Here is a 56,215-nt window from a genome sequence, read left to right on the forward strand (position 1 = left end):
GAGGACCAGCCGGCTGTGGGGCCGGCGCGAGAGGAACGGAACCTGATGAGGATCATGCGTGCGCTGGTCGCGGCGGCGGCTGCGGCGACGTTGCTGGCCGGCTGTGTCGAGGGTGAGGACACCGGGGGCAAGGCGGACGAGGCCGGCGCCACCACGCTGCGGCTGGACTACGCCTACTACAACCCGCTCAGCCTGGTCCTGCGCGACCAGAAGTGGCTGGAGACCGACCTCGCGGCGCAGCACGTCACGGTGAGCTGGCAGCTCTCCGCGGGCAGCAACAAGGCGAACGAGGCGCTGCGCGCGGACGCCGTCGACATCGGTTCGACGGCCGGGGCGGCAGCGCTGGTGGCCCGGGCGAACGGGGCGCCGATCAAGACGATCGCGGTGTTCAGCCAGCCGGAGTGGGCCGCGATCGTGGTGCCGAAGGGTTCCGCGATCACCGGCGTGGCCGGGCTCAAGGGTAAGAAGATCGCGGCCACCAAGGGCACCGACCCGTACTTCTTCCTGCTGCAGACGCTGGACCAGGCCGGGCTCGAGCCGGGCGACGTGACGGTGGTGAACCTGCAGCACGCCGACGGCAAGGCCGCGCTGGAGCGGGGTGACGTGGACGCCTGGGCCGGGCTGGACCCGCTGATGGCCACGTCGGAGCAGGAGTCCGGCTCGAAGCTGATCTACCGGAACGTGGCGTTCAACTCGTACGGCGTGCTCAACGCGCGGGAGGCGTTCCTCGGTGAGCATCCGGAGCTGGCGCAGGCGGTCGTCGACGCGTACGAGAAGGCGCGTCAGTGGATCGAGGACAACCCGGCGGACGCGGTGAAGCTGTACGCGCGGGAGGCGAAGATCTCCGAGGCGATCGCGACGACGGTGCTCACCGAGCGTACGAAAATTGATGTTGACCCTGTTCCTGGCGCGGCGCAGCGGGCGGTCTTCGAGAAGATCCTTCCGGTGCTGGTGGCGGACGCCAACGTGAAGACCGAGCAGGGTGCGCGCGACGCGCTGGACACGCTGTTCGAGCCGAAGTACGCGCAGTGACCCGGGCGGCCGCCCGGCGCCTGGCCGCCGGGCTGCTCCTGCCGCTGCTGTTGCTGGCCGCGTGGCAGTGGACGGCGTCCCGGGCGGTCTTCTCGGCGGCGCAGCTGCCACCGCCCGGCGAGGTGCTGGACGCGCTCGGCGAGCTGATCCGGCGCGGCGAGCTCTGGCACCACCTGGCGATCAGCACGCAGCGGGTGCTGATCGGTTTCGCCGCCGGTTCCGCGCTCGGCCTCGCGCTGGGCGGCCTGGTCGGCCTGTCCCGGACGGCGAGCGCGGTGCTGTCACCGACCGTGCAGGCGATCCGCGCGGTGCCGTCGCTGGCCTGGGTGCCGCTGCTGCTGCTCTGGCTCGGCATCGGCGAGACGCCGAAGATCGTGCTGGTGGCGATCGGGGCGTTCTTCCCGGTCTACACGACGGTGTCGGCGGCGCTCGCGCACATCGATCCGCACCTGGTCGAGGTGGGCCGGGCGTACGGACGGTCCGGGGTCCGCCTGCTCGCCGAGATCCTGTTCCCGGCGGCCACCCCGGCGATCCTTTCCGGACTGCGGCTGGGTCTGGCGCAGGGCTGGCTGTTCCTGGTGGCGGCCGAGCTGATCGCGTCGTCGATGGGGCTGGGCTTCCTGCTGATCGACAGCCAGAACACCGGCCGCACCGACGTGATGCTGCTGGCGATCATCCTGCTGGCGCTGCTCGGCAAGCTCACCGACACCGGCCTGGGCCTGGCCGAGCGACGGCTGCGCACATAACGGAAGAAGGAAGGACCTGAGGAAGAGGTCCCGGGTCCTGCCTCCCCCATACCGAGGCAGCACCCGGGACCTTCCATAAGGACCGCCCCGGCAAAGGCGGCCCAGCTTCATCCGGCCAGCCGGAAGCGTTCCGCGTGCACCTGCCGCCCCGGCACCCGCAGCCGCCGCAGGCTGTTCAGCACGGCCGTGGTCAGCGCGTCCGGCCCGCACACGTACACGTCCCGGGCGGTGATGTCCGGGACCAGCGCGAGCAACTGCTCCGGCTCGAACGGCTGGTACCCGGCCGCGGACCGGCCGGCCAGCACGTGCAGCCGGGCCCGCCGGACGTCCGCCAGGTTGCGGAGTTCGCCGAGCAGCACCGCGTCCTGCGCGCTGCGCACCCGGTAGAGCACGACCACGTGCCCGGTCAGTTCCGGGTCCTCGAGCAGCGCCCGGATCGGGGTGACGCCGATCCCGCCGCCGATCAGCACGGTCGCGCCGCGGGTCCGGTGGGCCGCCGTGAACGCGCCGTACGGGCCCTCGGCGTACACCTTCGCCCCGATCGGCAGGTCGCGCAGGCCGGCGCTGGTCGCGCCGACACCCTTGGCGGTGAGCCGCAGGGTGCGCCCGTTCGGGGCGGCTGACAGCGAGAACGGGTTGGCCCGCCACCACTTGTGGTGACCGGGGAAGCGCCAGAGGAAGAACTGCCCGGCCCGGGCCGGCAGCCGGTCCAGGTCCCGGCCGACGATGTGCACGGACACCGTGTCGTCGGACTCCGAGACGACCGCGCCCACCCGCAGCTGATGCCGGGCGTTGCGGAGCAGCGGGACGATCAGCCGGCCGGTGAGCAGGGCACCGAGCGCGAACGCCCACAGCCCCCACCAGTAGACCTGGGTGAGCAGGTTGACCCGGAACGCGGTGCCCTCGTACACCTGGTGCAGCACGCCGAGTGCCACGACCACGTAGAGCAGCAGGTGGATGGCGTGCCAGGTCTCGTAGGAGAGCCGGCGCCGGGCGACCCGGACCGACAGCACCACGATCACCAGGATCAGGCCGGCCGCGATCATGCCGAGCAGCACCGGCGGCTGCTTCGCCAGGCTCACCATGGTGGCCAGGAACGACGTGCCGTCCAGCCGGGCGAAACCGAGCAGCACGAACGCCGGGTGGGCCAGCGCCAGCCAGAAGATCGCCATGCCGGTCCAGCGGTGCCACCCGGTGAGGCGGTCCATGCCGTAGGCCCGGTCGACGATCGGGAGCCGGGCCACCAGCAGCAGTTGCAGGGCCATGGCGAGGGCGAGGTAGAGGCCGAGGAGCCGGCCGATCGTACCCGGAAGATTTTTGGCGGGTCCGGCGGCGGCGAACATCACCTGGACCGCGGCGAGGTTGAGCACGAGGAACGCGACAGTGCCGACGCGAGCGACGCGGAGCGAACGGCGGACGGTGAGAACTCGAGGCTGGGTCACGGCGGTCATCCCGGTCTCCCCACTGCTGGGCTGGGAGCTGCTGTTACCGGGGTGTACCGCAACTCTCCCGGGTCGGTTCACCGCCCCCGGGCCTGCCACGTTCGAGTTCCCGTGCACACTCGTGCACAAGCCCACCGAAAGGACACCTCATGCCGTCCCGATTCGCCGAACTCGGCTGGGCCGACACCCGCATCGGCGAAATCAGCCTCCGGCGGCGCCTCGAACCCACGACCAAGACCGATGTGTACGAGGTGAAGCTCGGCGACGAGTACCTGATGTCGAGCCTGTTCACCGTCGCCGAGGAGGAGCTGTCCCGGCTCGGCCTGGCCGCTCTGCCGGACGGCGCCCGGCTGGACGTCGTCGTCGGCGGGCTGGGCCTCGGTTACACCGCCCGCACCGCGCTCGACGACGACCGGGTCGCGTCCCTGACCGTGGTCGAGGCGCTGGCCCCGGTGATCGACTGGCACCGCCGCGAGCTGCTCCCGGAGGCCGGCGCGCTGGTCACCGACCCCCGCACCACGCTCCTCGAGGGTGACTTCTTCGCGCTGGTCCGCGATGGCTCGGGCTTCGACCCGGCCGTGCCCGGGCGCCGCTTCGACGCGATCCTGCTCGACGTCGACCACTCCCCGGTCAACGTGCTGGACCCCACGCACGCCGACCTCTACACCGCCGGCGGGCTGCGCCGGCTCACCGCTCTGCTGCGGCCGGGCGGCGTGTTCGGGCTCTGGTCCGACGACGCGCCCGAGGAGGGGTTCCTGGCCGTGCTGCGGGAGGTCTTCACCAGCGTCGAGGCCCACGTGGTGACCTTCGACAACCCACTGACCAGGGGAACCTCGGCCAACACGGTCTACGTCGCGACCGCGTCGTAACGCCCGGCTGCACCGTCGGGCGCGGTGGCATGGAGAATCGGCCCCCGCCGATCACCTAGCCCGCGGGAACAGTCATGCCCTTTGATGGTTTCATCTCCTACAGCCACGCCGCCGACGGGCGGCTCGCTCCGGCTGTCCAGCGTGGTCTGCACCGGCTGGCGAGACCCTGGCACCGGCGGCGCGCGCTCTGGATCTTCCGGGACCAGACCGGGCTGGCGGTGACGCCCAAGCTGTGGACCTCCATTCAGGAGGCTCTCGACGGCTCGAACCACTTCGTGCTGCTCGCCTCGCCGGAGGCGGCCCGCTCGCCGTGGGTGAACCGGGAGATCGAGCACTGGCTGGCGACCAAGTCGGCGGACCAGATCCTGCCGGTGGTGACCGACGGCGACTGGTTCTGGGACGCCGGCGCCGGGGACTTCACCGCCGGCTCGACCGCGGTGCCGGCCGCGCTGCGCGGGGTGTTCACCGAGGAGCCGCTCTTCCTCGACCTGCGGTGGGCCCGCGACGACCTGCACCTGAGCCTGCAGCACGTCCGGTTCCGGGACGCGATTGCGCAGCTGGCCGCGCCGATGCACGGGGTCAGCAAGGACGAGCTGGAGGGTGAGGACGTCCGGCAGCACCGGCGGGTGCGGCGGCTGGGCGTAGTGGCCGTGTCGATGCTGGTGCTGCTGACCCTGGTCACGTCGCTGACCGGGATGGTCGCGGTGCGCAACGCCGACCGGGCCAACGCCGCGGTGGTGGAGGCCGACCGGCAGGAGCAGGTGGCGACGCAGCAGCGCACCACCGCCGAACGCGCCACCGAGGAGTCGCAGCGGCAGCAGGAGAACGCCCGGGTCCAGGAGGCGCGGGCGCAGACCGCCAAGGAGGAGACCGGCCGGCAGACGCTGCTCGCCGGGGAACAGCAGGCCCTCGCCGAGGAGGCCGCCGCGGAGGCGGAGCGGGAGCAGGACGCCGCCGAGCGGTACCGGGCCACCGCGGCGCGGCAGAAGGCGAACGCCGAACGGCAGCAGAAGCTGGCCCGGGGCGCCGGCGAGGAGGCGCAGCGGCAGCGGGCCGACGCCGACCGGGAGAAGGCGAACGCGCAGCGGCAGCAGGAGCTCGCGGACCAGGCGTCGGCGCGGGCGACGGAGCAGAAGAAGCTCGCCGCGAAGTACCACGCGCAGGCCCGCAAGGCCGAGGAGGAACGCAAGCGGCAGGAGAAGCTGGCCCGGGAGGCGGCCGACGAGGCCCGCCGCCAGCGCGAGGCCGCGGCGAAACAGCAGCGTGCCGAGATCAGCCGGCGCCTGATGGTACGGGCCCGCGCGATGATCGTCGACGACCCGAAGAAGGCCCTGATGCTGGGTGTCGCGGCGCAGCGGCTGAACCCGGAGCCGCAGACTCTCGAGCAGCTCAGCCACTTGGTCATGTCGACGCACTACGCCGGCGCGCTCACCGGCGTGACCACCGTCGTGCCGGTCACCGGGCAGGTCGTCGCGACCGCGGACACCGGCGGGACCGTGTCGCTGTGGGACGGCACCGACCCGGCCGAGCCGGTACGGCTCGCCACCGTGCCGGCCGGTGCGACGGCGGACACCACGCTGGCCACCGCCCCGGACGGGCACACGCTCGCGGTCGTCAACGGCGGGGCCGAGGTGGCCCTGTGGAACGTGACCGATCCGGCCCACCCGGCCCGGCGGGCCCCGATCACCGACGCCGCCGGGATCACCACCGTCACGTTCAGCCCGGACGGGCACACCGCCGCGGCGAGCAACCGGGACAAGAACACCGTCCTGTGGGACCTCACCGGCACCGCGCCGGCCCCGCTGGCGACGCTGCCCGCCGCGTACCCCCTGACATTCGGTCCGGACGGACGGACCGCCGTGACCAGCGGGGCGGTCGTGCGGGTCTGGGATCTGACCGACCCGGCCCACCCGGTGCCGGGCGCCGTGCTCGCCGTGGCCTTCGGCAACCCGATCACCGACGCCGCCATCGCGTTCAGCCCGAAGGTGCCCGTGGTGGCGGTCGAGCAGGACGGCGACTACGTCGGGCTGTGGGACCTGAGCGAACCGGCCACGCCGCACCCGGGCCTCTCCAAGCTCGCCGCGACCGGTGACGCCCACCTGAGCGCGATGGCGTTCGGCCCGGACGGGCTCACCCTGGCCCTCGCCGACTCGGACGGCAGGACCGCGCTGTGGACCATCGGGGACGACGACGCGTTCCCCTGGTTCTCCACCCAGCTGGCCACGCTGAACACCGCGGACGGCGCGGTCGGGTCGCTGGCCTTCAGCGCGGACGGCCGCACCCTGACCACGGTCGGCACCGCACGCCGGACGGCCACGCTGTGGAGCACGAAGGGCCGGTTCGCCAAGGAGCCGATCGCCACGCTCCCCTGGCCGCTCACCGGCCGCGTCGTGGGCCTGGAGTTCGGGCCGGACAACCGCTCGCTGCTCGCGGCGGGCCGGCAGGGTCCGGCGGTGCCGTGGGACCTGACCGATCCGGCCGCCCCGGTCCAGGGGGCCACCGTGCCCCTGCTCGGCAGCACTGTCGACGGGATCACGCTGAGCCCGGACGGCCGCACCCTCGCGGTGACCGGGGTGAACAAGACCGTCACGCTGCTCGACATGACCCGGCCGGACGCGCCGGCACTGCTGTCCACGCTCGACGACGGCGGGGACCTGATCTACACGGTGACGTTCAGTCCGGACAGTCGTACCCTCGCGGTCGGCCGCCGCGACGGCAAGACGACCTTGTGGGATGTCACGGACCGGGAGAAGCCGGTCTCGCGCACCGTGCTCGCGCTCCGCACGACGTTGACCACCATCGCGTTCGCGCCGGACGGGCGCACCATGGCCGTCGGTGAGGGCTACAACGTGTCGCTGTGGGACGTGACGAACCTGGCCGCCCCGGCGCGGCTCACCTCGATCCCGCTGAAGGACTGGATCAGTTTCACCGCGAACACGCTGGTGTTCAGCCCGGACGGGCGCACCCTGGCGGCCGGCGCCGACGACGCGACGGTCCTGCTGTGGGACGTCGCCGACCCGGCACAGCCCCGCCGGGTCGCCGCGCTGACCGGGCACACCAACGCGGTGCTGTGGGTGGCCTTCACCCCGGACGGCCGCTCCCTCGCCAGCGCCAGCATCGACGACACCATCATGCTGTGGGACATCGCCGAGATGTCCGACCCGGTCCCGTACGCCACGATCAAGACCCCGGACCTGCAGAGCTACAACGTGGCGCTCAGCCGGGACGGGCGCACCATCGCGGCCGGCGGCACGTACGGCGCGCCGAGCAAGAACGTCACGCTCTGGGACGTCCGGGTGCCGGCGGACCTGGCGGCCGACCCGGCCGGGAACGCGTGCCTGGTCAGCGGGCGGGGGCTGACCGCGGACGAGTGGAAGAGCTACGTCCCGGAGCTACCGCACCGGTCCACCTGCTGACGGAGCGGCCGGCACCCACAGGTCGGCGAAGACCCGCCGGGCCAGGTCGAGGTGCGGCCGGGCCTGGTCGGGGTCACCGGCGTCCCGCCACGCCGCGGCGAGGCCGTCGTGGGCGCGGGCCGTCTCGTACCGGTCGCCGATCTCCTCGGCCAGGTCCAGCGCCGCACCGTGCTGACGGCGGGCGTCGTCGGCGTCCCCGGCGGCGAGCAGCACCTGGCCGAGGTCGTTGAGCGCCTCCGCCTCGCTGGCCCGGTCGCCGATCCGCCGGTGCAGCACCAGCGCGCGGCGCAGGTGCCCGGCCGCCTCGGTGAGCCGGTCCTGGCGGGCGTGCACCGCGGCGAGGTCGCTCAGCACGTACGCCTCCGCGGTCCGGTTGCCGGTGCGCCGGACGGCGTCGAGGCTCTCCTCGAGGTGGGCGGCGGCCTTGCCGAGGTTTCCTTCCTGGTCCGGCAGCCGGGCCAGCAGCGACAGCACGTACGCCTCGCTGAACCGGTCACCGAGGGTGGCGTAGCGGGTCAGCGCGGCGTCGTACCGCCCCGCCGCCGACGCCGGGTCGCCGAGCCGCGCGTCGATCAGGCCCAGCCGGACCAGCGCGTCGGCCTGACCGGCGTCGTCACCGAGGTGCTCGTACAGCGTCCGCGCCCGCTGGTAGTGCTCGGCGGCCCGCCGGTAGTCGCCCAGCAACCAGGAGACGCTGCCCAGGTCCCGCATCACCAGGGCCTCGGCCGCGTGCTCGCCGAGGTCCGCGTAGAGGACGAGCGCCTGCTGGTACGTCGTGGCGGCCTCGTGCGGACGCCCCTGACGGCGGTGCAGCCGGCCCAGGTGGGACAGCGCCCGGGCCTGCGCCGAACGGTCGCCGACCGCGCGGGCGGCGGACACCGCGGACGCCATCACGGTGGCCGCCTCGGCGACCGGCCCGCCCGCGTCGAGGTGCGGGAACAGCGCCTCGGCCAGCGCGATGGTGTGCCGGTGGAAGCCGTGCGCCGCGCCGTGGACGCAGATCACCGCGAGGTTCGCCCGTTCCGCCTCGAGCCAGTCCCGGGCCGCGCCGGCGTCACCGTCGCTCGCCGCGGCCAGGTAGTGGTCGAACAGGCGATGCAACGCGGCCCGCCGGTCCGGTTCGGCGTCGTGCTCGGCGGCCAGCCCGGCGGCGTAGGCGCGCAGCAACCCGTGCATGGCGTACCGGCCGCCCCGCCCGGCCTGGACCAGGCTGGCCCGGGCCAGCACGCCGAGCAGCCGCCGCGCCTCGCCGGGCTCGACACCGGTCAGCGCGGCCACCGCGTCGACGTGCGCGGACTCCCCCGGGTGCAGCCCGAGCAGCCGGAACACCCGGGCTGCGGCGTCCGGCAGGCTCCGGTACGACCACGAGAACACCGCCCGGACCTCGGCCCGCTGGTCGCCGCCCGCGGCGAGCAGGTCGAGCCGCACCTGGTGGTCGTCCAGCTCGGCGACGAGCTCGGCCAGCGGCACGTCGGCACGGTCGGTGGCCAGCCCGGCGGCGATCCGCAGCGCCAGGGGCAGCCGGGCGCACGCGGTGGCCAGGGCCTGGGCGGCGGCCGGCTCGGCGGTCACCCTCGTACCGATCAGGGTGTGCAGCAACCCGAGCGCGTCCGGCAGCGGCAGCAGGTCGAGCATCACCCGCTCGGCGCCGTGCACCGCGACCAGGCCGGGCAGCGAGTCCCGGCTGGTGATCAGAACCAGACACGACCCGGTGCCGGGCAGCAGCGGCCGCACCTGTTCCACCGAGGCCGCGTCGTCGAGCAGCACCAGCATCCGCCGGCCGGTCAGCTCGGAGCGGAACCGGCCGGCACGCTCGTCGACACCCGGCGGGATCTCCGGCCCGCGCACCCCGAGCGCGGTGAGGAACCCGGCCAGGGCGTCCGCGACGGCCACCGGCTGCTCCGCGTCGTAGCCGCGCAGGTTCACGTAGAGCTGCCCGTCCGGGAACCCGTCCCGGACGCGGTGCGCCCACCGCACGGCCAGCGCGGACTTGCCGACGCCGGCCGTGCCGGAGAGCAACGCCACGGTCAGCGGTGGCTCACCACCGCCCGGCGACACCAGCAACCTGTCCAAGGCGGAGAGTTCCCGGGTACGACCGGTGAAGGCCCGGACATCGGCCGGCAACTGTGCCGGAACGGTCACCGCGGCGGCGGCCGGTGCGCCGACCGGCAGCTCCAGAGCGGCGTCGGCGGCGAGGATCTGCTCGTGCAGCCGGCGCAGCCCGGCGCCCGGATCGCTGCCCAGCTCGTCAGCGAGGGACCGCCGGATCCGCCGGTACTGCTCGTCCGCGTCGGCCTGCCGCCCGCACCGGTACAGCGCCAGCATCGCCTGCCCGGCCAGGCGTTCGTCGAGGGGATGTTCCGCCACGGCGGCGCTCAGCCCGGCCAGCAGTTCACCGTGCCGGCCCAGCCGGAGCAGCACGTCGTAACCGTCCAGTTCGGCGGCGAACCGTTCGTCGAGCAGCGCGCGTCGTGTCGCGTTCAGCCACGGCGTGTCCAGCCCGGCGAACGGCTCGCCCCGCCACAGGTCCAGCGCCTGCCCGATCAGGTCGGCGGCGGCCCGGTCGGACTCCGCGGCCCGGCCCAGCGCCGTCAACCGGCGGAACCGGTGCAGGTCCACGGTCTGCGGATCCACGGTGAGCAGGTAACCGCCGGGTTCGCGCCGGATCGCCACGCCCGGCGCCCCGGCGATCGCGCCGCGCAGCCGGGACAGGTAGCTGTAGAGCGCGCCGGCCGCCCGCTGCGGTGCCTGCCCGCCCCACACCCGGTCGATCAACTGGTCCACGGTGACCGGACGCCCGGCCTCCACCAGCAGCACACCCAGCACGCACCGCTGCCGGGCATGCCCCAGGTCGGCGGACACCCCGCCGATCCGGGCCTCCACCACACCGAGCACACCGAACTCCACCGCCAACTGACCTCCACACGCTCGTCTCCTACCAGCGGATTCAAGAAATCCACCAGGAAAGTACGAGTCTCCCATGCTTCGTACAAGGTCAACCGGCAAGCATCGACGTCGTTGCAGGGCAGCGGGTCGCTCTCGCCCGGTTACGGAAACGTACGGGGGAATCGGGACGCCATCGCGCCACGAGAGAGGCGATGAGCGACCTGCCCTGCAACAGCGCTCCGCTTCGAGACCGCAGCCGGATTCGAACCGGCGTGTACCGCTTTGCAGGCGGGCCCCTGGCCACTCGGGCATGCGATCGTGTCGTGCGTGCGGGCGGCAGGATTCGAACCTGCTCAGCGAAGCACCCGGTTTACAGCCGGGCCCGACTCTCCATCGTCGGCGCGCCCGCGTGACGTGTAACCACGCTGTGCCCTCGGCGCGACTCGAACGCGCACCACCGGCGTCCTCAACGCCGGGCCTCTGCCAGTTGGGCTACGAGGGCCTTGGTTTCCCATCAGGATCAAAAACAAAAAACCGCCATTCCCGTACGAGGGAACGGCGGCGCGTATCACGCGAGAGCGGGCTCAGCCGCGCCACCGGTCCGGGGCGAGATAGCGGTACGCACACAGCATGATCGTGATCTCCCTGATCAGTCCTCCGGGCGGTGCCGCCCGAAGCTGTGTCCCACCCTAGAAGCCCCGCCCCGGAGCCGGCAACACGTTTATCCGCCGATGTGGAACCGCTCGTCGACGGCGAGCCCGGCCAGCGTCCGCGTGTCGAACGGCAGCTGGGCGAGCGCGTCCTTGGGCGTGCCGTCCCGGTTGGTGGCCAGCGCCCGGCTCTGCCCCACGAAGACCACCACGTCGTCGTCCCAGCGGTACGCGGCCCACTGGCCGAGCCGGCTGTCACCGCCGGCGGCGGGTGTGGCGACACCCACCTTCGCCGCGCCGACCTGCTGCACCTGGCAGTCGCCGCCCATCCCCCAGAACGCCGTCGCCAGCTTGCACGGGTCGTCCGGCAGGGTGTTGTCCGACTCGTGCACCTCGACCAGGACCTGCCCGAGGCCACCGCCCTTGGCGAGCGCCGCGGTCGCCAGGTAGCTCCACTCCGGGTTCTCGATCGCCGCCTGGTGCCACTGCAGGTCGGACCCGTCGTCGAGCTGGCCGCGCGGGGTGGCGTACCCGCTCGGGACGACCTTCAGCAGGTCGGCGAGCAGCTGCTTGCCGCTCTGGTAGCGGGGCCCGGTGTCGGCGGTGGCGTCCCCGCTGGCCTCGGCCGGCCAGGACGGCTCGGTCTCCTCCTCCTGCGGTGTCGCGGACGGTCCCGGTGTCGCGGACGGGCCTCGTGAGGCGATCACGCTCGGCGTGGCGGCCGGTGCCGCGACCGGGATCCCGCCCTCCGGGCCGGCATCACCGGAGAGGTAGTGGGCCGGCACGATCGTCACCGCGGCCAGGGCCGCGAACGCACCGGCACAGGCGAGCAGCGTACGACGGCGCCCCGCGGCCCGCCGCCCCGCCGCGATCACGGTGGCCGACTGCATCGGTGGCGGCTCGGAACTCTGCGTCACCACGCTCCGCAGCGCCTCGCGGAACTCGGTCTCCTCCATGGTCTTCCCCCTCATTCGGCGGTGACGGGCGCGCCGATGAGCGCGCGCAACGTGGCCAGCCCGCGGGCGGACTGACTCTTGACCGTGCCGCTGGTGCAGCCGAGCGCCGCGGCGGTCTCCTCGATGCTGAGGTCCTGCCAGTAGCGCAGCACCAGCACGGCACGCTGCCGGGCCGGCACGTCGGCCAGCGCCCGCAGCAGCATCAGCCGGTCCTCGGCGGGCACGTCCGGCGCCGCCCGCTCGATCGGCTCGTGGTGCGGTCGTTCCCGGCGCCACCAGCCCCACCGGCCCTCGTCGATGAAGGCGCGGATCATCACTTGGCGGGCGTACGGGTCCAGCGACTCCTGCTTGCTGATCCGGTCCCAGCGCAGATAGAGCTTGGTGAAGGTGGTCTGCACCAAGTCCTCCGCCCGGTGCCAGTTGCCACAGAGCAGGTACGCCGTGGCGCGCATGCTGCCTGACCGGGCCGCGAAATACTCCGCGAACGCCTCGTCACGGTCACTCATGCAATCCCCCATCGGTCATCGGTCGCGGTAAGCACGAGGCCGACGGGCGCCAGGGTTGCACGAGAATCCTTTCTAGACCGTACGTTCTGGAATTGGTAGGGTGTTGCCCGTGGGACGAACCAAGGAATTCGACGTCGCGGACGCGCTGGAGCGGGCGATGCGGCTGTTCTGGAGCAAGGGTTATGCGGCCACGTCGATCGCCGACCTGGTCACCGCGACCGGGGTGGCGCGGGCCGGGCTCTACGCCACGTTCGGCGACAAGCACGAGCTCTACCTCAAGGCCCTCGACGCGTACGCCACGGCCCGCGACCCGGCGCTCGTGGCCCGCCTGTCCGGCGCCGGTCCGGCACTGCCCGCGGTGTACGCGCTGATCACCGACTACGCCGACGCCGACCAGGCCAGGGCGGGCTGCTTCGTGGTGAACGCGGCGATCGAGCGGCTGCCCGCCGACGCCGGGGCCGCGCTCACCGTGGAGGCCAGCTGGTCGGCACTGGAGGCGGCGCTGACCGCCGCGTTCAGCCGGGCCCGGGCGGCCGGCGAGCTGGTCGCCGACGCCGACCCGGCCGCGCTGGCCCGCCTGGTGCTGGTGCTGCTGCAGGGCATGCGCGTCGTCGGCCGCGGCCGGCCGGGCAGCGGGCGCGCCACCACGGCCGCCGCACAGGCGATCACGATGATCGGCACTCTCACTCCCATTATTTGACCGTACGTTCTAGAAAACGGGGATCTCATGACGGAACGTTTCGCGGGAAAGATCGCCCTGGTCACCGGCGGCGGCTCCGGGATCGGCCGGAACACCGCGCGGGCACTCGCCGCCGAGGGTGCGACCGTGATCGTCGCCGGGCGCAACCGGGCCGCGCTGGAGGAGGCCGGCGGGATCCCGATGGTCGCCGACGTCAGCGTCGAACAGGACGTCGCGGCGCTGCTGGACGCGATCGGCGAGAAGTTCGGGCGGCTCGACGTGGCGGTCAACAACGCCGGGGTGTTCGGCGGCGGGATGCCGCTCGCCGAGATGCCCAGCCCGGAGTGGGACCGCCTGGTCGCGACGAACCTGACCGGCGTCTACCTGGCGATGAAGCACGAGATCGGGCTGATGCGCCCGACCGGCGGCACGATCGTCAACGTCGCCTCGAACATCGGCGCGCACGGCCGGCGCCCGGGCCTGGGCGCCTACGCGGCCACCAAGGCCGCGGTCAGCGCCCTGACCCGCAACACCGCCCTGGAGTACATCCGTGACGGCATCCGGATCAACGCGGTCAGCCCCGGCCCGGCCGACACGACGATGTCGCTGCACCCCGGCGAGACGCCCGACGACCGGGCCGCACGACTGGCGGCCGGCCTGCCGATCGGCCGGGTCGGCTCCCTCGACGAGATCACCTCCGCCATTCTGTGGCTGGCCTCCCCGGAGTCCGCTTTCACCGTCGGCCACGACCTGGTCATCGACGGCGGCGCCACCGCCTGACCGGCCCGGCACGGTGGCGGCTGGTGCTCAGGGTTGCCTCCCGGGCGTGAAGGCACCCCTGAGCACCAGCCGGCCTCGCTACTTCGGGGCGTTCAGGTCGTCGAGGGCCTTCTCGGCGCCGCGGTGCAGCGGCACCGGTGCCGTCCGGCGGGCCGTCGAGAGGCTGATCTCCTTGGCCGCGGCGTTCGCCTGTTCGAGCTGGGGTTTGCGGTCGAAGAGCGTCCTGGTGAGGACGCAGGCGACGTCCGGGTCGAGGTCCGCGCGGACCAGCAGGTAGTTCGGGACGACGATGGTCTTGACGTCGGCCGGCTGCCGGTACGTCGCGGCCGGGACGGTGCCCTCCTGATAAACCTCGTTGATCTTCTGGAGGGCCGGGAGCAGCGGGGTGACGTCGAGGAACGCGACCTGATCCTTCGCGGTCGTCAGCAGGTCGGTGATGCCGGGGGTGGGCAGCCCGCCGGACCAGAACAGCGCGTCGATCGAACCGTCCTTCATCCCGTCGACGGTCTTGGTGAGGTCGAGTTTCTGGGCGCTGACGTCCGTCGCCGGGTCGAGGCCGGCCACGGTCAGCATCCGGTTCGCGATCACCTCGGTGCCGGACTTCGGCGAGCCGGTGGAGACCCGCTTCCCCTTCATCCCGGCCACGTCCTCGATGCCCGCGGCCTTGCGGACGATCACCTGGGTGTAGTTGGTGTGAATCCGCGCCAGGGCGGCGACCGGCTGCTTCGCGGTGAAGCTGTTCGTGCCGTTGACCGCGTCCGCGGCCGTGTCGGCGAGCGAGAACGCCACGTCGTAGCTGCCCGCGACGAGCTGCTGGATGTTCTGCACCGACGCGCCGGTCTCGGCCGCGGTCGCCTGCACCCGGCTGCCGGACGCGTTCACCTGCTCGGCGAACGCGTTGCCGAGCGCGAAGTAGACCCCTGTCGCGTTGCCGGTCGCGATGCCGACCCGGGTGTCCTGGCCGACCTGGCAGGTGACGTCGCCACCGGCGTCGGTCGCGGCGGTGTCCTGCCGGCCACCACACGCGGCGGTGGCCAGGACGAGAGTGAGTGCGGTCGTCGCGGTCACGATTCTTCGCATGCTTCGCCTTCCTGATCAACGATCTCTTCCGGACGTCGTCGGGCCCGGGCCACGGCGGCGAGCAGCGCCGACCCGGCCAGTGCGGCCAGCCCGATCCCGATCGTGAGCGGCGCCAGGTACAGCAGGAACAGCCCGGCGATCCCGGCCAGGATCCGGCTCGGCAGCCCGGCCCGGCCCACCCCCGGCACCCCCAGCCACCGGTCGCCACGGCCAGCCCGAGCACCGCGAGTGCCGCCGCCGCGCTGGTCCACAGCACGCCGAGCGCCGGGCCGCGGGCCAGCAGGTACTCGCCCCGGTCTGTGAACACGAAGGCGATCGGCGCGAGGAAGGCCGGCAGCGCGTACTTCAGGGCCTGCCACATCGTCGGCATGGTCCGCCCGCCGGTGATCGCGCTCGCGCCGACGGCGGCGAGCGCGGTCGGCGGGGTGACCTCGGAGAGCACCGAGTAGTAGAAGACGAACATGGCCGCGGCCGGCGCGCTCACCCCGAGCCCGAGCAGCGCCGGCCCGATAATCACCCAGCCGATGATGAAGCTCGCGGTGACCGGCACCGCCAGGCCCAGGATCGCGAGCGCCACCGCGGCCAGCAGCACGGTCAGCGCGAGCACCGCGGCCGGATTCCCGGTGATCGCCTGCGCGCCGTTGACCAGCAGCGACGCCAGCTGCGCACCGAGCCCGGTCTTGGTGGTGATCGCGGTGATCACGCCGGCCGCGGCACAGACCGCGACGACCGGGAGCACCCCGCGCACCCCGGCGGCGAGCGCCTGGAACAGCCGGGCCGGGGTCAGCCACGCGTGGCGGTCCAGGTAGGACTGCGCCACCGCGAGCAGGGTGGCGTAGACCACGGCCCGGGTGGCGCTCTCGCCGAGCGCGAGCAGCACGACGATCAGGATCAGCGACGAGAAGTGGTAGCCGAACCGGGTCAGCAGCCGCCCCGCGCTGGTAGCCGGCAGGTCCACGGCCCGGACCCCGAACCGCCGCACGTCGATCTCCACGGCCAGGATGATGCCCAGGTAGTAGAGCAACGTCGGGATCATCGCCCAGCCGAGCACGGTCAGGTAGGACACGTCGAGGTACTCCGCGACGATGAACGCGGCCGCGCCCAGCGTCGGCGGCGACAGGATGGCGCCCACCCCGGCCGCGGCCAGCATCCCGCCGGCCTGCTCGGGCGGGTACCCGGCCCGGCGCAGCATCGGCCAGGTGACCGCGCCGACGCTGACCGCGGTCGCGGTGCCCGAGCCGGAGACCGTGCCGAGCAGGAACCCGGCGGCGACCGCGGTCCGCCCGGCCGCGCTGCGCGACCTGCGGAAGGCGGCCACCGACAGGTCGACGAAGAACCGGCTGGCGCCGGAGAGGTCCAGCACCGCGCCGTAGATGGTGAACAGCACGATGTACGTCGCGGCCACGTCGAGCGGGGTGCCGTAGAACCCGCTCCCGGAGTTGTAGAGCGCGTCGACGATCTGCCCGAAGTCGAGCCCGGCATGCGCGATCGGCCAGTGCTGCGGGAGCAGTCCGCCGTAATAGCCGTACAGAAGAAAAACCGCGCAGACGACCGGCAACGCCCACCCGGTGGTCCGCCGCGCGGCCTCGACCACCAGCACCAGCAGAACCGCGCCGAACACGACGTCGACCGGTTCGAGCAACCCTTGCCGGTCGAGGAAGCCGTCGTACCCACCGCCGAACGGATTCACCGGATACAGACAGACCAGCAGGGCGACGCCCGCGAGGATCCGGTCCGTCCAGGTCGGCGTGTCGTCGCGGTCGACCCTTGATTTGTACGCGAGGAAGACCAGCGGAAGCGTCCCCGCCAGGAACAGGATCAGATAGAACTGGCTGCCCTGAGCGAGCGGCCGGAACACTTGCCAGAGCGCGAAGACCCCGACCGCGGCAGCGACCACCGAGACGACCGATCCGGCCCACCCGGCCAGCTTCCGAGCCGGCCGCTCCTCGTCGTCATAGTGCAACGCCCCCGGCTCATCGACCGCAAGAGATCGACCATCGCCCATGGATGGACATTACTACGCCCGCACCTACCTGGGCTTACTGATCATCAGCGCCCACATGTGCGGCTCGGGCAGGGACGGGTTGGCCGCGGCGGCGCCGGCCAGATCCGGTCGGCGAGCAGGGCCAGGAGCCGGTCGGCCGGCAGGCGCGGGCAGGCCGCTGCCGCCCGGCGGACGTGCTCGTCCGGGTCGGTGGTGAGGTGGTCGATCAGGTCGGGCGCGGCGTGCGGATCGCGGACCGCGAGACGCCGGACGGCCGGATCCGGGTCGCCGGCGAACCGGGCCAGGTCCGCGGTGGGGAAGTTCGGCAGGTGCGGGTGGCGCGCGGCGCCCGCGCCGCCCGCCTCGGCTGCCGCACGCGGCAGCGCGCCGCACGCGGCACCGCGCCGCCCACCGCGGCGGGCGGCGCTACCTGGAGGGTCAGCCGACCTCGCGGAGGCGGGCGGCGGTCTTTTCCGGGGTGGTGTCGCTGATCCAGGCGGCCATCGCGGACTCGACGCCGGCCAGGTATTTCAGTTTGCCCGGGGCGCGCAGCACGCTGAACACCTGCAGGTGCAGGCGGAACAGGTCGCGGCCCGCGCGGACCGGCGCCTGGTGGACGCCGGCGATGTAGGGCAGCGGTTCCGGGCCGGGGAAGTACCGGTCCAGGCGGCCGAGCACGTCGAGGTAGATCCGGGCCAGGTCGTCGCGTTCCGGGCCGGTCAGCTCGGTGAGGTCGGCGACGTCGCGGTGCGGGGCCAGGTGCACCTCGACCGGCCAGCGGGCCGCGGCCGGGACGTAGGCGGTCCAGTGATCGGTGCCGGTCACCACGCGGCGGCCGGAGCGGCGTTCCGCGTCCAGGATGTCGCGGAACAGGTTGCCGCCGGTCCGCTCCCGGTGCCGTTCGGCCATCTCCAGCATCCGGGCCGCTTTCGGCGGCACGAACGGGAACGCGTAGATCTGGCCGTGCGGGTGCGGCAGGGTCACGCCGATCTCCTTGCCGCGGTTCTCGAACACGAAGACGTGCTCGACACCGGGCTGTCTGCCCAGCTCCGCGGTGCGGTCGGCCCAGGCTTCGATCACCGTGCGGGCGCGGTGCGGCGTGAGGCTGCCGAACGACCCCTGCGGGGCCGACGAGAAACACACCACTTCGGTACGACCGTCGGCCGCCTGCACCGGCCACAGCGGGTCCCCGTCGAGCAGCGAGTCCTCGCCGCCGTTGCGGGGGGACAGCGCCGGGAACCGGTTCTCGAAGACGACCACGTCGTAGTCGGCCTCGGCGATCTCGGTCGGGAACCCGCCCGGCACGGTCGGGGCCAGGGGATCCTGGTCGGCCGGCGGCATGAACGTCCGGTCGTTGCGGTGCGACGCCATCGCGATCCACTCGCCGGTCAGCGGGTCGTACCGCACCTCGGCCCCGCCGCGCAGCACCTCCGACGCGGGCGGCAGCGGCCGGGTGTCCTCGGCCTGCCGCACCGCTGCGCCGGAGACGTACGGCTCGGTGTCGTCGAAGTAGATGATCTCGCGGCCGTCGGCCATCCGGCGCGACGTCTTGCGGACCCGGTGCTCGTGGGGCGGCTCGACGGTGGTGCTGCGGCCGATCACCCGGATCGCGTCGATGGCGAGCAGCTGGGAGCCGGCCGCGACGAGCCGGTCCCGGGCCTCCTCCGGCACCGACACCGAGGAGACCGTGGCCAGCGGCAGCAGGTGCAGGGTGAGCGCGGCGCCGGCGCGGTACCCGGCGTCGACCAGGTTGACCTGCCAGCGGGAACCGTCCCAGAACCGGTCGGTCACGGTGACCCCGTCGACGCGCAGCTCACCGACGTCACCGGCCCAGTCGATCTCGAGCAGCGCGTCGTGGTCCGGGTCGGCGGCCCACTCCGGCAGCTCCAGCCGGTACGCCGCGGCGTGCTCGTCGAACGCCACCCGGCCCGGTGCGGACGAGCGGCCGTCGTGCTTGCCGTACTCGGCCGGCACCGCGGCGGCGGGCCGGATCTCGACGGCGGTCACGTCCACGGCCACCGGGGTGTGTGCCGGCGCGATCGGCAGGTCGACGAAGGTGCGCGCGGACGGGTCGTACGTTCGTACCGAAGGAATCGCAGCGGCCTTGACCGTGATCTGCCCGGACGCGTCCCACTGCAGTTCGTCGTCGCTGAGCAGGACCCGGCGGCCGCCCGCCTCGGTGACCCAGGCGGACCCGGCGGTCCCGGCCGGCAGGACGAGCACGTCGAGCGTGCCGGACTCCGCGGTGAGCCGGAGCGGTTCGAGGCCCGGGGTGACCTCCTGAACCGTCACCTCGCCGTCCACCACGTGGGCGATCTCCGGGCGGATGCCGGCCTCGGCGAGCAGCACCAGGGTCGGCACCGCGCCGGGCAGCACGGTGAGCGCGGACGCGGTGGCCCAGGCCAGGCGCACCCCGCCGGCGGTCAGGTTGACCGGCCAGCGGGCCAGGGTGCCGGCCGGGATGTCCACCGGGTGGGACGGGAATTCCAGCTCACGGTCACCGAGGACGACCCGGAACCGGGCCCCGCGGTACGTGTCGAGCGGGAAGTGCGGCTGGTGCCAGGCCACGAACAGGAACCCGGTGTCGCCGTCGCTGCGCAGCGCCCAGCGCAGGGTGGCGCTGTCCTCGACGCCGTCCGGTCGCACGTCGGGCAGGCTGGACGGCATGTCGGCGAGCCGGGCGCCGAACGCGGCCAGGAACGTGTGCTGGCGGCGCAGCTCGGCGTGGCTGCCGGAGAGCGCGCCGGCCTCACCGATCGGCGCGTGGAAGTCGTAGCCGAGCCGCGGCAGGTCGTTCGGGTACCCGGTGGCGTGCGACTCCTGCATGCCGTCCGGCGCGCTCGGGTTCGTGCCGCCGGCGTACATGTAGTAGCCCTGCCAGGCCGAGCCGTTGCCGATCTTGCAGTGTGCGATGGTGGCCACGTCGAGCGCCGAGGGACGCGGCCGCCGGTGGTACGCGGTGGCCATCCCGCCGGCGAGTTCGCAGGTCGCGGCCGGGAACTCCGCGGACGGGACCCGCGGGCCACCCTTGGCGGCCTCGATGTTCTGCGCGCGCCGCACGTCGGCGCCGATGCCCGGGTCGTCCCAGACGTGCGAGAAGAAGTAGTGGTCCCGGAAGTTCGGGGCCCAGGGTGCGTCCGAGTCGACCCAGAAGCCGTCGCCGTACCCGCCGTAGAGCGGCAGCACCTCGCCGTCGGGCAGCTCGGCGCTGTCCCAGGCGGTGGCGGTCCAGAGCGGCGCGGACATGCCGGCCTCCCGGGACATCCGCTTGAGTGTGCTCAGGTGCCCGGGCTGGGTGTAGAGCTCGTTCTCGATCTGGATGCCGAGCACGGTGCCGGACGCCGAGGCCCGCCCGTCCAGCGCGCCGCCGATCGCGGCGAAGAACTCCTCGACCATGACCAGGTAGTCCGGGTCGTCGGTGCGGTGCCGGACCGGGGCCTGCTGGACCCAGTCCGGGAAGCCGCCGTTGCGGCTCTCGGCGTGCACCCACGGGCCGACCCGCAGCACCACGTCGAGGCCGATCTCGTCGGCCAGGTCGACGAACGCGGCCAGGTCGAGGTTGCCGTCGAAGCGGTATTCACCGCGCGCCGGCGAGTGGTGCAGCCAGAAGATGTAGCTGGCCACCACGGTCACGCCGCCGGCCTTCATCTGGCGCAGGCGCTCGGCCCAGCGGTGCCGTGGCACCCGGCTGTAGTGCAGCTCGCCGGAGACCGGGACGACCGGCACGCCGTCCTTGATCAGGAACCGGTTGGTCAGCGAGAGACCGGCCCGGACGTCCTCGGCGTTGCTCATCCGCGGCCGGCGCAGCGGCGTCGCCCACGGGGTGTGGCGCACGGAGAGCGGCTCGGGCCACGTCAATGGGTCAGTGGGCACGAGAACCCCTCCTTTGGTTAGGACTGTAACCGGTCACAGCCTTGCAGGGCCGAAGGATACACAAGGTTAACGGCTTGGAAGCAAGGTCTTGACACACAGCCGTAACAGCAGCACTGTAACCGGTCACAGGCATCGACCACCGGTTCGAGCCCGTTCCCCCGCTTCTTCTCTCCCGATCAATTCCGATCAAGGAGGATCGATATGTTCAAGAAGATCGCCCCTGTGTTGGCGACCCTTACCGCCGCGGCCCTGTTCACCAGCGCGTGCAGCAGTTCGGACGACAAGGCCGACGATAGCGCCACCAGCAACGAGAAGGTCGCCCTGACCTACTGGAGCTGGGCGCCGAACATGGACAAGGTCGTCGAGGGCTGGAACTCGACGCACCCGAACATCCAGGTCACGGTCAACAAGCAGGACGGCGGCGACCCGGCCGTCACCAAGCTGCTGACCGCGATCAAGGCCGGCAGCGGCGCGCCGGACGTGATGCAGGCCGAGTACCAGAAGATCCCCACTCTGGTCTCCGCCGACGCGCTCGCCGACATCGCCAAGGAGGCCGGCTCGCTCAAGGACAAGTTCCCGGCGGCCGCCTGGAACAGCGTCACGCTGGGCTCGGACGCGGTCTACGGCGTCCCGCAGGACTCCGGCCCGCTGATGTTCTTCTACCGCTCGGACGTCTTCGACAAGAACGGCCTGGCCGCTCCCAAGACCTGGGACGACTACGCCGCGGCCGCCGAGAAGATCCACAAGGCGAACCCGAAGCAGTACATCGGCACGTTCTCGGCGAGCGACGCGGGCCTGTTCACCGGCCTCGCCCAGCAGGCCGGCGCGTCCTGGTGGGGCGTGAACGGCGACTCCTGGACCGTCAACATCAACGAACCGGCCACCCAGAAGGTCGCCGCGTACTGGGGCGGCCTGGTGGAGAAGGGCGTCGTCGACAACAAGCCGATGTACACCCCGGAGTGGAACGCCGCGCTCAACGACGGCTCGCAGGTCGGCTGGGTCTCCGCGGTCTGGGCGCCCGGTGTGCTCGAGGGCAGCGCCAAGGACACCAAGGGCAAGTGGAAGGCCGCCACCATGCCGCAGTGGGACGCGGCCAGCCCGGCGACCGGCAACTGGGGCGGCTCGGCGACCAGCGTCACCACCCAGAGCAAGCACCCGAAGCAGGCCGCCGAGTTCGTGGCGTGGCTCAACAGTGACCCGGCCGCGCTCAAGCTGCTGGCCGGCACGGCGAACGTCTACCCCGCCGCGAACGACACCACCACCATCCTGACCACGCCGCCGGCGTTCTTCGCCGACCAGGCCGACTTCTACACGATCGCCGCCGACGCCGCGAAGGCCACCAAGCCGTTCACCTACGGCCCGAACGTGAACGTCGCCTACAGCGCGTTCAACGACGCCTTCGGCAAGGCCGCCGAGTCGAAGAAGGCCGCCGCCTTCACCGAGTCGCTCGCGACCGTCCAGAAGGCGACCGTCGACGACATGAAGAACAGCGGCTTCACCGTCGCCGGATGACGTGCGCCGGGCGGGACGCCACCGGTGTCCCGCCCGGTCCTCACAGGAAGGTCTCGGCGATGTCGCTGACCACCCCAGCCCCCAGTCCCACCATCGCCGCGGCCCGCCCCGCGGCCGCGAAGAAGGCCCGGCAGGCGTCCCGGCGGGCCGGCGTCCCGTACGCGTTCCTCGCCCCCGGCCTGCTGCTCTTCACGCTCTTCCTGGCCGCGCCGATCGTCTACGCCGGTTACCTGAGCCTGCGCAAGGTGAAGGTCAGCGGCCTCGGGCTCGGCGCGAAGTCCCGGACCGAGGTGTGGGCCGGGTTCAGCAACTACGTCCGGTCGATGACCGACCCGGAGTTCCTGCCCAGCGTCTACCGGATCCTCGGCTACGGCCTGATCGTGGTGCCCACCATGCTCGGCCTGGCCCTGCTGATGGCCCTGCTGCTGGACGCGAACCGCACCCGCCCCTGGATCGGCAGCTTCACCCGGATCGCGATCTTCCTGCCGTACGCGGTGCCGGCCGTGGTCGCGTCGCTGCTCTGGGGCTTCCTCTACCTGCCCCGGGTCAGCCCGATCACCGACGTCCTCGAGGCGTTCGGCCTGACCGCGCCGGAGCTGCTCTCCTCGTCCTGGGTGCTCTGGGCGGTGGCGAACGTGGCGATCTGGGGCGGCACCGGCTTCAACATGATCGTCATCTACACCGCGCTGAAGGCCGTGCCGACCAGCCTCTACGAGTCGGCCCGGATCGACGGCGCCTCGGAGCTGGCGATCGCCTGGCGCATCAAGATCCCGATCGTGATGCCGTCGCTGGTGATGACGTTCGTCTTCTCGCTGATCGCCACGCTGCAGGTGTTCGCCGAGCCGATGACGCTCAAACCGCTGAGCAACACGATCTCGTTCACCTGGACCCCGCTGATGAAGGTCTACCGGGACGCGTTCGTCCGCAACGACATCTACTCGGCCGCGGCCACCTCGGTGGTCATCGCGCTGGCGACGTTCCTGCTCTCCTTCGGGTTCCTCAAGCTCGTCGGCCGCCGGGCCTTCAACCAGGAAGACTGACCATGACCGTCCTGGCCGTTAAGAAGAGAAACAGCAAGACCGCCACCCTGCTCCTGCTCGTCGGCGCCGCTTACTGCCTGCTCCCGGTGATCTGGGTGCTGATCGCGTCGAGCAAGAGCGCGAGCGAGCTGTTCTCCACGTTCACGCTCGCGCCGAGCAGCCACCTGTTCGACAACCTCGCCGACCTGAGCGGGTACCGCGACGGGCTGTACTGGCGCTGGATGGCCAACACCGCGCTCTACGCCGGCGTCGGCGCGGCCGTCTCCACCCTGGTGTCCGCGATGAGCGGTTTCGCCCTGGCCAAGTTCGAGTTCCCGGGCAAGGGTTTCGTCTTCAACGTGATCCTGGCCGGCGTCCTGGTGCCCGGCGTCATCCTGGCCATCCCGCAGTACCTGCTGCTGGCGAAGCTCGGGCTGACCAACACCTACTGGGCGGTGCTGCTGCCCAGCTTCATCAGCCCGTACGGCATCTATCTGGCCCGGATCTTCGCGGCCGCCGCGGTGCCGACCGAGATCCTGGAGGCGTCCCGGATCGACGGGGCCGGCGCCTGGCGCACGTTCGTCCGGGTGGTCATGCCGATGATGCGCACCGGGCTGGTCACGGTGTTCCTGTTCCAGTTCGTCGCGATCTGGAACAACTTCATGCTGCCGTACATCATGCTCGGGGACGACAAGCTCTACCCGCTCACGGTGGGCCTGAACGGCCTGCTCAACCAGGGTGCCAGCCAGCCCTCGATGTACACCGCGGTGGTCACCGGCGCCCTGGTGTCGATCGTCCCGCTGATCGCGCTCTTCCTCACCCTCCAGCGGTACTGGCAGGTCGACCTGGCCGCCGGTGGCGTCAAGGCATAGGGAACGGTAACCACTATGATCCCGAACGTGTCGCGCAAACGCCCCACCATCCGCGACGTCGCTCGCGAGGCCGGGGTGTCCTACGCAACCGTCTCGCGGGTCCTCAACGGCCGCGACTGGGTGAGCCCGGAGGCCGTGCGCGCGGTCCAGGACGCCATCTCGCGGACCGGGTACACGACCAACCAGCACGCCCGCTCGCTCGCCACCGGGCGCTCCGGATCGATAGCGTTCCTGCTGACCGAGCCGCAGCACCTGCTCTTCGAGGACCCGAACTTCTCGGTGCTGCTCCGCGGCGTGGCTCAGGCGCTCTCCGACCGGGAGCTGACCCTGATCCTGATGATCGCCTCCACCCCCGAGGAACGCATCCGGACGATCGCGTTCCTCAACGGCGGTCACGTCGACGGCGTGCTGCTGGTCTCGCCGCACTCCGGCGACCCGCTCCTGCAGCAGCTGGTCCAGGCCCAGGTCCCGATCGTGGCCTGCGGCCGGGTGCTCGGCCTGGAGGAGTCGATGAGCTCGGTCTCCGCCGACGACCGGGCCGGTGCGCGCACCGCGGTCGAGCACCTGATCGCCGCGGGCTGCCGGCGGATCGCCACGATCACCGGGCCGCTGGACACCTCCGGTGGCGTGGACCGGCTGGCCGGGTACACCGACGCGCTGATGGCGCACGGCCTGCCGATCGACCAGGACCTGATCGTGCACGGCGACTGGCGCCGGGAGAACGGCGCGTCCGGGATGCGGACCCTGCTGGCCCGGGTCCCGGACGTGGACGCGGTGTTCGCCGCGTCGGACGCCATCGCCGCGGCCACCCTGCCGGTGCTGCGCGAGAACGGCCGCAGCATCCCGGGTGACGTCCGGGTGGTCGGTTTCGACGACTCCGGGCTGGCGGCGACCACCGAGCCGCCGCTGAGCACGGTGCGCCAGCCCCTGGACCGGATCAGCGAGGAGATGGTCCGGCTCCTCGTCGACGTGATCAACGGGCGTACCCCGCTCTCCATCACCGTGCCCACCAGCCTCGTGCTGCGCAGCTCCTCCCCCGCCTGATCCTTTCGGGCCCCCCGGGGTCCGGCCTTGGTCTCCCCCTTCGGCCAAGGCCGGACTCCACCAGCAGAACGTCCCTTTTGTCGACAATGGACTGTCTTCAAGGAGCGTCCCATGAAAATTGCCGTGTCCCTCGCCGCCACCGCGCTCCTCCTGGTGCCGGCCACACCCGCCCTCGCCCACGACCGGCCGCACCAGCTGTCGATGCGCGGAGCGGACGTCTCCACCCTCCCCCGGGCCCTCGACCTCGGCGCGACGTTCTACGACGCCCGCGGCCGCCGCGCCAACCCCTACGAGATCCTCAAGCAGGCCGGCGTCAACTACGTCCGGCTGCGCGTCTGGAACAACCCGACCAGCGGCTACAACAACAAGGCCGAGGTGGTGCAGCAGGTCCGCGAGGCCAAGAAGCACGGCCTCAAGGTCCTGATCGACTTCCACTACTCGGACACCTGGGCCGACCCGGGCAAGCAGTTCGTCCCGGCCGCCTGGGCCGGGCACGACCTGGCCCAGCTGCAGAAGGACGTCTACGACTACACGTACGACGTCTGCAAGGCCACCCGGCCGGACAGCGTGCAGATCGGCAACGAGATCAACACCGGCATGCTCTGGCCGCGGGGTCAGGTGACCAACAGTGACTTCGGCCCGCTCGCGTCGCTGCTGAAGGCCGGCTACGACGCGACCAAGGCCTGTTCGAAGCACACCCAGGTCATGATCCACACGGCGAACGCCGGCAGTCTCGGCGCCGCGCAGTGGTTCTACGACGGGATCGCCGCGCAGGGCGTGAAGTGGGACATCACCGCGCTGTCCTACTACTGCATGTGGCACGGCGACCAGGCGAACCTCGCCACCGTCCTCGGCGACGTCCGGACCCGGTACGGCAAGCCCGCGGTGATCGCCGAGACGGCGTACCCGTACACCACCGACAACTACGACCACCTCGAGAACATCATCACCTCGGCCGCGCCGTGCGACGGGATCCCCGCCACGCCGCAGGGGCAGGCCCAGGAGTTCTCGCAGGTGCAGGACACCGCCCGGAGCGCCGGCGCGCTCGGCGTCTTCTACTGGGAACCCACCTGGACCGCGATCGACGGCAACGGCTGGGACAGCGAGGACATCGAGAACTCCGGCAACGCCTGGGAGAACATGGCGACCTTCGACGACCACGGACGGATCAACCCGTACGTCGTCTGGCGCCGCTGATGCTCATGGGGATCCACCGCCCCATGTCTCCTCCCCCTTAAGGAGAAGCAGTGAAGACATCCCTCCGAGCCCTCATCGGGTCCGCGCTCGCCGCGGTCACGCTGGTGGCACTCAACCCCGCTCCCGCACAAGCCGCCTCCCTCACCATGCTCGGCGCCGACGTCTCGACGCTGCAGCGCACGCTCGACCTGGGCGGCAAGTACTACACCGCCGCCGGGGTCCAGGCGGACCCGTACGACATCCTGAAGGGCGCCGGCGTGAACTACGCCCGGCTGCGCGTCTGGAACAACCCGGCCAGCGGCTACAACAACAAGGCCAAGGTGCTCCAGCAGGCGAAGGCGATCAAGGCCAAGGGCCTCAAGATCCTGATCGACTTCCACTACTCGGACACCTGGGCCGACCCCGGCAAGCAGTACCCGCCGGCCGCCTGGGCCTCGCACAGCCTCGCCACGTTGCAGACCGACGTCTACAACTACACCTACGACGTGTGCACCGCGCTCAAGTCGCAGGGCACCACCCCGGACAGCGTGCAGATCGGCAACGAGATCAACGTCGGCATGCTGTGGCCGAAGGGGCAGGTCGTGAACAGCGACTTCACCGCCCTGGCCGGCCTGCTCAAGCAGGGCTACAACGCGACCAAGGCCTGCAACAGCAGCACCCAGGTCATGATCCACACGGCCGACGCGGACAGTGACGCCAACGCGCGCTGGTTCTACGACGGCATCAAGGCGGCCGGCGTCTCCTGGGACATCACCGCGCTGTCCTACTACTGCATGTGGCACGGCACGCTGGCGAACCTCTACAACGTGATCGCCGACGTGAAGTCCCGCTACGCCAAGCCGGTCGTGGTCGTCGAGACCGCGTACATGTACACCACGGCGAACGCGGACAGCCAGTCGAACTCGATCCCCGGCACCACGACCTGCGACGGCCAGTCCGCGTCGAAGGCCGGCCAGGGCACCGAGTTCACCTGGATCCAGAACACCGCCCGCAACGCCGGCGCCATCGGCGTCTTCTACTGGGAACCCACCTGGTACGCGATCAGCGGCAACGGCTGGGACCCGGCGAACATCAACGGCACCGGCGACGGCTGGGACAACATGGCCACGTTCGACGCCACCGGCAAGTTCAACTCCTATGTGAAGTGGACCGCCTGACCGCTTCCGGTCACGACCCGGCCCGGCGTCCAGGTGGGCGCCGGGCCGGCGTTCTCAAGCCCCATGTGGTACGACCTGGGGCCATCACAGAAGCAGCTGCCCCGTCCCGGGGCTCCACGCCACGTGGCCCCGCCCTCCGGACCGCGAGGCAGCGCCGGGCTGAGGGCGGCCCCTCACCACGCGAGACCGCCCCACCCCGGACCGCCCGGCGTCTCCCGGTTCCCCGGCTGGCCGTCAGGGGTGGCCGCGGCCTCGCGCCGCCTCACGGGCGGGACTCGGCTCGTAGCCTGCGGACGAGCGCTCCCTAGTCGTACTGGAGAAGCGAAACGGCCTGGAGGAGAAGCGGGCGGTGTCGCTTCACAGCGGCACCGCCCGGAAATGATCAGACTGCGGCGGGCTCGGGGACCTCGCGGGTGGCGGCGGCCTTGCGCTCGAGGGCCGCGCCCTCGACGTCGAGCTCCGGCAGCCAGCGCAGCCAGTTCGGCAGCCACCAGGCGGAGCGGCCGAGCAGGGCCAGCGCCGCCGGTACCGCGATCATGCGGATCACGAACGCGTCGAACGCGATGCCGACGGCCAGCGCGAACGCGATCGGCTTGACCGTGTCGTTGCCCTCCGGGACGAACGCGGCGAAGACCGCGAACATGATCGTCGCGGCGGCCAGCACGACCGGGGCGGCCTGCCGGAAACCGGTGACGATCGCGTCCCGCGGTGACGCGCCGTGAGCGTGCGCCTCGTGCATCCGGGACACCATGAACACCTGGTAGTCCATCGCCAGACCGAAGAGGATCCCGACGATGATGATCGGCGCGAGGCTGATGATCGGGCCGGTGGAACCCGCGTTGACCAGCTCGGAGAGCCAGCCCCACTGGAACACCGCGACCGTGGCGCCGAACGACGCACCGATCGTGAGCAGGAAGCCGAGCACGCCGACCACCGGCACCAGCAGCGAGCGGAACACCAGGACCAGCAGCACGAAGGCCAGGCCGACGACCATCGCCAGATAGATCGGGAGCGCGTCGTTGAGCTTCTGCGACACGTCGATGCTGATCGCGGTCTGCCCGGTCACGTACACCGTGGCGCCGTCACCGTCGACGACCTGGTCCCGGATCGCGTGCACCAGGTCGACGGTCTTCTGATCCTCCGCGCCGGAGGCCGGGATGATGGTGATCAGCGCGGCGGACTGGTCCTGGTTCGGCCGGGCCGGCGTGGCCAGGGCGACGTCCGGCAGCGTGGCGACCTGCTTCTGCACGGTGGCCGCGTACGGCGCCGCGTTCGGGCCGTCGACCAGGATCAGCAGCGGGCCGCTGACGCCGGGGCCGAACCGCTCGTCGATCAGCGCGTCGGCCTTGGCCTGGGTGCTGCCCTCCGGCGAGCGCTGCGCCAGGGTGGTCTGCATCTTGAAGAACGGCAGCGCGATCACCGCGAGCGCGAGCACGGCGAGCAGCAGGCTGACCACCCGCTTCTGGGTGACCGTGTTCGCCCAGCCGCGGATGAAGCCCCGGCCGACCGGCAGCTCCTCCTGCGACGTCGGCGGGACGTTGCGCAGCTTGCGGGGCAGCGCCCGGATGCCGACGAACCCGAGGATCGCCGGGACCAGGGTGATCGCCAGGAGCACCGCGATCACGATGGTGGCCGAGGCGGCCAGGCCCATCTCGGTGAGGAACGGGATGCCGACGATCGACAGCCCGGCGAGCGCGATCACCACGGTCAGCCCGGCGGTCACCACCGCGGATCCGGCGGTGCCGACCGCGTACGCCGCGGCCTGCTCGACGTCCTTGCCGGAGCGCAGCTCGTTGCGGAACCGGGTGATGATGAACAGCGCGTAGTCGATGCCGACCGCCAGGCCGAGCATCACCGCCAGGATCGGCGTGGTCGCCTGCAACTGCACGAAGCCGGAGAGCGTGGTGATGCCGGCGACGCCGATGGCGACCCCGATGATCGCGGTCACCAGGTTCATCCCGGCCGCGACCAGCGAGCCGTAGCTGAGCGCCAGCACGATCAGGGCCACGACCACACCGATCAGCTCGGACGCGCCACCGATGTCGGCGGCGTTGCTCAGCGCCTCACCGCGCGCCTCGACGGTCAGCCCGCCGGCCTTCGCCTGGGCCAGCGCGGCGGTGATCGCCGTGCGCTCCTCGTCGGTCACCTCGGAGGGCTGCACGCCGTAGCTGACCGTGCTGTACGCGGCGCTCTGGTCCCGGGAGACCGCGGGGGCCTGCGGGTCGAGCGGGTTGCTGGCCGCCACCACGCCGGGCAGCTTGCCGAACGCGGCCACCGACTGGGCGACCTGTCCGGCGTTCGCCGGGTCGGTGATCTTCTGACCGGCCGGGGCCGCGAACACCACCTGCACCGACGCGCCCGCCGACGCGTCGCCGAACTTGTCCTTCATCAGGTCGAGCGCGATGGTGGACTCCTGGCCGGGAATCCGGAACGTGTTGACCATTTCGCCGGAGAGCTTGACCGCACCGAAGGCCACGGCCAGCAGGGCGAGCAACCAGACGACGGTGACGATGATGCGATGCCGTACGGCGCCGAGGCCGAGGCGATGCAACAGCGTTGCCATGGGAGTTTTCCCTTGTTCAGTGGGTGGGGGGATGCCCGAGCGCGTCGTAGGCGACGTCGACGAGCGTGGTGACCGCGTCCGGGGTGAAACAGTCCCGCATGGCCACACTGGCCACCGCGAGCGCGCCGAGCGCGCCGGTGACCCGGATCGCCCGCCGCGGATCGGCGAGCGGCTGGCCGCCGAGCACGACCGGGGTCAGGGCGAACTCGCCGGTCTCGGTGGCGAAGGGCTGGTCGCCGAACGCGGCGGCCACCTCCTCGCCGATCACGTGCAGCGCCGCGCCGAACTCGCTCTCCGGCGCGGCCAGCAGGCAGGACAGCATCAGCGCGACGACGCCGGGCTGCCCGAGAGCCAGCTGGGCCATGCCGCTGATCACCGACCGGTCGCGCTCCGGTCCGGGTGGCAGCGGCGCGGCCAGCGAGGCGATCTCGCGGATCTGCCCCACGCAGCGCCCGACCACCGCCTCCTGCAGCGCTTCCTTGGTCGGGAAGCGGTGCAGCAGGCCGGTCTTGGAGTAACCCACCGCGTCCGCGATGCGCTGCACCGACGTCTCCCGGAAGCCGTGCCTGGCGAACAGGCTGGCGGCGGCGTCCAGGATCTCGTCGTCGATCTGCTGCTTGGTGGGGCGGGGCATGGGACCACCGTAGACGGTATTGGACCAGACTGGTCCGTCGGGGACCGTGTCGGTCCCCACAGCTGACAAGGGTTTGAGTGGCATTCCCGCCCATAACCGCGTCAAAACCCCGCTACCGAGCGGCTCCCCGGCCGCACCGGCTCCCGCACACCACGGTGCCGATCAACAGCCGTGCACCCGAACCGCCGACACTCCCGCTTCGCCGTACCCTCCTGGGTGGCGACGATGCTGCGCGCCCGGTACCCGGTCGTGGCCGTCGCCGCGGCCGCGCTGGCCCTGCTCGTGGTGGACCCGCCGTTCGACCTGCGGGACTTCTCCGACGCCGGGCAGCGGCTGCTGGACGGACGGCTGGACGGGATCTACGACTCCGGCTGGAACCAGGCCGGGCCGCTGCAGTTCCTGCTCAGCCGGCTGCTGATGCTCGGCAGCTCGGGCGGGGCGCCGGCCACCCCGGTGACGATGGCGGTGAACGTGGCGCTGGCGCTGGGCGCGATGGCGCTCGTCCGCCGGCTCACCGCCGCCCGGGGCGCCGGGGCGGCGCTGCGGGAGACCGCGGCCGGTCTGCTCGCGGTGCTCTGGCTGGCGCTGCCCGTGCCGTGGGAAGGTCACCCGCCGGAGATGCTGATCCCGGGGCTCTGGGCGTACGCGATGGTCTTGCATGATCGGAAGCGGACAGCGACCTCGGCGGTCATTCTCGGTCTGTCGGTGGCGATCGCCCCCTGGGCGATCCTGGGTTTTCCCTGCCTGCTGGCGGTGGCCGGGCTGGGCCGCGCGATCCGCAGCGGTCTGCTGGCCGCGGGTGCCGGGGTGGCGGCCTACCTGCCGTTCGTGCTGTCCGGGCATTTCGGCATGTTCCACCACGTCTGGACGGTGGACCCGGACACCCTGGTCCACCTGCTGCTGCCCGATCTGGTCGCGGTGACCTGGCCGTTGCGCCTGGTCCAGGCGGTGCTGGTGGCCGGGGGATGCGCCGCGGTGGCCTATCGGTTCCGCGGGCAGCGGGTGGTCTGGGCGGCGGCACCGGCTGCCGCCCTGCTGATCCGGCTGGTCAGCGATCCGGTGAGTCTGCGGTATTACTGGGGGCCGGTCGCGGTGGCGACGGTGGGGGTTTTCGCGCTGGCCGAGCGGGGGCGTCGGCAGGGGCTCGCGCTGGGGCTGGGGTATCTGGCGGCGATGAGCGGGCTGCTGGGCGGGCAGGTGGCAGGGTCGGTCGGTTGCCTGGCGGGGTTGCTCGTGGTGTTGTTCGCGGGGTCCCGGGGCGTGCCCTCCGCGGCCTTGCCCCTATCGGCCTCGCCCGCTGCGGCCGTTCCCGTTGCCGCCCCTCCGGACGCATCGATCGGTGTCGCATCGGCTGGCACCGTGGTGACACCTTCGGCGTGATTGAGTGGTCGCATGGTCGCCGATCTGCTGTTCACCAACGGTCCGGTGTTCACCGCTGACCCGCTGCGCGGGCCCGCCACCACGGTGGCGGTCCGCGACGGGCGGATCATCGCGGCCGGCGCCGACGACGTCCGCGAGCTGGCCGGGCCGCGCACCGAGACGATCGACCTGGCCGGCCGGCTGCTGCTGCCCGGCTTCCAGGACGCGCACGTGCACGCCGTGATGGGCGGCGTCGAGCTGAACGAGTGCGACCTGACCGGCACCACCGACCTCGAGGAATACCTGCGGAGGGTCCGCGCCTACGCCGATGCCCACCCCGGCCTGGAGTGGATCAGCGGCGGCGGCTGGGCCATGGAGGTCTTCCCCGGCGGGGTGCCCGGGCGCGAGCTGCTCGACCGGGTCGTCCCCGACCGCCCGGTCTATCTGATCAACCGCGACCACCACGGCGCCTGGGTCAACTCCCGGGCCCTGGAGATCGCCGGCATCGACGCCGGCTCCCCCGACCCGGCAGACGGCCGGATCGACCGCCGGCCCGACGGCACCCCGGCCGGCGGGCTGCAGGAGGGCGCCATGCAGCTGGTGGCGAAACTGCTGCCCGAGGTCACGCCCGCCGACCGGCTGGCCGGGCTGCTGCGCGCGCAGACCCTGCTGCACTCGATGGGCGTCACCGCCTGGCAGGACGCCATGCTCTGCGCGACGAACGGCTATCCGGACGTCTCCGACGCCTATCTCGAGGCCGCCACCACCGGCCGGCTGACCGCGAGCGTGATCGGCGCCCTGTGGTGGGACCGCGACCGCGGCGCGGAGCAGATCCCCGACCTGCTCGCCAGGCGTTCGCGTTATTCCGTGGGGCGGCTGCGCAGCGACAGCGTGAAACTGATGCTGGACGGTGTCGCGGAGAATTTCACCGCCGCGATGACACAGCCCTACCGCGACTCCTGCGGCTGCGCGACCGCCAACGCCGGGCTGTCCTTCATCGAGCCGGCCGCGCTGCGCGAGCACGTCACCGCGCTGGACGCGCACGGGTTCCAGACGCACTTCCACGCGCTCGGCGACCGGGCGGTCCGCGAGGCGCTGGACGCGGTCGCGGCGGCGCGCGCCCGCAACGGTTTCCGCGACACCCGCCCGCACCTCGCCCACCTGCAGGTGGTGCATCCGGCCGACGTGCCGCGGTTCCGGGCCCTGGGGGCGACCGCGACGCTGCAGGCATACTGGGCGTCCCACGAGCCGCAGATGGACGACTTGACCATCCCGTTCCTGGAGCCCGAGCTGGCCCGGCGGCAATACCCGTTCGGCGACCTGTGGCGCTCCGGTACCCACCTGGCGGCCGGCAGCGACTGGCCGGTGACCACTCCCGACCCGCTGCAGGCCATCCACGTCGCGGTCAACCGGGCCCATCACGGCAGCGGCCGCGCCCCCTTCCTGCCGGAGCAGCGGCTGGACCTGGCGACGGCGCTGACCGCTTACACCGCAGGCTCCGCCTTCGTGAACCGGCTGGACGACACCGGCAGCATCCGTGCGGGGTTCCGGGCGGATCTGGTGGTGCTCGACCGGGACGTGTTCGCGGCGCCGGCGGCCGAGATCGGCGACGCGGCGGTGGCCATGACGTTTGTCGACGGGAGGGTGGTCCACTCGATCTGACCGGCTCCTTCCCTGTCAGGGCACCGGCCTCAGGAGGAATTGGGCGGAGCGGTGGGTGATCGCGCGGGTGGTGGGTTCGTCGAGTTCGGGGAACATGTGGCCGGCGCCGGGGATCAGGTCGACGGTGGCTTCCGCTCCGGCGGCGAGCAGGCGTTCGGCCAGGCGGTGGCTCTGCTGGGCGGGGACTGCCACGTCCGCGTCGCCGTGCAGGAACAGGAACGGGGGTGCGGCCGGTGAGACGTGATGGACCGGGCCGGCCGCGGTGACCAGGTCCGGCAGGTCGTCCAGCGAACCGCCGAGCAGAGCGCCCTCGCGGGACTGCGGGCCACGGTCGGGGCGGCCGCCCGCGTCGGCGATGTCCTTGGCCAGGGCGTCCAGGTCGGTGACCGGATACCAGCAGACCGCGGCGGCGGGACGGTGGCGCGGGCGCCGGTCGGCGGCACGGGTCAGCGCGGCGAGGGCGGCCAGGTGGCCACCGGCGGAGACGCCCCAGATCACCGTGCGGTCGCAGGTGATCCCGTAGTCGTCACGGTGAGCGGCCAGGAAGTCCAGCGCGGCGCCGACGTCATCGGCCTGGGCCGGGAACGTGACCTCGCCGCTCAGCCGGTAGTCGACGCTGGCGATCGCCAGGCCCAGCCCGGCGACGTGCTCGAAGAAGCCCGGCCGCCAGTTCTTGACGTTGCCCGGACCCTCGGCGCGGGTGCCGGCCCGCCAGCCGCCCCCGTGCAGATAGACGCAGAGCGCCACCGGCCGCGCAGGCACGTAGAGGTCGAGAGCGAGGGGCCGGAACCCCGGCCACGTCGCGAAGACCACCTCCCGGTAGGCGGTCACCGCCGGTCCGCCGCGCTCCCCGGCAGCCGGGTCCGCTCGCCCGGCTGAGGCCTCCGGCGGCTCGCCCGCCTGCTCCTTGCCCGGGTTCACGCGGCGACCGGGGCCTTGTGGAACGTGCCGTTCTGCATGATGGCGAGCAGGTTGTCCTTGTCCTGCAGCAGGCGCAGGTCCTCGGCCGGGTTGCCGCGGACCACCAGGACGTCGGCGAGCCAGCCGGGGCGCAGCATGCCCAGGTCACCGAAGTCGACGAGTTCGCCACCGAGCTTGGTCGCCGCGACAAGCATCTCCAGCGGGGTGTAGCCCAGCACGTCGACGAAGAGCTGCAGGTCACGGGCGTTGCGCCCGATCGGGTTGTTCGGGAAGCCGTAGTCGCCGCCGGGAAGCGCCCGGATGCCCCGCTTGCGGATCTCCGGGTAGATCCGGGCCATGCCCTCGAGGGCGTCGACCGAACCCATCTTCTCGGCCACCTCGCGGGTGATGCCGAACTCCTCGCCCTCGTGCACGTTGGCATAGATGATGCCGGGCGCGGGCGAGACGAACACCGTGTCCTTCACCGACTCGAGCAGGTCCAGGGCCTCCTCGTCGGCGTAGGTGCAGTGGTAGATGGAACGGAACCCGGACCGGACCGCGATCTTCACGGACTCGGCGGACTGGGCGTGACAGTTCAGCCAGACGCCGGACTCGCGGGCCTGCTCACCGGCGGCGAGCGCTTCCTCGGCGGTGTACTGGGTGATCTGCGAACCGCCGGGCACGAACACGTCGTCGTTGCTGAGCAGGAACTTCACGCTGTCGTAGCCCTGTGCGGCCATGTCGCGCACCCAGCGCCGGCACGCGTCCGGGCCTTGCCAGTCCGGTTCGACGTGGCCGTCCGGTCGTACCGGATGGTTGTCCCGCTCCATGCTCGCCGCGCGCATGCGCGGACCTGGCACCGCGCCTGCCTTGATCTTGTCGCGGAGGATGATCTCGACCGGCATCGGCAGGATCGACCCGGCCGAGTACACCGAGGTGAAGCCGTGGTCGAGCAGGATCTTCGCGTTGCGCTCGGCGCGCGCCAGCTCGGACGGCAGGCCCTCGATGTGGTGGAAGAAGCTGACGTCCAGCGGCGGGTTGAACGACGGGTCGATGTGGCCGACCGCGGACGGGAACGTCAGGTGACAGTGCGACTCGATCATGCCGGGCATCACCGTGCAGCCGGTCGCGTCGATGACCTGATCGGTGCTCTCGTGCTCGGACCGCCAGCCGGAGCGAACCTCGGTCACCCGGTCGCCCTCGACGACCACCTCACCTGGAGCCGGGGCGGATCCCGAACCGTCGAAGACCAGACCGTTGGTGAAAACCGTGCGCGCCATCTCCAGCCACTTTCACTAGGTGAGAATCACTTTCCAGTGCGTGTTACCCGAGTGTTTCTCGCTCCCTCCCGGGTGTCAACCGTCACAAGATCTTCGAGTCGCTGGTCCCGGATCTGTGGACACGGAGCGCCGCTCGGCTTAATGTCGCGGCCATCACATTGAAACTCGCTTTCGCCTAGTGAAAGTGCCGCTGGGAGGCCCCCATGTCCGACATGCCGTCTGCTCCGGTCATCCCGCCATTTCGGCCGGCGCCGGGCCCGCTTGAGGACGCGCTGCACCCGGATGCGCCGCCGAGCCGTCTGCTCGTGCCGGCCCTGGTCCTGGCCGCCTTCGGGCTCTACTTCGCGAGCCTGACCCCGCAGATCGTCACGCTCGCGGTGCGGGTCACCGAGATCGCCCCGGACCGCAAGACCGTCGCCCTCTCCACGGTGATCCTGGTCGGCGCGCTGATGTCGATCGGCTCGCTGCCGCTCTTCGGGGCGCTCAGCGACCGGACCCGGTCCCGCTGGGGCCGGCGCCGCCCGTGGCTGGTCGGCGGCGCCGCGACCGCGCTGCTCGGCCTGATCGTCGCCGGCAGCGTCCCGACGATCGCCGGCGTCGCCACCGGCTGGGCCCTCGGCTCGCTCGGCGCCAGCGCGGCGTTCGCCGGTTTCCTCCCGCTGATCCCCGAGTTCGTCCCGGACCGGCTGCGCGCCCGGCTCTCCGGCCTGATCGGATTCGTCGTCGCGCTCTCCGTGCTCAGCGGCGTGCTGCTCGGCGCCCAGCTGGTCCACCAGCAGCTGCTGATGCTCGCCCTGCCCGGCGTCGTCGCGCTGGCCGCGGCCCTGCTGCTGGCCCGGGTGATCCGCGCCGTCGACCGCCCGGCCACCGGCGACTTCCCGCCGTTCGGGCTCCGCGAGTTCTTCGGCAGCTACTGGCTGCGCACCGGCGGCGACCGGGACTTCGCCTGGAACTGGACGAGCCGCTTCCTGGTCGGCCTGGCCTACGTCGGCGTGCAGACCTACGCCACGTTCCACCTGACCGACACGGTCGGGATGAGCATCGACGACGCCACCGCCAAGTACGCGACGTTCACCGCCGTCTCCACGCCGATCTCGGTGGTGTGCTTCCTGCTCTCCGGGTACCTCTCCGACCGCCTGGGCCGCCGCAAGGCGTTCGTCACGGTCGGCGCGATCATCCTGGCCGCCGGTCTGGTCGTCGCCGCGGTCACCCAGTCGGTGAACGGCTTCCTGGCCGCCTGGCTGATCCTGAGCGTCGGCCAGGCGATCTACCTGACCGTCGACATCGCCATCGCCGCCGAGGTGGTCCCGGACCAGGCCCACGCCGGCAAGGCGATGAGCGTCTACCAGGTGGCGACCCTGCTCCCGAACGTCGGCGCCCCGATCATCGCGGTGGCGGTGCTGGCCGCCGGCGGCTCCAGCAACTACCCGGCGTTCTTCATGGTCCTCGCCGTGCTGGGCGTCCTGTCCGCGGTGACCATCCTGTTCGTCCGCCGCATCCGCTGAGCTGCTGGGCAGGGTGGCCGCCCAGCCCGCTACCTTGCTTCCCATGACGCAGCCGCTCCGGCACATCGTGGAACCCGATCCGGCCTGGGACTGGACCGAGGAGGTGGACGACGTCCTGGTGGTCGAGCTGAGCTGGCCGCCGGACGCCCTCGCCGGTCGCCTGGACGAGCTGGTCGCCAGCCCCGCCCTGGTCGCCGCCCTGACGAGCGGCGGCATCACCGGCTTCCGGACCGCCGGCGCGCGCGGGGTCTACCGCGAGGACTCGTTCGACGTGGACCCGGACACTCCCCCGCCGCCGCTGACCCGGCTCCTCGTCGGCGACGACCCGGCCGCCGACATGTCCTACGCCGCGCATACCGGCCTGTCCGTCAGTCAGCGCACCCTGGAGATCCTCCGGACCCACTGCGAACGCCTCGGAAGCTGATCACCGCTTTGTTGGCGGGCGGTCCGCACCGACGCATCATGGGCCGATGACGGAGGCGGAGGACCCCTGGTGCGGGACGGCACACCGGTATCCCGAGGCCGGCAGCGCTCCGCAGTGGTCACCCGCGGTGATCGCAGCGCGGCACTCCTGCTGAGCTCTTGGCAGCGGCAGTTCCGGCTCTCCCTGCGCGCCGGCCGGTCGACGATGCTGGCGGGCCCCGCCCCCGACCTGGTCACCGCCGCCGCCCCGGCCCGCCTGTGGCTCGGCGGCGCCCGCCCCGGCGAGGTGGCGGCACGCTGGCCGTTCCTGGGCTCGGTCGCGCTTGCCGAGGCCCGTGAACGCGGTGACCGCCGCGAGACGATGTGGCTCCACCTGTCCGAAAACCACTACGCGGACCCGCTCAGCTTGAGTTGATGTGCCGGTAGCTCCTGGGCAGGGCGGTGCGAGTCCGCACTGCCAGATCGCGTGCGGCTGCCGCCCACCCGGGGGCGGTGAACACACGCACAACCCGACCGCGGACCGCCACCGCCCCCGAACCCGGCCCACCGCGGACCCCAGCCGCCCCTTCAGCACGGAACGCGGACTTCCACCGCCCCACCCGCGCCGAACGCGGACGCCCACCGCCCCACCGGCGCCAAGCGCGGACTCCTGCCGCCCCTTCAACGCCGAACGCGGACGCCCACCGCGCCCGAACACAGCGGACGCCACTCCAAGACCGCAGGGCCCCACCGAGATCAAGATAGGACGAGCAGGTTCGGCTGGCGCTGACGGCCCTGAAGAGCGGCCTGAGACGGCCGTCAGCACCAGCCGGGCGAGCGTGACACCGGCGCGCGCTCATCGTGGTCTCGAGGCCGTTTCACCCACGATGGACGCTCGCCGAGGAAGTGGGGCGAGCACGCATGGTGGTCCCGCAGCCCTCACTCGCTGAACCGGACGGGCGAGCGCTCACGACGGTGTCGCGCGTCGCGAACGCCGAGCGGACGGCTCGAGTCAGGCGGCGCGGTCCGGCCTTGCCCGGCTGGTGCTCAGGGGTGTCTCAGCGGCGCTGAGGCACCCCTGAGCACCAGCCGGGACCTGCACCGGCACGCCTGTCAGGCGCCGATCATGTTGTAGCCGCCGTCGGCGACCATGAAGCCGCCGGTCATGTGGGCCGCGTCGTCGGTGGCCAGGAACAGGGCTGCGCCGGCCAGCTCGGCCGGGCCCGGGATGCGGCCCATCGGGGTCAGGCTGCGGAGCTTGTCGCCCCGGCCCGACTTCCAGTCGTCGCGCTTCAGGGTCGCCTCGGTCTCGATGAAGCCGGGGGCGAACACGTTCACCCGTACGGTCGGGGCGAAGGCTGCCGCGTAGGACTTCGTCAGGCCGATGATGCCGTATTTCGCGGCCGCGTACTGCGGGGCGCGGGCACTGCCCCGCACCACGACCGTCGAGCCGATGTTGACGATGTTGCCGTGGCCCTGCGCCAGCATGCGAGCCCCGAACTCGTGGACGCAGAGCAGGGTGCCCTTGATGTCCACCTCGAGGACGTGGTTGATCGACTCCTCGGTGATGTCCCGCCAGGACATCTGGTCGCGGGCCACGTCACCGACGTTGTTGATCAGGACGTCGAGGCCGTCGAAGGCGCGGAACGCCTCGTCGGCCATCCGCTTGATGTCGTCCCAGTCGGTGATGTCGCCCTGGATCAGCACGGCCTCGCCGCCGATCGCGCGGATGCGTTCCGCGGTCCGCTCGGCGCCGTCCTTGGAGCTGCGGTAGTGCACGCCGACCCGGGCGCCCTCCTGCGCGGCGCGGAAGGCGATCTCCGCGCCGAAGCCGGTACCGGCGCCGGTGACCAGCACCGACCGGCCGGGGAAACGCTGAGTGATGACGGGAGTGGTCACAGGTTCTCCTAGATGAGGAAGGGTCAGACGAGCGTGCGGCCGCCGTCGACGTAGAGGATCTGGCCGGTGACGAAGGCGGCGCGGTCGGAGGCCAGGAACGTGATCGCGTCGGCCACCTCGGCGGGACGGCCCAGCCGCCCGGCCGGGACCAGCGACTCCAGTTTCTCCCGGTTGCCGTCCTTGTCGAGGTACGCCCTGGTCAGGTTGGTCTCGATGTATCCGGGCGCGACCCCGTTCACCGTCACCCCGGACGGCGCCCACTCCCGGGCCATCACCCGGAGCAGCTGGTTGAGCCCGCCCTTGGTGGCCGCGTACGGCCCGTGATTGGCGTGCGCGAGCAGCCCGGACACCGACGAGCAGAAGACCATCCGCCCGTAGCCGGCCGACACCATCACCCGGCCGGCCGCCTGCGCCGTCCAGTACGCCGTGGACAGGTTCAGGGTCAGCACCGACTCCCAGTCGTCGTCGCCGAGATCGAGGACCGGGGTGCGCACGTTCTTCCCGACGGCGTGCAGGAACACCTCGATGCCGCCCAGGCGCTCGGCCGCGTCGAGGACCAGCGTGCGGCACGCGTCCGGCGTACGCAGGTCGACCTGGACCGTGGTGATCTCCGCGCCCGCCTCCTTGACCCGGAGCCGCACCGCCTCGAGGTGGTCCGCGTCGACGTCGGCGAGCAGCACCCGCGCGCCGGCCAGAGCGAGCGCCTGCGCACCGGCGCCGCCGAGACCGCCCGCGCCGACGACGAGGGTGGGACGCTCACGTAGTTGCAACCAGTCGGTCGTCATCTGGCCTCACCGTCTCGAGAAAGACTTGCCACTTTCACCAGGTGAAAGTAAGTTTCTCCCCGCAACGCTAATCGCGGCGAGGACATGTGTCCAGCCATGTGTGAGAGAGCAGGAGTCCCGACGTGGCGGCGAGGAAAGACACCGACAAGCCCGAGTACCGGGTCGAGGCCCTGGCCAAGGGACTGCGGATCCTTTCGCTCTTCAGCGAGCAGCGCCCCACCTGGCGCATCAGCGACATCGCGCCCGCGGTCGGCATGCCGCTGCCCACGGTCTACCGGGTGGTGATGACCCTGACCGCCGAGGGATACCTCGACCACCTGCCGAACGGCGACTACCGCCCCGGCGTCAAGGTGCTCACCCTGGGCACCGCCGCGCTGCGCAGCCTGGACCTGGTCGAGCTGGCCACGCCACGGCTGCAGCAGCTCGCCACGGCCACCGGCGAGACCGTCAACCTGGCCGTGCTCACCGGCGACCGGGTGCTCTACCTGGTCCGGCTGCGCAACTCCGACCTGGTCACAGCGAACATCCAGGTCGGCTCGACGCTGCCGGCGGTGCACACCTCGATCGGCAAGCTGCTGCTGTCCCACCTCGACGAGGACGACCTGACGTCCCGGGTCGGCGAGGCGTCGTTCGCCCGCCAGCACGGCCCGAACGCCAAGGTGAGCCTGGACGAGCTGCGCGACGAGCTGGGCAAGATCCGCGCGGACGGGTGGGCGATGCAGGACGAGGAGCTGGCCTACGGGCTGCGGTCGGTGGCGGCGCCGGTCCGCAACGCGCAGGGGGCGGTGGTGGCCGGGGCGAACCTGGCGGTGCAGTCGCGCGACTGGTCGACGCAGCGGATCGTGCGCGAGCTGAAGCCGCTGATCCACGAGGCGTGCCACGACATCTCCGCGCTGCTGGGGCATCGGGAGGCTGCCGCGTGAGCGCTCGCGAGCCGGCAGGCGAGCGCGAGCCGGCAGGCGGGAGCGGGAGCGAGAGCCGGCTGGCGAAGTTGCTGCCGGGCGAGCTGACTGCGGAGCAGCGCGCGGTCTATGACGCGATCGCCGGGGGGCCGCGGGCTGCCGGGTCGGCGTTTCCGCTGGTGGACGCGGAGGGCGGGCTCGAAGGGCCGTTCAACGCGATGTTGCTGCAGCCCGGGGTGGGCGGCGCGCTGCAGGAGCTCGGCAGCGCGGTGCGGTACCGCACCGGGTTGACCACCCGGGCCAGGGAGATCGCGATTCTCACGGTCGCCCGTGTCTGGCGCAGCGATTTTGAGAGGTACGCCCATGAAGCCGTCGCCCGCGCCGCCGGATTCTCCGAGGCCGAGCTGAGCGCGCTCCGCACCGGTGACGTGGCGGCCTTCCCCGACCCGGACGATCGGCTGATCCTCGACGTCTGTACGGCCCTGGCGGAGCGCCGTGACCTGACGGACGAGGAGTTCACCGCCGCGCGCGACGGTCTCGGGCTGCCGGCGCTGTTCGAGCTGACCACGCTGGCCGGGTACTACGCGACGCTCGCCCTGCAACTGCGCGTGTTCCGGGTCGCGGCGCCGGAGTCCCTTGACAGTGCCGCCGCCACGACGGAGGATTTTTCCTGAACGAAACAAACTTTCACCCAGTGAGAATCAGTGCTGGAATCGACGGCAGGAAAATGGGGCGAGCATGCGACTGGTGACATTCGACGAGGGACGGGTCGGCCGGATCGAGGGCGACGAGGTCGTCGAGCTGGCGGCCGGCTCGACCCGGGAGTTCTTCGAGCGCGGCGGCCAGGTCGGTGAGACCGGCGAGACGCTCCCCCTGGCCAGCGTGCGGCTGCGCGCGCCGATCCAGCCGAAGAAGTTCTTCCACACCGCCGGCAACTTCGCGGTGCACCACGAGGAGCTGCAGAAGGTCAACTGGTCGCACCCGGTGCACAAGGGGATCGTGTTCTTCCAGAACGTCGACGCGATCATCGGCCCGGAGGACGACATCGTCTACCCGGAGGGCCTGACCAAGGAGCTCGACTACGAGCTGGAGCTGGCCGTGGTGATCGGCAAGTCCGGCCGCTGGTTCGGCCCGGAGGAGGCCGGTGACTACATCGCCGGGTTCACCGTGTTCAACGACATCACCGCGCGCGACATCCAGCGGCGCGAGATGCAGTCCGGCGTCTTCTCGTTCTCCAAGGGCATCGACACGTTCTGCCCGATCGGCCCGTGGATCGTCACCGCCGACGAGATCGCCGACCCGCACGACCTGGGCATGGAGCTGCGGGTCAACGGGCAGGTGCGGCAGTCCGGCAACACCTCCGACCTGGTGCTGAAGCTGCAGCACCTGATCGCGTTCCACTCGCCGCAGGGCTACTCGGCCGGTGACATCATCACCACCGGGACGATCTCCGGGGTGGCGGCCGTGCAGCCGGACCCGTTCGCCTTCTACCTCAAGCCCGGTGACGTGGTGGAGGCCGAGATCGAGGGCGTCGGCCTGCTGCGCAACACCGTGGTCCCGTGGAAGGCCGCGCACGACACCGAGCCGTACGCCGGCTCGCTCTACTCGGACTGAGGCGCGGATGCGATTCGGAACCCTCGCGGACCGGCTGGTGCTGATCGACGGCGACCGGGCCCTGGACGTCGAAAAACACAGCGACGGCCGGTTCCCGGCGGACGTGAACGCGGCACTGGCCCGGTTCGGCGAGCTGACCGCGTGGGCGGCCGGCGCGGACTGGTCCGGGGCGACGCCGTTCACCCCGGAGCAGCTGGGCGCGCCGTCGCCACGGCCGCGGCAGGTGTTCGCGGTGGCGCTGAACTACCGGCCGCACGCCGCCGAGGCCGGGTACACGGCACCGGACGAGCCGCTGCTGTTCACCAAGTTCCCGTCCTGCGTGACCGGGCCGATCACCGAGGTGACCCTGCCGCCCGGCAAGCCGGACTGGGAGATCGAGGTGGTCGCGGTGATCGGCGCCGGTGGGCACCGGATCCCCCGCGAGCGGGGCTGGGCCGCGGTGGCCGGGCTGACCGTGGGCCAGGACCTGTCCGAGCGGGCGGTGCAGTTGCAGGGCCGGCCGGCGCAGTTCTCGCTGGGCAAGTCGTTCCCCGGGTTCGGGCCGACCGGGCCGGTGGCGGTCACCACGGACGAGTTCGCCGACCGGGACGACCTCGCCTTCGAGTGCTGGCTCGGCGACGAGCGGGTGCAGCACGGCCGGACCAGCGAGATGATCTTCGCGGTGGACGACCTGGTGGCCCGGATCTCGGCGGTGTGCCCGCTGCTGCCCGGTGACCTGATCTTCACGGGGACCCCGGCCGGGGTGGGCAACCGGCGGGAGCCGCCGCGCTATCTGCAGCCGGGTGAGGTGCTGGTCAGCCGGGTGGACGGGATCGGGGAGATCCGCCAGCGGTTCGTCTGAGCGCGCCTCATGGGCTTGGCGCATAACCACGGGCGTGCAGCTCTAGTTCGTACCCAATGAGCGAAACGGCCCGGACCTGAAGCGGTCCGGGCCGTTTTTCGCGGACCTCGAGGGGTCAGCGGTCCTCGTCGGAATCGACGATCTCGGCGTCCTCGACCGCGTGGTGGCCGTGGCGGGAGGCCGACTCGAGCTCCTCGGCGACCGGCTCCTCGTCGATCACCTCGGCGCTGACCTGCGGCGCGTCGGCCCAGAGCGCCCGCAGCTGGCCCTGCATGAACTGGGTGAGGCGACCGCGGTACTCCCGGTCGAAGTTCTCCAGGGCCTCGATCTGCTGCTGCAACGCCTCGCGCTTGGCGCCCAGGCTGCCGACCACGTCGTCATACCGCTGCTGGGCCTGGTGCTTCAGCTGGTCGGCGCCGTGCATCGCGTCGGCGCCGATGGTCTCGGCGCGCTGCCGGGCGTCCGTGACGATCTTGTCGGCGGCCCGGCGGGCCTCCTCCGCGCGGGACTGCGCCTCGCGGGCCGTCTGCTCGGCGCCGGCCCGCGCCTCGCTGAGCACCCGGTCGGCCTCCTGGCGCACGTTGTTGGCGTGGGCCTGGGCGTCACGGGCGATCTGCTCGGCCGCGGCCAGCGCATCCGTGCGGATCTTGTCCGCGTGGTGCTGGGCGCTGGCGACGTGCTCCTCCGCGGTGCGCTGGGCGAGGGCCAGCACCTGGAGGGCCTGGTTCGGCAGGCCGGGGTTGGGTGCGATCAACTTGTGCTCCGAAGTCTCACCGTCAGTCCCATTGAGCAGCACTTCGACACGATCCTTATCTGATTGCCGTGGTCGCCGAGGGGTGTCGACCATGATCGGCGGGACTTTACCAAGCTGAACGGGCAGTTAGCGAGGGTCCGAAAGAGCACTCCGGAGGAGATTTCCGCAGTTGGCGATAAAGGGCTGTTTATGCCCATTAGTCTCTTAAGATCTTGTCCCTCATCCCCCGAGGACCACTATGCGACGCCTGGTCACCCTGCTGGTCACGACCACCCTGCTGACCGGTACGCCGATGGCCGCTCATGCCGCCGGCGACGGCATGGTCGCCTACTGGGCGATGAACGAGTCACCCGGCGCGAACTGGATGTCCGACAGCAGCGGCAACGGCCTGGACGGGCAGATCGGCGGCGAGGTCGGCCTGGGCGTGGCGACCGCCGGCGCCACCGGATACCGGTTCGACCGGCTGGAGCCGGACACCCCGCCCAGCCACCCCGGCCACCTGGTCGTGGTTCCGGACGACTCGGCGCTGGACCCCGGCGACCGGGACTACGCGGTGACCCTCCGGCTGCGCACCACCGGCCACTTCGGCAACATCGTCCAGAAGGGCCAGTCCACCACCGAGGGCGGCAACTTCAAGCTGCAGATCCCGAACGGGCGGGTGGAGTGCTCGTTCCGCGGCGACCGCGGGGTGCTCGAGGCGATCGCGCCGTACGCGATCAACGACGGGGACTGGCACGTGGTCACGTGCGTCCGGGTCAGCACCGGGGTGGCTCTGGCGATCGACGGGCAGCGGGTGGCCGGGCGGCAGGGGTGGACCGGGACGATCAGCAACAACTGGCCGCTGACCATCGGCGGCAAGCTCGACTGCGACCAGCGCACGGTGGGCTGCGACTACTACGCGGGCGACCTCGACTACGTGAGCGTCGAAACCGCTTGACCCGATGATGTTGATCGATGCGATTAACGGCGTAACCTGCGGCTGAAGGCTCTCTCTTCAAAGGAGAAGTGATGAAGCCACTGCCGATCGCCCTTGTGCTGCTCCTCGCCGTCGCCGGATGTGGCGGCGGGAACGACGCCTCGAACCCGGAGGCCGCCACCGCCCGCGGCCCGATCAGCCTGTGGTACTCGAACAACGCGCAAGAGGTCGCCTGGGGCAAGCAGGTGGTCCAGGCGTGGAACGCCGCGCACCCGGACGAGGTGGTGACCGCGCAGGAGATCCCGGCCGGGCAGACCTCCGAGGCGGTCATCTCGGCCAGCATCACGGCCGGCAACGCGCCGTGCCTGATCTACAACACGTCCCCGGCCGCCGTGCCGAACTTCCAGGCGCAGGGCGGCCTGGTGCCGCTCGACGACTTCGCCGACGGCGCGAGTTACGTGGCCGCGCGCTCCGGTGCGGCCGCCGCCCAGTACACGTCGCCGGACGGCAAGTTCTACCAGCTCCCGTGGAAATCGAACCCGGTGATGCTGTTCTACAACAAGAAGGCGTTCGCGAAGGCCGGGATCAGCACCACCGCTCCCCCGCTCGGCACGTACACCGAGTTCCTGGCCACCGCGGAGAAGCTGGTGAGCGGCGGCGCGGCGAAATACGCGATCTTCCCGTCGCCGTCGAGCCAGTTCTTCCAGTCGTGGTTCGACTTCTACCCGATGTACGCGGCGCAGAGCGGCGGCCAGCAGCTCGTCGTCGACGGCAAGGCCACCTTCGACTCCGACCCGGGCCGCGCGGTCGCCGGGCTCTGGCAGCAGTTGTACGCCAAGAACCTGGCCGGCAAGGAGGCGTACACCGGTGACGCGTTCGCCGACGGCACCGCGGCGATGGCCAGCGCCGGCCCATGGGCGATCGCGGCCTATCAGGACAAGGTCGACTGGGGGGTCACCTCGGTGCCCACGCAGAGCGGCTCGGCCGAGGACCAGGCCACGTTCAGCGACGCCAAGAACGTCGCGCTCTACACGGCCTGCGCCAACCGCGGCACGGCCTGGGACTTCCTCAAGTTCTCCACCAGCGCCGAACAGGACGGCAAGCTGCTGGAGATGACCGGGCAGATGCCGCTGCGGCAGGACCTGGCCGGGGCGTACCCGGCGTACTTCGCGAAGAACCCCCGGTACGCAGTGTTCGCGGCGAAGGCGGCGCACGTGGTCGAGGTGCCGAACGTGAAGGGCTCGGTCGAGGTGTGGCAGACGTTCCGGGACGCCTGGTCCACCTCGGTGATCTTCGGCAAACAGGATCCGGCCACGGCCCTGACGGACGCCGCCAACAAGATCAACGACCTCGTCGAATGAGGCGCCAGCCGATCGGCATGCTGTTCAGCGCGCCGTACGCGGTGTTCGTCGCGGCGGTCTTCGCCTACCCGCTCGGCCTGGCCGTGTGGATCTCCTTCCACGAGTACATCTTCACCGCGCCCGGGGTGAGCGTGCCCCGGCCGTTCGTCGGCCTGGACAACTACTCCGCGGTGCTCACCGACCCGGCCGTCCGCCGCTCCTTCGTCAACATCGGCATCTTCCTGATCATCAACGTGCCGCTGACCGTGGCGCTGTCGCTGCTGCTGGCCACCGCCCTCAACAGCGCGGTCCGGGGCCGGACGTTCTTCCGGACCAGCTTCTACCTCCCGTACGTGGCGGCCAGCGTCGCCGTGGTCGGTGTGTGGCTGTTCCTCTTCGGCTCCGGCGGCCTGGTCAACCAGGTGCTCGGCAGCGCCGCGCCGGACCCGTCCTGGCTGATCAACGAGAACTGGGCGATGCCGTCGATCGCCCTGTTCGTCACGTGGAAACAGCTCGGCTTCTTCATCCTGCTCTACCTGGCCGCGCTGCAGAACGTGCCGAAGGAGCTCTACGAGTCGGCGGCGGTGGACGGCGCGAACCGCTGGCGCAGCTTCCGGGCCGTCACCGTTCCCGGCGTACGACCGGCCACCACCCTGGTCACCCTGCTGGCGATCATCACGGGGGCGAACCTGTTCACCGAGCCGTACCTGCTGACCAACGGTGGCGGGCCGAGCGGGCGGTCGGCGTCCCCGGTGCTGCTGATGTACCAGCGCGGCATCGAGCAGGGCCACCCGGACGTGGCCGCCGCGATCGGCGTGCTGCTGGTGGCCGGCGTCCTGATCGTCGCCGGGGCGCAGCAACTGCTGGAGAGGAGGCAGCGATGAGGTGGCGTCCGGTCGCACTCACGCTCGGCGCGATCATCTTCCTGTTCCCGTTCTACTACATGGTCGTCGGCTCGCTGCAGGCCCGGCCGGACTCCTCACCGGCCGGCGCGCTGCCGCGGCCGGGCAACCTGAGCCTGAACAACTACCGCGAGATCGACGCCGCGGTGAACCTGGGCCGGTCACTGCTCAACTCGATCGTCTTCACCGGCGGCGTGGTGCTCGGCACCCTGGTCTTCGGGGTGCTCGCCGGGTACGCGCTCGCCCGGCTGCGCTACCCCGGCCGGGGCACCCTGTTCGCCGCGATGCTGCTGCTCCAGGTGATCCCGTTCCAGCTGCTGGTGATCCCGCTGTACGTGCAGATCGTGCGCGGGTACGGGCTCGCCGACACGTACCTCGGGATGATCCTGCCGTTCGCGATCAACTCGGTGGCGGTGTTCGTGTTCCGGCAGTTCTTCCTGCAACTGCCGGGTGAGCTGTTCGAGGCGGCCCGGATCGACGGGGCGGGCGAACTGCGGGTGCTGTGGTCGGTCGCGCTGCCGCTGGTCCGGCCGGCGCTGCTGACCGCGACGCTGCTGACCTTCATCGGGCCGTGGAACGAGTTCCTGTGGCCGTTCCTGGTCACCAAGCAGGCCGGGATGCAGCCCCTCGCGGTGGCGCTGGCCAACTACATGAGCACGGTGGCCTCGGCGGCCACCAATCCCTACGGAGCGATCCTGGCCGGGGCGTGCTTCCTGGCCGCGCCGGCCGTGCTGCTGTTCATCGTGTTCCAGCGGCACTTCGTCTCGTCCGATCTCGGCTCGGGGGTGAAAGGATGATCGGCTTTTTCGCGGCAGCTTTGCTCTTGCTGGCCGGCCCTGTTCCCATGACAACGTCTTTGACCAATGTGGATCACCTGGACTTCCTCTCCGCCACGGTGGCGCCGCCCGCGCAGGCCGGGCACACCACCTACCGGCTCGACCGGGAGCCGTCGGTCGGGGTGGTCTGGGTCTACGCCGACGACCTGCCCGGGGGCGGATACCGGCGGGTCGGTGGCGGGGCCTACGACGCGGCCACCGGCACGTACGGGCAGGGCGCCTACGACGCCGACGACATCAGCCGGGCCGCCGTGGTCTACCTGCGGCACTGGCGGCAGTTCGGTGACCGGCACAGCCGTGAGCAGGCCTACCAGCAGCTGCGCGGGCTGACCTACCTGCAGACGGTGTCCGGGCCGCACGCCGGGAACGTGGTGCTGTGGATGCAGCCGGACGGGACGCTGAACCCGAGTCCGGTGCCGGTGGAGACGCCGGACCCGTCCGACTCCGGGCCGTCGTACTGGCTGGCCCGCACGATCTGGGCGCTCGGTGAGGGTTATGCCGCGTTCCGCGGCGCCGACCCCGGGTTCGCCGGGTTCCTGCGGTCGCGCCTCGACCTGGCCGTCGCCGCTCTCGACCGTCAGGTCCTTGTCCGGTACGGCGAACACCAGATCGTCGACGGTGCCCGGGTGCCGGCCTGGCTGATCGTCGACGGGGCGGACGCCAGCTCCGAGGCGATCCTCGGGCTGACCGCCTATGTCCGCGCCGGTGGGCCGCCCGCCGCCCGGACCGCGCTCGCCCGGCTGGCCGCCGGCGTCGCCGAGATGGGCGGCGGGCCCGGCTCCTCGGTGCTGCCGTGGGCGCTCTCCCGCTCGGTCTGGCACGCCTGGGGTGCGCAGATGCCGTCCGCGCTGGCCGAGGCGGCGACGGCCCTGCACGACGACCGGCTGCTGCGCCCGGCGGTGGCCGACGCGGGCACGTTCACGCCGGGCCTGCTCACCGCGACCGGGCCGATCAACGGCCTGCTGCCCGCGCCGGTGGACCGCTCCCAGATCGCGTACGGGGCGGACGCCCGGGTGCAGAGCCTGCTGTCGGTGTCCCGCGCCACCGGGTCGGACGGGTTCCGGCAGCTCGCCGGGGTGGCGGCCGGCTGGTTCCTCGGTCAGAACCCGGCCGGCGCCCGGATGTACGACCCGGCCACCGGCGCCACCAGCGACGGGGTGAACGGCGACGGCACGGTCAACCGGAACTCCGGCGCGGAGTCGACCATCCACGGGCTGCTCACCATGCTGGCCCTGGACGCGGACCGGAATCTGGCCGCGCTCGCCCGGGCGGCCGGCCCGGTGGTCAGCCGGGACGGCTCCCGCGCCGTCGAGGCGGAGTCCGGCCAGCTCAGCGGGCCGGTCACGGTCGTGACGCCACCCTCGGCGTGGACCGGGGAGTCGCAGTGGAGCGGCGGCGCCCACCTGCGGGTCGAGGCGGCCGGGCGGGTGACCTGGACGGTGCCCGCCGCCGGGCAGCCCCGGCGGGTGGACGCGGTGCTCAACCGGGTGCCCGGGCCCGGCGGCGTGACCGCTTTCGACATGCTCGGGCGGGTGAGCTCCGGCGGGGGCGGGGCGCAGGGGGTGTCGGCCGCGCCCGGCGCGCTGCTGCCGGTACGGGTTCCCGGCACGGTGGCGGCCGGCACCGGGTCGATCACCGCGACCGGGGTGCGCGGCACCAGCGACCTCGACGTGCTGCTGCTGACCCCGCTGGTGTCCAGCCTGGTCACCGACCGGGCGGTGCTGCTGTCCAGCGTGGCCGGCACGACCCGGCACCTGACCATCGACGTGCCGGGGGACGGTGCCGCGGTGGCCCGCGCCTACGACGCGCACGGCCGCCCGGCCGGGGTCACCGGCGGGCGGGGCGCGTTCCCGGTCGAGGTGCCCGCCGGCGGCTTCGTGGTGGCTGCCTAGTCCCGGTCGCTGCTGCCCGATCTGTTCGCCGGGGCGAGTCACCTGCTGGTGGTGTCGCTGTTCCTGGGCTCCGTGGCCGGCGCCGTGCTCGCCGTGCTGCCCGGCCTGGCCGGCGACTTCCCGATGGTGTTCATCGCCGTGCTGACCGGCGCGTTCTCGCTCGTCGCGTGGCGCACCCGGATCGTGCCGCGCTGGGTGAGCGTGCTCGGCGCGGTGGTCGCCGCCGCGGCCGCCCTCGGCACCGCCGGGGTCACCCTGAACTCCGGCGTCCTGTACGGCTTCTGGTTCGGCGGCCTGTACGGCTGGGTGCTGTGGATCCCGATCACCGGCATCGTCCTGGCGGTACGCACCCGCCGCGCGGCCGCTGTCGTGCACTGACCCGGACGGCCCACCCCCGGCGCCCGGGTGGCGGGCCGTCCGCAACGATCAGCGGAAGCCGCGGGCCAGCCGGTGGTACGCCTGGTTCCAGCGCACCTCCTTGGTGAACCCGCGGGTCGTGGTGTCCGCGTCGATCACCAGCAGCTCGGTGCCCACCATGTCGGCCAGGTCGGCCAGTTCCTCCGTGCCGACCGCCGACGACAGCACGGTGTGGTGCGGGCCGCCCGCGGTCAGCCAGCACTCGGCGGACGTGGCGAGCGACGGGGCCGGCTTCCAGACCGCCCGGGCGACCGGCAGCTTCGGCAGCGGCTCGGTCGGCGCGACCACCTCGATCTCGTTGGCGACCAGGCGGAACCGCTCCCCCAGGTCGGCCAGGCCGAGAACGATCGCCTTGCCGGGGGTCGCGTCGAAGACCAGGCGGACCGGGTCCTCCCGGCCGCCGATGCCGAGCGGATGGATCTCCAGCTTCGGGGTGCCGGACGCGATCGACGGGCAGACCTCCAGCATGTGCGCGCCGAGGATGACCTCGTTGCCGGGGGTCAGGTCGTACGTGTAGTCCTCCATGAAGGAGGTCGCGCCGCCGGGGACCATCGCCTTGAGCGTGTGCACCAGCACCGAGGTCTTCCAGTCGCCCTCGCCGCCGAAGCCGTACCCGTCGGCCATCAGCCGCTGCACGGCCAGGCCGGGCAGCTGGCGCAGCCCGCCCAGGTCCTCGAAGTTGCTCGTGAACGCCCCGAAGCCGCCCTCGGTGAGGAACTGCCGCAGGCCCAGCTCGATCCGCGCCCCGTAGCGCAGTGATTCCCTGCGCTCGGTTTTCAACGGATCCGATACTTCGTAGATGTCGTGATATTCGTTGACGAGCTTGTCGATGTCCTCGTCGGCCACCTGGTCGACGACCGCGACCAGGTCGTTCACGCCGTACGTGTTGACCGAGACGCCGAACCGCAGCTGCGCCTCGACCTTGTCCCCCTCGGTCACCGCGACGTCGCGCATGTTGTCGCCGAACCGGGCCAGCTTGAGGGTGCGCATCGCGGAGTACCCGCGGGCGGCCCGCACCCAGGTCGCGATCCGGGCGACCACGGCCGGGTTGCTGACGTGCCCGGCCACCGTCTTGCGCGGCACGCCGAGCCGGGTCTCGATGAACCCGAACTCCCGGTCGCCGTGCGCGGCCTGGTTGAGATTCATGAAGTCCATGTCGATCTCGGACCAGGGCAGCGCCACGTTGTGCTGGGTGTGCAGGTGCAGCAGCGGGGCGCGCAGCGCGTCCAGCCCGGCGATCCACATCTTGGCCGGGGAGAACGTGTGCATCCAGGTGATCACACCGAGCACGCCCGGCGTCGCGGAGGCCCGGCGGCAGATCTCCAGGATCTGCTCCGCGCTGGTCAGCACCGGCTGCCAGACCACCTCCGCGTCGAGTTGCTCCTGCAGCTGGCCGGCGATCTCCCGGGACTGCGAGGCGACCTGCTCCAGGGTCTCCGGGCCGTAGAGCCCCTGGCTACCGGTCAGGAACCAGACTTCTCCGGTGCTCATCGTGCCCTCCGTGTGACAAGTCGCTGCATGACGATGAAACCGAAGAGCAGGACGCCGACGATGATCCGGGTCCATGCCGAGTTCAGGTCACCCTGGAAGTTGATGATGGTCTGGATCAGACCCGTGACCAGTACGCCGAGCAGGGTGCCGAGGACGTACCCGGAGCCACCGGTCAGCAGCACCCCGCCGATCACACACGCGGCGATGGCGTCCAGCTCCGAGCCGGTGCCCTGCAGCGCCCAGCCGGACGTGGAGTTGATGCTGAACAGCACGCCGCCGAGCGCCGCGCAGAACCCGCTGAGCGTGTAGACCGCGATCCGGGTACGGCCGACCGGCAGGCCCATCAGCAACGCCGAGTCGGCGCTGCCACCGATCGCGTAGACGTTGCGGCCGAACCGGGTCCAGGCCAGCACCGCCGCGGCGATCAGCACCGCGGCCAGGGCCACCAGGGCGATCGGGGTGGTCTTCACCCCGTCGGCCAGCGGGATGCGCATGTCGGAGAGCGTCCGCCAGAGCTCGTCGCGGATCGGGATCGACGACTGGTTGATGAACAGCGCCAGGCCCCGGGCCAGGAACAGCCCGGCCAGGGTGGCGATGAACGGCTCCACCTTGAAGAAGTGGATCACCGCGCCCATCCCGGCACCGAGCAGCGCGCCGAGCAGCAGCACCAGCGGCAGCACCACCAGCGGCGGCCAGCCGCCCTTGAGCAGCGTCGCGGTCAGCGTGGTGGTCAGCGAGATGACCGCACCGACCGACAGGTCGATACCGCCGGTGAGGATCACGAACGTCATCCCCACCGCGATCACCAGCAGGACCGCGTTGTCGCGGAACAGGTTGACGACGACGCTCGCCTGGCCGAAGTTGCTGTAGTTCGCCACCCCGCTGAAGTACATGACCAGCAGCAGCGAGAGGGTCGCCAGGATCGGGATGTACTTGGCGTTCGGCTTGTAGACCCGGCGGCGCGGGTTGACCGCCGGATCCTTCGAGACCGCCTGTGGACTCATGATCGTCATGCGGGCACCTCCGCCGGGGCGACGGGGTTACGAGCCTTGAAACGCCCGAACACCTTCTCGCGGAACGTCGTGGACTGGGACAGGCAGAGCACGACCACGATGACCGCCTTGAACAGCAGCGTGGCCTTGGCCGGCACGCCGACGGCGACGACCGTGACGGACAGCGTCTGGATCAGCAGCGCGCCGATCACCGTGCCGGCGATCGAGAACCGGCCCCCGATCAGGGCGGTGCCGCCGATCACCACGGCCAGGATGGCGTCCAGCTCGATCAGGTTGCCGGCCGAGATGCTGTCCGCGCTCTTGATGTTCGCGCTGTAGATCAGGCCGGCCAGCCCGGCGAACGCGCCGGACACCACGTAGACCATCACGGTGATCCGCTTCGCCCGGATGCCGGCCAGCCGGCTGGCGCTCGGGCTGCCGCCGACCGACTCGAGCAGCAGACCCAGCGCGGTACGCCGGGTCAGCACCACGGTCAGCGCCACCGCGGCCATGGCGATCAGGAACGCCACCGGCAGGGTGAGGAAGAACCCGGTGGCCAGCGTCGCGTACGGGCTGGACTGCACGTTGATGATCTGGCCGTCGGTGATCAGCTGGGCGATGCCGCGACCGGCCACCATCAGGATCAGCGTCGCGATGATCGGCTGGATGCCGACCACCGCGACCAGGGCCCCGTTCCAGACGCCGAGCAGCGCCGAGACGCCGACCGCGACCGCCACGATCAGCAGCACCGAGCCGACCGCGTTCTGGTCGCCGAGGTCCCGGATCAGCAGGCAGGCCACCGCGCCGGAGATCGCCATCACCGAGCCGACCGAGAGGTCGATGCCGCCGGTCGCGATCACCAGGGTCATGCCGAGGGCGACCAGGACCAGCGGCGAGCTGCCCCGCAGGATGTCGATCAGGGTGCCGAACAGGTGCCCGTCGTGGACGGTGAGGAACTGGTTGGACGTGAACACGTTGACGGCCAGCAGCGCCACCAGGATGGCGGTGGGCCAGAACAGCCGGTTCTTGAGAATGGTCATGAGGTAGCTCCGCTGGCGGTCTGGCCACTGGCGATGGTCTGCATGATGCGGTCGGCGTCGACCCCGGCGGTGTTCTCCAGCTCCTCGACCAGACGGCGGTCCCGGAGCACCGCGATCTTGTGGCTGAGCCGGAGCACCTCCTCCAGCTCGGCGCTGACGAACAGCACGGCCATGCCACCGTCGGAGAGCTCGGCGACCAGCTTCTGGATCTCCGCCTTGGCGCCGACGTCGATGCCCCGGGTCGGCTCATCGATGATCAGCAGCCGCGGTTCGGTGATCAGCCAGCGGGCCAGCAGCACTTTCTGCTGGTTGCCGCCGCTGAGGTTGCGGACCGGGCGCTCCGGGTCGGCGGGCCGGATCTGCAGCGCCTTGATGTACTTGTCGACCAGCTCGTCCTGCTTGCGGCGCGGGATCGGCCGGGTCCAGCCGCGCGAGGCCTGCAACGCCAGGATGATGTTCTCCCGCACGCTGAGGTCACCGATGATGCCCTCGGTGCGGCGGTTCTCCGAGGAGAAGGCGATCCCCCGCTTCATCGCCACCTGCGGATCGCGCAGCGCGACCGGCTTGCCGTCGATGCTCAGCTCGCCGGTGTCGGCCTTGTCCGCGCCGAAGAGCAGCCGGGCCAGTTCGGTACGGCCGGAGCCGAGCAGCCCGGCCAGGCCGACCACCTCGCCGGCGTGGATGGTCAGGTCGAACGGGGCGATCGCGCCCGTCCGGCCGACACCCTTGGCCTCCAGGATCGGTTCGGCGGCGGCCGACTTCGTCCGGGACCGCTGGGCCTTGTCCTCCAGGCCCTCCAGCGTCGCCAGCTCCTTGCCGATCATCTTCTCGACGAGCTGCACCTGGGGCAGGTCCGCGACGGTGAACTCACCGATCAGCTGGCCGTTGCGCAGCACCGTCAGCCGGTCGGAGATCTCGTAGATCTGGTCCAGGAAGTGCGAGACGAACAGGATCGCCACCCCGTCGCCCTTGAGCCGGCGCATCACCTCGAAGAGCCGGGCCACCTCGGAGGCGTCCAGGCTGGAGGTCGGTTCGTCGAGGATCAGCACCCGCGCCTCGATGTCGATCGCGCGCGCGATCGCCACCATCTGCTGGATCGCCAGCGAGTAGGTGCTCAGCGGCGCCGTCACGTCGAGGTCCAGGTCGAGACGCTGGAGCAGCTCGGCGGACCGCTTGCGCATCCGGCCCCACTGGATCTTGCCGAGGCGCCGCGGCTCCCTGCCGATGAAGATGTTCTCCGCCACCGAGAGGTTGGTGCAGAGATTGACCTCCTGGTAGACGGTGCTGATCCCGGCCTTCTGCGCGGCCAGCGGCCCGCTGATCCGCACCGGCGCGCCGCTCAGCGTGATGTCACCGCCGTCGATCTCGTAGACGCCGGTGAGCACCTTGATCAGGGTGGACTTGCCGGCGCCGTTCTCGCCCATCAGGGCGTGCACCTCGCCGGGGAACAAACGGAAGTCGACGCCGTCCAGGGCGACGACGCCGGGAAAGACCTTGCGGATGCCGGCCATCTCGAGGACCGGTTTTGTGGTGGGTTCGCCCATCGTGCACTCCGTTCCGCGGCGTGCGGACCACCCCGGAGCCCGGGG

45 protein-coding genes, 3 tRNA genes and 1 pseudogene are annotated in these 56,215 nt (G+C 71.6%); 27 read left to right on the top strand and 22 right to left on the bottom strand.

What is annotated here, in order from left to right:
• Positions 1-45: 45 nt before the first annotated feature.
• Together Apa02nite_RS00005 and Apa02nite_RS00010 are read left to right on the top strand one after the other, a co-directional pair.
• Positions 46-1,032: an aliphatic sulfonate ABC transporter substrate-binding protein gene (locus Apa02nite_RS00005; RefSeq protein ID WP_203823231.1), complete on the top strand. Its 987-nt coding sequence runs from the start codon at positions 46-48 to the stop codon at positions 1,030-1,032.
• Complete coding sequence (locus Apa02nite_RS00010; RefSeq protein WP_203823232.1) at positions 1,029-1,778, top strand: ABC transporter permease; 750 nt, start codon at positions 1,029-1,031, stop codon at positions 1,776-1,778. Before Apa02nite_RS00005 ends, Apa02nite_RS00010 begins: the two co-directional genes overlap by 4 nt.
• A 107-nt stretch (positions 1,779-1,885) precedes the next feature.
• Here the strand turns inward: Apa02nite_RS00010 and Apa02nite_RS00015 are convergent, their stop codons facing one another.
• The gene (locus Apa02nite_RS00015) at positions 1,886-3,229 is read right to left on the bottom strand and encodes a ferredoxin reductase family protein (RefSeq protein WP_203823233.1); all 1,344 of its coding nucleotides are present in this window, start codon (positions 3,227-3,229) and stop codon (positions 1,886-1,888) included.
• 140 nt (positions 3,230-3,369) lie between these two features.
• Between Apa02nite_RS00015 and Apa02nite_RS00020 the strand changes: the two genes are divergently transcribed.
• Positions 3,370-4,089: a polyamine aminopropyltransferase gene (locus tag Apa02nite_RS00020; RefSeq protein WP_203823234.1), complete on the top strand. Its 720-nt coding sequence runs from the start codon at positions 3,370-3,372 to the stop codon at positions 4,087-4,089.
• Between the two features lie 74 nt (positions 4,090-4,163).
• Positions 4,164-7,505: a TIR domain-containing protein gene (locus Apa02nite_RS00025; protein WP_203823235.1), complete on the top strand. Its 3,342-nt coding sequence runs from the start codon at positions 4,164-4,166 to the stop codon at positions 7,503-7,505.
• Here Apa02nite_RS00025 and Apa02nite_RS00030 read toward each other — a convergent pair.
• The 6 genes from Apa02nite_RS00030 to Apa02nite_RS00055 all read right to left on the bottom strand — a co-directional run bounded on the left by Apa02nite_RS00030 (position 7,482) and on the right by Apa02nite_RS00055 (position 12,503).
• Positions 7,482-10,412, bottom strand: a complete 2,931-nt coding sequence (locus tag Apa02nite_RS00030; RefSeq protein ID WP_239164003.1) for an AfsR/SARP family transcriptional regulator — start codon at positions 10,410-10,412, stop codon at positions 7,482-7,484. The genes Apa02nite_RS00025 and Apa02nite_RS00030 overlap by 24 nt on opposite strands.
• Before the next feature lie 226 nt (positions 10,413-10,638).
• A tRNA-Cys gene (locus Apa02nite_RS00035) sits at positions 10,639-10,709 on the bottom strand.
• Between the two features lie 10 nt (positions 10,710-10,719).
• Positions 10,720-10,800, bottom strand: a tRNA-Tyr gene (locus Apa02nite_RS00040).
• Between the two features lie 19 nt (positions 10,801-10,819).
• Positions 10,820-10,893: transfer RNA gene (locus Apa02nite_RS00045), tRNA-Leu, on the bottom strand.
• Between the two features lie 219 nt (positions 10,894-11,112).
• Positions 11,113-11,997 carry an RAD23 family protein gene (locus tag Apa02nite_RS00050; RefSeq protein WP_203823237.1) on the bottom strand — a complete coding sequence of 295 codons (885 nt, stop codon included), beginning with the start codon at positions 11,995-11,997 and terminating at the stop codon, positions 11,113-11,115.
• A gap of 11 nt (positions 11,998-12,008) precedes the next feature.
• Entirely contained in the window at positions 12,009-12,503 is a 495-nt protein-coding gene (locus tag Apa02nite_RS00055) for a SigE family RNA polymerase sigma factor (protein ID WP_067706787.1), read from the bottom strand.
• 109 nt (positions 12,504-12,612) lie between these two features.
• Between Apa02nite_RS00055 and Apa02nite_RS00060 the strand changes: the two genes are divergently transcribed.
• Positions 12,613-13,203 carry a TetR/AcrR family transcriptional regulator gene (locus tag Apa02nite_RS00060; protein WP_203823238.1) on the top strand — a complete coding sequence of 197 codons (591 nt, stop codon included), beginning with the start codon at positions 12,613-12,615 and terminating at the stop codon, positions 13,201-13,203.
• Positions 13,204-13,230: 27 nt separating this feature from the next.
• Positions 13,231-13,962, top strand: a complete 732-nt coding sequence (locus Apa02nite_RS00065; protein WP_203823239.1) for an SDR family NAD(P)-dependent oxidoreductase — start codon at positions 13,231-13,233, stop codon at positions 13,960-13,962.
• 78 nt (positions 13,963-14,040) lie between these two features.
• Here the strand turns inward: Apa02nite_RS00065 and Apa02nite_RS00070 are convergent, their stop codons facing one another.
• The 4 genes and pseudogenes from Apa02nite_RS00070 to galT form a co-directional block, all read right to left on the bottom strand.
• On the bottom strand, positions 14,041-15,042 hold the full coding sequence (locus Apa02nite_RS00070; RefSeq protein ID WP_203823240.1) for a TAXI family TRAP transporter solute-binding subunit: 1,002 nt from the start codon (positions 15,040-15,042) through the stop codon (positions 14,041-14,043).
• The gene (locus tag Apa02nite_RS50780; RefSeq protein WP_239164001.1) at positions 15,027-15,221 is read right to left on the bottom strand and encodes a hypothetical protein; all 195 of its coding nucleotides are present in this window, start codon (positions 15,219-15,221) and stop codon (positions 15,027-15,029) included. The genes Apa02nite_RS00070 and Apa02nite_RS50780 overlap by 16 nt, the downstream gene beginning before the upstream one ends.
• 71 nt (positions 15,222-15,292) lie before the next feature.
• Positions 15,293-17,047: pseudogene (locus Apa02nite_RS00075) on the bottom strand (TRAP transporter permease); the annotation flags it as partial.
• A 417-nt stretch (positions 17,048-17,464) separates the two neighbouring features.
• A complete protein-coding gene (gene galT, locus Apa02nite_RS52195) occupies positions 17,465-20,899 on the bottom strand; it encodes a galactose-1-phosphate uridylyltransferase (protein ID WP_307871894.1) in 3,435 nt (1,144 codons plus the stop codon).
• A 222-nt stretch (positions 20,900-21,121) separates the two neighbouring features.
• Between galT and Apa02nite_RS00085 the strand changes: the two genes are divergently transcribed.
• The 6 genes from Apa02nite_RS00085 to Apa02nite_RS00110 all read left to right on the top strand — a co-directional run bounded on the left by Apa02nite_RS00085 (position 21,122) and on the right by Apa02nite_RS00110 (position 27,700).
• Positions 21,122-22,411: an ABC transporter substrate-binding protein gene (locus Apa02nite_RS00085; protein WP_232345023.1), complete on the top strand. Its 1,290-nt coding sequence runs from the start codon at positions 21,122-21,124 to the stop codon at positions 22,409-22,411.
• 59 nt (positions 22,412-22,470) lie between these two features.
• Positions 22,471-23,451 (top strand): carbohydrate ABC transporter permease, encoded by a 981-nt coding sequence (locus tag Apa02nite_RS00090; RefSeq protein WP_083972590.1) that lies wholly within the window; start codon positions 22,471-22,473, stop codon positions 23,449-23,451.
• A gap of 2 nt (positions 23,452-23,453) precedes the next feature.
• Positions 23,454-24,302: a carbohydrate ABC transporter permease gene (locus Apa02nite_RS00095; RefSeq protein ID WP_203823241.1), complete on the top strand. Its 849-nt coding sequence runs from the start codon at positions 23,454-23,456 to the stop codon at positions 24,300-24,302.
• Between the two features lie 27 nt (positions 24,303-24,329).
• Positions 24,330-25,346 (top strand): LacI family DNA-binding transcriptional regulator, encoded by a 1,017-nt coding sequence (locus Apa02nite_RS00100; protein ID WP_232345021.1) that lies wholly within the window; start codon positions 24,330-24,332, stop codon positions 25,344-25,346.
• Between the two features lie 111 nt (positions 25,347-25,457).
• Positions 25,458-26,543, top strand: coding sequence for a glycoside hydrolase family 53 protein (locus Apa02nite_RS00105; RefSeq protein WP_203823242.1), 1,086 nt, complete (start codon positions 25,458-25,460; stop codon positions 26,541-26,543).
• A 50-nt stretch (positions 26,544-26,593) separates the two neighbouring features.
• Positions 26,594-27,700 (top strand): glycoside hydrolase family 53 protein, encoded by a 1,107-nt coding sequence (locus Apa02nite_RS00110; RefSeq protein WP_373872797.1) that lies wholly within the window; start codon positions 26,594-26,596, stop codon positions 27,698-27,700.
• A 382-nt stretch (positions 27,701-28,082) separates the two neighbouring features.
• Here the strand turns inward: Apa02nite_RS00110 and Apa02nite_RS00115 are convergent, their stop codons facing one another.
• Both Apa02nite_RS00115 and Apa02nite_RS00120 read right to left on the bottom strand, forming a co-directional pair.
• Positions 28,083-30,263 carry an MMPL family transporter gene (locus Apa02nite_RS00115; protein WP_203823243.1) on the bottom strand — a complete coding sequence of 727 codons (2,181 nt, stop codon included), beginning with the start codon at positions 30,261-30,263 and terminating at the stop codon, positions 28,083-28,085.
• A 16-nt stretch (positions 30,264-30,279) separates the two neighbouring features.
• Positions 30,280-30,897 (bottom strand): TetR/AcrR family transcriptional regulator, encoded by a 618-nt coding sequence (locus Apa02nite_RS00120; protein ID WP_203823244.1) that lies wholly within the window; start codon positions 30,895-30,897, stop codon positions 30,280-30,282.
• 216 nt (positions 30,898-31,113) lie between these two features.
• Between Apa02nite_RS00120 and Apa02nite_RS00125 the strand changes: the two genes are divergently transcribed.
• Positions 31,114-32,277 (top strand): hypothetical protein, encoded by a 1,164-nt coding sequence (locus tag Apa02nite_RS00125; RefSeq protein ID WP_203823245.1) that lies wholly within the window; start codon positions 31,114-31,116, stop codon positions 32,275-32,277.
• 12 nt (positions 32,278-32,289) lie between these two features.
• Positions 32,290-33,918 (top strand): amidohydrolase, encoded by a 1,629-nt coding sequence (locus Apa02nite_RS00130; RefSeq protein ID WP_203823246.1) that lies wholly within the window; start codon positions 32,290-32,292, stop codon positions 33,916-33,918.
• A 15-nt stretch (positions 33,919-33,933) separates the two neighbouring features.
• On the opposite strand, the gene Apa02nite_RS00135 is transcribed toward Apa02nite_RS00130, so the two are convergent.
• A complete protein-coding gene (locus Apa02nite_RS00135; RefSeq protein ID WP_203823247.1) occupies positions 33,934-34,749 on the bottom strand; it encodes an alpha/beta hydrolase in 816 nt (271 codons plus the stop codon).
• Positions 34,750-34,835: 86 nt separating this feature from the next.
• On the bottom strand, positions 34,836-36,098 hold the full coding sequence (locus tag Apa02nite_RS00140) for an amidohydrolase family protein (RefSeq protein ID WP_203823248.1): 1,263 nt from the start codon (positions 36,096-36,098) through the stop codon (positions 34,836-34,838).
• 203 nt (positions 36,099-36,301) lie between these two features.
• On the opposite strand from Apa02nite_RS00140, the gene Apa02nite_RS00145 reads away from it, so the two are divergent.
• From Apa02nite_RS00145 to Apa02nite_RS00155, 3 genes are all read left to right on the top strand, one after another.
• On the top strand, positions 36,302-37,603 hold the full coding sequence (locus tag Apa02nite_RS00145) for an MFS transporter (RefSeq protein WP_203823249.1): 1,302 nt from the start codon (positions 36,302-36,304) through the stop codon (positions 37,601-37,603).
• 43 nt (positions 37,604-37,646) lie between these two features.
• Positions 37,647-38,027 carry a hypothetical protein gene (locus Apa02nite_RS00150; RefSeq protein WP_203823250.1) on the top strand — a complete coding sequence of 127 codons (381 nt, stop codon included), beginning with the start codon at positions 37,647-37,649 and terminating at the stop codon, positions 38,025-38,027.
• 69 nt (positions 38,028-38,096) lie between these two features.
• A complete protein-coding gene (locus Apa02nite_RS00155; RefSeq protein WP_203823251.1) occupies positions 38,097-38,441 on the top strand; it encodes a hypothetical protein in 345 nt (114 codons plus the stop codon).
• 677 nt (positions 38,442-39,118) lie between these two features.
• On the opposite strand, the gene Apa02nite_RS00160 is transcribed toward Apa02nite_RS00155, so the two are convergent.
• Entirely contained in the window at positions 39,119-39,904 is a 786-nt protein-coding gene (locus Apa02nite_RS00160; protein ID WP_067698302.1) for an SDR family NAD(P)-dependent oxidoreductase, read from the bottom strand.
• A 23-nt stretch (positions 39,905-39,927) separates the two neighbouring features.
• The gene (locus Apa02nite_RS00165; protein ID WP_067698299.1) at positions 39,928-40,689 is read right to left on the bottom strand and encodes an SDR family NAD(P)-dependent oxidoreductase; all 762 of its coding nucleotides are present in this window, start codon (positions 40,687-40,689) and stop codon (positions 39,928-39,930) included.
• A gap of 122 nt (positions 40,690-40,811) precedes the next feature.
• Between Apa02nite_RS00165 and Apa02nite_RS00170 the strand changes: the two genes are divergently transcribed.
• The 4 genes from Apa02nite_RS00170 (at position 40,812) to Apa02nite_RS00185 (ending at position 44,046) form a co-directional block, all read left to right on the top strand.
• A complete protein-coding gene (locus Apa02nite_RS00170; protein ID WP_067698297.1) occupies positions 40,812-41,612 on the top strand; it encodes an IclR family transcriptional regulator in 801 nt (266 codons plus the stop codon).
• On the top strand, positions 41,609-42,265 hold the full coding sequence (locus Apa02nite_RS00175) for a carboxymuconolactone decarboxylase family protein (RefSeq protein WP_239164002.1): 657 nt from the start codon (positions 41,609-41,611) through the stop codon (positions 42,263-42,265). Before Apa02nite_RS00170 ends, Apa02nite_RS00175 begins: the two co-directional genes overlap by 4 nt.
• 64 nt (positions 42,266-42,329) lie before the next feature.
• On the top strand, positions 42,330-43,205 hold the full coding sequence (locus Apa02nite_RS00180; protein WP_067698295.1) for a fumarylacetoacetate hydrolase family protein: 876 nt from the start codon (positions 42,330-42,332) through the stop codon (positions 43,203-43,205).
• Between the two features lie 7 nt (positions 43,206-43,212).
• On the top strand, positions 43,213-44,046 hold the full coding sequence (locus tag Apa02nite_RS00185; protein WP_203823252.1) for a fumarylacetoacetate hydrolase family protein: 834 nt from the start codon (positions 43,213-43,215) through the stop codon (positions 44,044-44,046).
• Positions 44,047-44,161: 115 nt separating this feature from the next.
• On the opposite strand, the gene Apa02nite_RS00190 is transcribed toward Apa02nite_RS00185, so the two are convergent.
• Positions 44,162-44,800, bottom strand: coding sequence for a hypothetical protein (locus Apa02nite_RS00190; protein ID WP_232344509.1), 639 nt, complete (start codon positions 44,798-44,800; stop codon positions 44,162-44,164).
• 238 nt (positions 44,801-45,038) lie between these two features.
• Between Apa02nite_RS00190 and Apa02nite_RS00195 the strand changes: the two genes are divergently transcribed.
• The 6 genes from Apa02nite_RS00195 to Apa02nite_RS00220 all read left to right on the top strand — a co-directional run bounded on the left by Apa02nite_RS00195 (position 45,039) and on the right by Apa02nite_RS00220 (position 51,064).
• Entirely contained in the window at positions 45,039-45,737 is a 699-nt protein-coding gene (locus Apa02nite_RS00195) for a laminin G domain-containing protein (RefSeq protein WP_203823253.1), read from the top strand.
• Positions 45,738-45,808: 71 nt separating this feature from the next.
• Entirely contained in the window at positions 45,809-47,077 is a 1,269-nt protein-coding gene (locus tag Apa02nite_RS00200; protein WP_203823254.1) for an extracellular solute-binding protein, read from the top strand.
• Positions 47,074-47,940 carry a carbohydrate ABC transporter permease gene (locus Apa02nite_RS00205; RefSeq protein ID WP_203823255.1) on the top strand — a complete coding sequence of 289 codons (867 nt, stop codon included), beginning with the start codon at positions 47,074-47,076 and terminating at the stop codon, positions 47,938-47,940. Before Apa02nite_RS00200 ends, Apa02nite_RS00205 begins: the two co-directional genes overlap by 4 nt.
• The gene (locus Apa02nite_RS00210) at positions 47,937-48,755 is read left to right on the top strand and encodes a carbohydrate ABC transporter permease (RefSeq protein ID WP_067698284.1); all 819 of its coding nucleotides are present in this window, start codon (positions 47,937-47,939) and stop codon (positions 48,753-48,755) included. The genes Apa02nite_RS00205 and Apa02nite_RS00210 overlap by 4 nt, the downstream gene beginning before the upstream one ends.
• Before the next feature lie 47 nt (positions 48,756-48,802).
• The gene (locus Apa02nite_RS00215) at positions 48,803-50,686 is read left to right on the top strand and encodes a hypothetical protein (protein ID WP_203823256.1); all 1,884 of its coding nucleotides are present in this window, start codon (positions 48,803-48,805) and stop codon (positions 50,684-50,686) included.
• 51 nt (positions 50,687-50,737) lie between these two features.
• Complete coding sequence (locus tag Apa02nite_RS00220) at positions 50,738-51,064, top strand: hypothetical protein (RefSeq protein WP_203823257.1); 327 nt, start codon at positions 50,738-50,740, stop codon at positions 51,062-51,064.
• A gap of 48 nt (positions 51,065-51,112) precedes the next feature.
• On the opposite strand, the gene araA is transcribed toward Apa02nite_RS00220, so the two are convergent.
• The 4 genes from araA to Apa02nite_RS00240 are packed head-to-tail and all read right to left on the bottom strand — an operon-like array spanning position 51,113 to position 56,170.
• The gene (gene araA, locus Apa02nite_RS00225) at positions 51,113-52,594 is read right to left on the bottom strand and encodes an L-arabinose isomerase (RefSeq protein WP_203823258.1); all 1,482 of its coding nucleotides are present in this window, start codon (positions 52,592-52,594) and stop codon (positions 51,113-51,115) included.
• A complete protein-coding gene (gene yjfF, locus Apa02nite_RS00230; protein WP_157441692.1) occupies positions 52,591-53,607 on the bottom strand; it encodes a galactofuranose ABC transporter, permease protein YjfF in 1,017 nt (338 codons plus the stop codon). Before yjfF ends, araA begins: the two co-directional genes overlap by 4 nt.
• Entirely contained in the window at positions 53,604-54,626 is a 1,023-nt protein-coding gene (locus tag Apa02nite_RS00235) for an ABC transporter permease (protein ID WP_203823259.1), read from the bottom strand. Before Apa02nite_RS00235 ends, yjfF begins: the two co-directional genes overlap by 4 nt.
• Complete coding sequence (locus Apa02nite_RS00240; RefSeq protein ID WP_067698268.1) at positions 54,623-56,170, bottom strand: sugar ABC transporter ATP-binding protein; 1,548 nt, start codon at positions 56,168-56,170, stop codon at positions 54,623-54,625. The genes Apa02nite_RS00235 and Apa02nite_RS00240 overlap by 4 nt, the downstream gene beginning before the upstream one ends.
• Between the last annotated feature and the right edge of the window lie 45 nt (positions 56,171-56,215).

It is taken from the genome of Actinoplanes palleronii, assembly GCF_016862315.1.
GTDB lineage: Bacteria > Actinomycetota > Actinomycetes > Mycobacteriales > Micromonosporaceae > Actinoplanes > Actinoplanes palleronii.

Bases quoted from the DNA above. Each gene is read 5' to 3' on its own strand.
- Apa02nite_RS00005 (WP_203823231.1), top strand. From the start codon at position 46: ATGAGGATCATGCGTGCGCTGGTCGCGGCGGCGGCTGCGGCGACGTTG.
- Apa02nite_RS00015 (WP_203823233.1), bottom strand. From the start codon at position 3,229: ATGACCGCCGTGACCCAGCCTCGAGTTCTCACCGTCCGCCGTTCGCTC.
- Apa02nite_RS00020 (WP_203823234.1), top strand. From the start codon at position 3,370: ATGCCGTCCCGATTCGCCGAACTCGGCTGGGCCGACACCCGCATCGGC.
- Apa02nite_RS00025 (WP_203823235.1), top strand. From the start codon at position 4,164: ATGCCCTTTGATGGTTTCATCTCCTACAGCCACGCCGCCGACGGGCGG.
- Apa02nite_RS00050 (WP_203823237.1), bottom strand. From the start codon at position 11,997: ATGGAGGAGACCGAGTTCCGCGAGGCGCTGCGGAGCGTGGTGACGCAG.
- Apa02nite_RS00055 (WP_067706787.1), bottom strand. From the start codon at position 12,503: ATGAGTGACCGTGACGAGGCGTTCGCGGAGTATTTCGCGGCCCGGTCA.
- Apa02nite_RS00065 (WP_203823239.1), top strand. From the start codon at position 13,231: ATGACGGAACGTTTCGCGGGAAAGATCGCCCTGGTCACCGGCGGCGGC.
- Apa02nite_RS00070 (WP_203823240.1), bottom strand. From the start codon at position 15,042: ATGCGAAGAATCGTGACCGCGACGACCGCACTCACTCTCGTCCTGGCC.
- Apa02nite_RS00090 (WP_083972590.1), top strand. From the start codon at position 22,471: ATGTCGCTGACCACCCCAGCCCCCAGTCCCACCATCGCCGCGGCCCGC.
- Apa02nite_RS00095 (WP_203823241.1), top strand. From the start codon at position 23,454: ATGACCGTCCTGGCCGTTAAGAAGAGAAACAGCAAGACCGCCACCCTG.
- Apa02nite_RS00105 (WP_203823242.1), top strand. From the start codon at position 25,458: ATGAAAATTGCCGTGTCCCTCGCCGCCACCGCGCTCCTCCTGGTGCCG.
- Apa02nite_RS00115 (WP_203823243.1), bottom strand. From the start codon at position 30,263: ATGGCAACGCTGTTGCATCGCCTCGGCCTCGGCGCCGTACGGCATCGC.
- Apa02nite_RS00120 (WP_203823244.1), bottom strand. From the start codon at position 30,897: ATGCCCCGCCCCACCAAGCAGCAGATCGACGACGAGATCCTGGACGCC.
- Apa02nite_RS00130 (WP_203823246.1), top strand. From the start codon at position 32,290: ATGGTCGCCGATCTGCTGTTCACCAACGGTCCGGTGTTCACCGCTGAC.
- Apa02nite_RS00140 (WP_203823248.1), bottom strand. From the start codon at position 36,098: ATGGCGCGCACGGTTTTCACCAACGGTCTGGTCTTCGACGGTTCGGGA.
- Apa02nite_RS00145 (WP_203823249.1), top strand. From the start codon at position 36,302: ATGTCCGACATGCCGTCTGCTCCGGTCATCCCGCCATTTCGGCCGGCG.
- Apa02nite_RS00150 (WP_203823250.1), top strand. From the start codon at position 37,647: ATGACGCAGCCGCTCCGGCACATCGTGGAACCCGATCCGGCCTGGGAC.
- Apa02nite_RS00165 (WP_067698299.1), bottom strand. From the start codon at position 40,689: ATGACGACCGACTGGTTGCAACTACGTGAGCGTCCCACCCTCGTCGTC.
- Apa02nite_RS00180 (WP_067698295.1), top strand. From the start codon at position 42,330: ATGCGACTGGTGACATTCGACGAGGGACGGGTCGGCCGGATCGAGGGC.
- Apa02nite_RS00185 (WP_203823252.1), top strand. From the start codon at position 43,213: ATGCGATTCGGAACCCTCGCGGACCGGCTGGTGCTGATCGACGGCGAC.
- Apa02nite_RS00195 (WP_203823253.1), top strand. From the start codon at position 45,039: ATGCGACGCCTGGTCACCCTGCTGGTCACGACCACCCTGCTGACCGGT.
- Apa02nite_RS00200 (WP_203823254.1), top strand. From the start codon at position 45,809: ATGAAGCCACTGCCGATCGCCCTTGTGCTGCTCCTCGCCGTCGCCGGA.
- Apa02nite_RS00205 (WP_203823255.1), top strand. From the start codon at position 47,074: ATGAGGCGCCAGCCGATCGGCATGCTGTTCAGCGCGCCGTACGCGGTG.
- Apa02nite_RS00210 (WP_067698284.1), top strand. From the start codon at position 47,937: ATGAGGTGGCGTCCGGTCGCACTCACGCTCGGCGCGATCATCTTCCTG.
- Apa02nite_RS00215 (WP_203823256.1), top strand. From the start codon at position 48,803: ATGACAACGTCTTTGACCAATGTGGATCACCTGGACTTCCTCTCCGCC.
- araA (WP_203823258.1), bottom strand. From the start codon at position 52,594: ATGAGCACCGGAGAAGTCTGGTTCCTGACCGGTAGCCAGGGGCTCTAC.
- yjfF (WP_157441692.1), bottom strand. From the start codon at position 53,607: ATGACGATCATGAGTCCACAGGCGGTCTCGAAGGATCCGGCGGTCAAC.
- Apa02nite_RS00235 (WP_203823259.1), bottom strand. From the start codon at position 54,626: ATGACCATTCTCAAGAACCGGCTGTTCTGGCCCACCGCCATCCTGGTG.
- Apa02nite_RS00240 (WP_067698268.1), bottom strand. From the start codon at position 56,170: ATGGGCGAACCCACCACAAAACCGGTCCTCGAGATGGCCGGCATCCGC.